The 56267-nt window shown below is 61.6% G+C and carries 51 protein-coding genes and 2 pseudogenes (1 of these 53 running past the window's edge); 23 read left to right on the top strand and 30 right to left on the bottom strand.

The window, feature by feature from the left end; all coding sequences use genetic code 11:
• The 3 genes from AB5Y98_RS17520 to fre form a co-directional block, all read left to right on the top strand.
• Positions 1 to 991, top strand: the 3' portion of a protein-coding gene (locus tag AB5Y98_RS17520; protein ID WP_368232358.1) for a hypothetical protein. Its footprint begins 29 nt before the window's first position; 991 of the gene's 1020 nt are visible here — the last part of the coding sequence; the start codon falls outside the window, past its left edge; it ends in the stop codon at positions 989 to 991.
• A 30-nt stretch (positions 992 to 1021) separates the two neighbouring features.
• Positions 1022 to 2491, top strand: a complete 1470-nt coding sequence (ubiD, locus tag AB5Y98_RS17515; protein WP_368232357.1) for a 4-hydroxy-3-polyprenylbenzoate decarboxylase — start codon at positions 1022 to 1024, stop codon at positions 2489 to 2491.
• A 168-nt stretch (positions 2492 to 2659) separates the two neighbouring features.
• On the top strand, positions 2660 to 3358 hold the full coding sequence (fre, locus tag AB5Y98_RS17510; protein WP_005307313.1) for an NAD(P)H-flavin reductase: 699 nt from the start codon (positions 2660 to 2662) through the stop codon (positions 3356 to 3358).
• A gap of 124 nt (positions 3359 to 3482) precedes the next feature.
• Here the strand turns inward: fre and AB5Y98_RS17505 are convergent, their stop codons facing one another.
• Complete coding sequence (locus tag AB5Y98_RS17505; RefSeq protein WP_005307315.1) at positions 3483 to 3740, bottom strand: accessory factor UbiK family protein; 258 nt, start codon at positions 3738 to 3740, stop codon at positions 3483 to 3485.
• Between the two features lie 301 nt (positions 3741 to 4041).
• Here AB5Y98_RS17505 and AB5Y98_RS17500 point away from each other — a divergent pair, with 301 nt between their 5' ends.
• Positions 4042 to 6468 (top strand): VolA/Pla-1 family phospholipase, encoded by a 2427-nt coding sequence (locus tag AB5Y98_RS17500; protein ID WP_368232355.1) that lies wholly within the window; start codon positions 4042 to 4044, stop codon positions 6466 to 6468.
• A 118-nt stretch (positions 6469 to 6586) separates the two neighbouring features.
• Here AB5Y98_RS17500 and glpG read toward each other — a convergent pair whose 3' ends face one another.
• Together glpG and glpE are read right to left on the bottom strand one after the other, a co-directional pair.
• A complete protein-coding gene (glpG, locus tag AB5Y98_RS17495) occupies positions 6587 to 7420 on the bottom strand; it encodes a rhomboid family intramembrane serine protease GlpG (protein WP_368232353.1) in 834 nt (277 codons plus the stop codon).
• Positions 7417 to 7740 carry a thiosulfate sulfurtransferase GlpE gene (glpE, locus tag AB5Y98_RS17490; protein ID WP_005307320.1) on the bottom strand — a complete coding sequence of 108 codons (324 nt, stop codon included), beginning with the start codon at positions 7738 to 7740 and terminating at the stop codon, positions 7417 to 7419. The genes glpG and glpE overlap by 4 nt, the downstream gene beginning before the upstream one ends.
• Positions 7741 to 7909: 169 nt before the next feature.
• Here glpE and AB5Y98_RS17485 point away from each other — a divergent pair, with 169 nt between their 5' ends.
• On the top strand, positions 7910 to 8188 hold the full coding sequence (locus AB5Y98_RS17485; protein WP_368232370.1) for a LysE family transporter: 279 nt from the start codon (positions 7910 to 7912) through the stop codon (positions 8186 to 8188).
• Here AB5Y98_RS17485 and AB5Y98_RS17480 read toward each other — a convergent pair.
• The 6 genes and pseudogenes from AB5Y98_RS17480 to AB5Y98_RS17455 form a co-directional block, all read right to left on the bottom strand.
• Positions 8140 to 8652 (bottom strand): annotated as a pseudogene (locus AB5Y98_RS17480) (AraC family ligand binding domain-containing protein); the annotation flags it as partial. The gene AB5Y98_RS17485 and the pseudogene AB5Y98_RS17480 overlap by 49 nt on opposite strands.
• Positions 8653 to 8655: 3 nt before the next feature.
• Positions 8656 to 9357, bottom strand: coding sequence for an ABC transporter ATP-binding protein (locus AB5Y98_RS17475; protein ID WP_005307325.1), 702 nt, complete (start codon positions 9355 to 9357; stop codon positions 8656 to 8658).
• Between the two features lie 10 nt (positions 9358 to 9367).
• Entirely contained in the window at positions 9368 to 10141 is a 774-nt protein-coding gene (gene livG / locus AB5Y98_RS17470; RefSeq protein ID WP_005307326.1) for a high-affinity branched-chain amino acid ABC transporter ATP-binding protein LivG, read from the bottom strand.
• 100 nt (positions 10142 to 10241) lie between these two features.
• Complete coding sequence (locus AB5Y98_RS17465; RefSeq protein WP_019841062.1) at positions 10242 to 11510, bottom strand: high-affinity branched-chain amino acid ABC transporter permease LivM; 1269 nt, start codon at positions 11508 to 11510, stop codon at positions 10242 to 10244.
• Positions 11510 to 12436, bottom strand: coding sequence for a high-affinity branched-chain amino acid ABC transporter permease LivH (gene livH / locus AB5Y98_RS17460; RefSeq protein ID WP_005307331.1), 927 nt, complete (start codon positions 12434 to 12436; stop codon positions 11510 to 11512). Before livH ends, AB5Y98_RS17465 begins: the two co-directional genes overlap by 1 nt.
• A gap of 64 nt (positions 12437 to 12500) precedes the next feature.
• Positions 12501 to 13622 carry a branched-chain amino acid ABC transporter substrate-binding protein gene (locus AB5Y98_RS17455; protein WP_005307334.1) on the bottom strand — a complete coding sequence of 374 codons (1122 nt, stop codon included), beginning with the start codon at positions 13620 to 13622 and terminating at the stop codon, positions 12501 to 12503.
• A gap of 435 nt (positions 13623 to 14057) precedes the next feature.
• Between AB5Y98_RS17455 and AB5Y98_RS17450 the strand changes: the two genes are divergently transcribed.
• Entirely contained in the window at positions 14058 to 15062 is a 1005-nt protein-coding gene (locus tag AB5Y98_RS17450) for a substrate-binding domain-containing protein (protein ID WP_017780582.1), read from the top strand.
• Positions 15063 to 15131: 69 nt separating this feature from the next.
• Here the strand turns inward: AB5Y98_RS17450 and AB5Y98_RS17445 are convergent, their stop codons facing one another.
• Together AB5Y98_RS17445 and AB5Y98_RS17440 are read right to left on the bottom strand one after the other, a co-directional pair.
• Positions 15132 to 16451, bottom strand: coding sequence for a 6-phospho-alpha-glucosidase (locus tag AB5Y98_RS17445; RefSeq protein ID WP_368232350.1), 1320 nt, complete (start codon positions 16449 to 16451; stop codon positions 15132 to 15134).
• Positions 16452 to 16453: 2 nt separating this feature from the next.
• Positions 16454 to 18040 (bottom strand): alpha-glucoside-specific PTS transporter subunit IIBC, encoded by a 1587-nt coding sequence (locus AB5Y98_RS17440; RefSeq protein ID WP_368232348.1) that lies wholly within the window; start codon positions 18038 to 18040, stop codon positions 16454 to 16456.
• Between the two features lie 284 nt (positions 18041 to 18324).
• On the opposite strand from AB5Y98_RS17440, the gene AB5Y98_RS17435 reads away from it, so the two are divergent.
• Entirely contained in the window at positions 18325 to 19032 is a 708-nt protein-coding gene (locus AB5Y98_RS17435) for a GntR family transcriptional regulator (RefSeq protein ID WP_368232346.1), read from the top strand.
• A gap of 78 nt (positions 19033 to 19110) precedes the next feature.
• Here the strand turns inward: AB5Y98_RS17435 and norR are convergent, their stop codons facing one another.
• Positions 19111 to 20637, bottom strand: a complete 1527-nt coding sequence (gene norR, locus AB5Y98_RS17430; RefSeq protein WP_368232345.1) for a nitric oxide reductase transcriptional regulator NorR — start codon at positions 20635 to 20637, stop codon at positions 19111 to 19113.
• Between the two features lie 170 nt (positions 20638 to 20807).
• Here norR and norV point away from each other — a divergent pair, with 170 nt between their 5' ends.
• The 6 genes from norV to AB5Y98_RS17400 all read left to right on the top strand — a co-directional run bounded on the left by norV (position 20808) and on the right by AB5Y98_RS17400 (position 27171).
• Positions 20808 to 22292 carry an anaerobic nitric oxide reductase flavorubredoxin gene (norV, locus tag AB5Y98_RS17425; RefSeq protein WP_010635554.1) on the top strand — a complete coding sequence of 495 codons (1485 nt, stop codon included), beginning with the start codon at positions 20808 to 20810 and terminating at the stop codon, positions 22290 to 22292.
• On the top strand, positions 22289 to 23455 hold the full coding sequence (norW, locus tag AB5Y98_RS17420) for an NADH:flavorubredoxin reductase NorW (protein WP_368232343.1): 1167 nt from the start codon (positions 22289 to 22291) through the stop codon (positions 23453 to 23455). The genes norV and norW overlap by 4 nt, the downstream gene beginning before the upstream one ends.
• 51 nt (positions 23456 to 23506) lie before the next feature.
• Positions 23507 to 23848 (top strand): DUF1971 domain-containing protein, encoded by a 342-nt coding sequence (locus AB5Y98_RS17415; protein WP_019840749.1) that lies wholly within the window; start codon positions 23507 to 23509, stop codon positions 23846 to 23848.
• Positions 23849 to 23969: 121 nt separating this feature from the next.
• Positions 23970 to 25187, top strand: coding sequence for a 4Fe-4S binding protein (locus AB5Y98_RS17410; RefSeq protein WP_368232341.1), 1218 nt, complete (start codon positions 23970 to 23972; stop codon positions 25185 to 25187).
• 287 nt (positions 25188 to 25474) lie between these two features.
• A complete protein-coding gene (locus tag AB5Y98_RS17405) occupies positions 25475 to 26695 on the top strand; it encodes an aromatic amino acid transporter (protein WP_005307366.1) in 1221 nt (406 codons plus the stop codon).
• A 176-nt stretch (positions 26696 to 26871) separates the two neighbouring features.
• On the top strand, positions 26872 to 27171 hold the full coding sequence (locus AB5Y98_RS17400) for a hypothetical protein (protein WP_005307369.1): 300 nt from the start codon (positions 26872 to 26874) through the stop codon (positions 27169 to 27171).
• Between the two features lie 121 nt (positions 27172 to 27292).
• Here the strand turns inward: AB5Y98_RS17400 and AB5Y98_RS17395 are convergent, their stop codons facing one another.
• Complete coding sequence (locus tag AB5Y98_RS17395) at positions 27293 to 27649, bottom strand: CesT family type III secretion system chaperone (protein ID WP_005307376.1); 357 nt, start codon at positions 27647 to 27649, stop codon at positions 27293 to 27295.
• 198 nt (positions 27650 to 27847) lie between these two features.
• On the opposite strand from AB5Y98_RS17395, the gene AB5Y98_RS17390 reads away from it, so the two are divergent.
• Positions 27848 to 29386, top strand: coding sequence for an AexT-like T3SS ADP-ribosyltransferase toxin (locus AB5Y98_RS17390; protein WP_099359074.1), 1539 nt, complete (start codon positions 27848 to 27850; stop codon positions 29384 to 29386).
• Positions 29387 to 29481: 95 nt separating this feature from the next.
• Here AB5Y98_RS17390 and AB5Y98_RS17385 read toward each other — a convergent pair whose 3' ends face one another.
• From AB5Y98_RS17385 to AB5Y98_RS17375, 3 genes are all read right to left on the bottom strand, one after another.
• Complete coding sequence (locus AB5Y98_RS17385; RefSeq protein ID WP_042051275.1) at positions 29482 to 29961, bottom strand: DM13 domain-containing protein; 480 nt, start codon at positions 29959 to 29961, stop codon at positions 29482 to 29484.
• Positions 29962 to 30071: 110 nt separating this feature from the next.
• Positions 30072 to 30479: a hypothetical protein gene (locus tag AB5Y98_RS17380; RefSeq protein ID WP_005307387.1), complete on the bottom strand. Its 408-nt coding sequence runs from the start codon at positions 30477 to 30479 to the stop codon at positions 30072 to 30074.
• Positions 30480 to 30751: 272 nt separating this feature from the next.
• Complete coding sequence (locus AB5Y98_RS17375) at positions 30752 to 31132, bottom strand: hypothetical protein (RefSeq protein ID WP_017784672.1); 381 nt, start codon at positions 31130 to 31132, stop codon at positions 30752 to 30754.
• A gap of 566 nt (positions 31133 to 31698) precedes the next feature.
• On the opposite strand from AB5Y98_RS17375, the gene AB5Y98_RS17370 reads away from it, so the two are divergent.
• Positions 31699 to 32205 carry an AAA family ATPase gene (locus AB5Y98_RS17370; protein WP_368232338.1) on the top strand — a complete coding sequence of 169 codons (507 nt, stop codon included), beginning with the start codon at positions 31699 to 31701 and terminating at the stop codon, positions 32203 to 32205.
• 239 nt (positions 32206 to 32444) lie between these two features.
• Positions 32445 to 32864, top strand: coding sequence for a DUF5991 domain-containing protein (locus AB5Y98_RS17365; protein WP_206221186.1), 420 nt, complete (start codon positions 32445 to 32447; stop codon positions 32862 to 32864).
• A 437-nt stretch (positions 32865 to 33301) separates the two neighbouring features.
• On the opposite strand, the gene AB5Y98_RS17360 is transcribed toward AB5Y98_RS17365, so the two are convergent.
• The 3 genes from AB5Y98_RS17360 to glyQ all read right to left on the bottom strand — a co-directional run bounded on the left by AB5Y98_RS17360 (position 33302) and on the right by glyQ (position 37352).
• The gene (locus tag AB5Y98_RS17360) at positions 33302 to 34105 is read right to left on the bottom strand and encodes a hypothetical protein (protein WP_368232337.1); all 804 of its coding nucleotides are present in this window, start codon (positions 34103 to 34105) and stop codon (positions 33302 to 33304) included.
• A 226-nt stretch (positions 34106 to 34331) separates the two neighbouring features.
• Positions 34332 to 36413, bottom strand: coding sequence for a glycine--tRNA ligase subunit beta (gene glyS / locus AB5Y98_RS17355; RefSeq protein WP_368232336.1), 2082 nt, complete (start codon positions 36411 to 36413; stop codon positions 34332 to 34334).
• A 9-nt stretch (positions 36414 to 36422) separates the two neighbouring features.
• A complete protein-coding gene (gene glyQ / locus AB5Y98_RS17350; protein WP_010672400.1) occupies positions 36423 to 37352 on the bottom strand; it encodes a glycine--tRNA ligase subunit alpha in 930 nt (309 codons plus the stop codon).
• Positions 37353 to 37561: 209 nt separating this feature from the next.
• Between glyQ and AB5Y98_RS17345 the strand changes: the two genes are divergently transcribed.
• On the top strand, positions 37562 to 38143 hold the full coding sequence (locus tag AB5Y98_RS17345; protein ID WP_017780597.1) for a DNA-3-methyladenine glycosylase I: 582 nt from the start codon (positions 37562 to 37564) through the stop codon (positions 38141 to 38143).
• Positions 38144 to 38218: 75 nt separating this feature from the next.
• Here the strand turns inward: AB5Y98_RS17345 and AB5Y98_RS17340 are convergent, their stop codons facing one another.
• Entirely contained in the window at positions 38219 to 40255 is a 2037-nt protein-coding gene (locus tag AB5Y98_RS17340) for a bacteriohemerythrin (RefSeq protein WP_368232335.1), read from the bottom strand.
• A gap of 251 nt (positions 40256 to 40506) precedes the next feature.
• Between AB5Y98_RS17340 and AB5Y98_RS17335 the strand changes: the two genes are divergently transcribed.
• Positions 40507 to 41163 carry an OmpA family lipoprotein gene (locus AB5Y98_RS17335; protein ID WP_005307410.1) on the top strand — a complete coding sequence of 219 codons (657 nt, stop codon included), beginning with the start codon at positions 40507 to 40509 and terminating at the stop codon, positions 41161 to 41163.
• A gap of 147 nt (positions 41164 to 41310) precedes the next feature.
• Here AB5Y98_RS17335 and AB5Y98_RS17330 read toward each other — a convergent pair.
• The 3 genes and pseudogenes from AB5Y98_RS17330 to tusA form a co-directional block, all read right to left on the bottom strand.
• A pseudogene (locus AB5Y98_RS17330) lies at positions 41311 to 41400 on the bottom strand (endoribonuclease L-PSP); the annotation flags it as partial.
• Positions 41401 to 41428: 28 nt separating this feature from the next.
• Positions 41429 to 41776: a RidA family protein gene (locus tag AB5Y98_RS17325; RefSeq protein ID WP_213344528.1), complete on the bottom strand. Its 348-nt coding sequence runs from the start codon at positions 41774 to 41776 to the stop codon at positions 41429 to 41431.
• A 21-nt stretch (positions 41777 to 41797) separates the two neighbouring features.
• Positions 41798 to 42043, bottom strand: coding sequence for a sulfurtransferase TusA (tusA, locus tag AB5Y98_RS17320; protein ID WP_005307416.1), 246 nt, complete (start codon positions 42041 to 42043; stop codon positions 41798 to 41800).
• 171 nt (positions 42044 to 42214) lie between these two features.
• Here tusA and AB5Y98_RS17315 point away from each other — a divergent pair, with 171 nt between their 5' ends.
• Positions 42215 to 42406: a hypothetical protein gene (locus AB5Y98_RS17315; protein WP_005307420.1), complete on the top strand. Its 192-nt coding sequence runs from the start codon at positions 42215 to 42217 to the stop codon at positions 42404 to 42406.
• 72 nt (positions 42407 to 42478) lie between these two features.
• On the opposite strand, the gene AB5Y98_RS17310 is transcribed toward AB5Y98_RS17315, so the two are convergent.
• The 6 genes from AB5Y98_RS17310 to AB5Y98_RS17285 all read right to left on the bottom strand — a co-directional run bounded on the left by AB5Y98_RS17310 (position 42479) and on the right by AB5Y98_RS17285 (position 51756).
• On the bottom strand, positions 42479 to 43717 hold the full coding sequence (locus AB5Y98_RS17310) for an ABC transporter substrate-binding protein (protein ID WP_042051280.1): 1239 nt from the start codon (positions 43715 to 43717) through the stop codon (positions 42479 to 42481).
• Between the two features lie 4 nt (positions 43718 to 43721).
• Positions 43722 to 45167 carry an ATP-binding protein gene (locus AB5Y98_RS17305; protein WP_005307426.1) on the bottom strand — a complete coding sequence of 482 codons (1446 nt, stop codon included), beginning with the start codon at positions 45165 to 45167 and terminating at the stop codon, positions 43722 to 43724.
• Positions 45168 to 45218: 51 nt separating this feature from the next.
• The gene (locus AB5Y98_RS17300; RefSeq protein WP_010635539.1) at positions 45219 to 45941 is read right to left on the bottom strand and encodes a response regulator; all 723 of its coding nucleotides are present in this window, start codon (positions 45939 to 45941) and stop codon (positions 45219 to 45221) included.
• 342 nt (positions 45942 to 46283) lie between these two features.
• Positions 46284 to 47468, bottom strand: coding sequence for an acetyl-CoA C-acyltransferase FadA (gene fadA / locus AB5Y98_RS17295; protein ID WP_198525994.1), 1185 nt, complete (start codon positions 47466 to 47468; stop codon positions 46284 to 46286).
• Positions 47469 to 49616 carry a fatty acid oxidation complex subunit alpha FadB gene (gene fadB / locus AB5Y98_RS17290; protein WP_368232334.1) on the bottom strand — a complete coding sequence of 716 codons (2148 nt, stop codon included), beginning with the start codon at positions 49614 to 49616 and terminating at the stop codon, positions 47469 to 47471. It abuts the gene before it with no gap.
• A 202-nt stretch (positions 49617 to 49818) separates the two neighbouring features.
• Positions 49819 to 51756, bottom strand: a complete 1938-nt coding sequence (locus AB5Y98_RS17285) for an acetoacetate--CoA ligase (protein WP_368232333.1) — start codon at positions 51754 to 51756, stop codon at positions 49819 to 49821.
• A 190-nt stretch (positions 51757 to 51946) separates the two neighbouring features.
• Between AB5Y98_RS17285 and pepQ the strand changes: the two genes are divergently transcribed.
• Genes pepQ through hemG form a run of 4 tightly spaced genes read left to right on the top strand, consistent with a single transcriptional unit; the run spans position 51947 to position 55912 of the window.
• The gene (gene pepQ, locus AB5Y98_RS17280) at positions 51947 to 53269 is read left to right on the top strand and encodes a Xaa-Pro dipeptidase (RefSeq protein WP_019840760.1); all 1323 of its coding nucleotides are present in this window, start codon (positions 51947 to 51949) and stop codon (positions 53267 to 53269) included.
• Positions 53269 to 53886: a YigZ family protein gene (locus AB5Y98_RS17275; protein WP_368232332.1), complete on the top strand. Its 618-nt coding sequence runs from the start codon at positions 53269 to 53271 to the stop codon at positions 53884 to 53886. The genes pepQ and AB5Y98_RS17275 overlap by 1 nt, the downstream gene beginning before the upstream one ends.
• Positions 53887 to 53922: 36 nt before the next feature.
• Positions 53923 to 55380 carry a TrkH family potassium uptake protein gene (locus AB5Y98_RS17270; RefSeq protein WP_368232331.1) on the top strand — a complete coding sequence of 486 codons (1458 nt, stop codon included), beginning with the start codon at positions 53923 to 53925 and terminating at the stop codon, positions 55378 to 55380.
• A 7-nt stretch (positions 55381 to 55387) separates the two neighbouring features.
• Positions 55388 to 55912, top strand: a complete 525-nt coding sequence (gene hemG, locus AB5Y98_RS17265) for a menaquinone-dependent protoporphyrinogen IX dehydrogenase (RefSeq protein ID WP_005307448.1) — start codon at positions 55388 to 55390, stop codon at positions 55910 to 55912.
• 133 nt (positions 55913 to 56045) lie between these two features.
• On the opposite strand, the gene AB5Y98_RS17260 is transcribed toward hemG, so the two are convergent.
• On the bottom strand, positions 56046 to 56267 hold a 222-nt coding region (locus AB5Y98_RS17260), incomplete at its 5' end, for a hypothetical protein (protein WP_368232330.1).

The following is a 56267-nucleotide window of genomic DNA, read 5'->3' as shown; positions in this document are numbered from 1 at the left end:
CTGGCTGCTGGTGCCGCCAGCTTTGGCGGGCCAGACCCCGCCCGGCGGGATGGCTCCCCGCGTCGCGCTGGTGGCCGACGAGGGGCTGCAGGGTCACCTCGACTACCTGACCGGTCGCTTGCAGCAGGGACAGTTTGCCGCCATCGATTCCCTGCTGGACTCCCTGGCCGTGGGGCAGCGGGAGTATCTGCTGTGCCAGCTGCTCGCCACCCTCGATGGCCAGCCCAAGGCTGACAGCCCGCAACTGCTGGCCTGGGTGCGCGCCCAGTCGTTCAAGGCCCCCAGCTGGCTGGTGGAAAAAGAGGTGGACGGCTTTCTGGTGCAGCAACCCGCCTACGACTTTGCCGCCGCGGCGCGGCAGGTGCTGAGCCGCTGGCAACTGCAGGCCTGGCAGGACAACTACCGCCAGCTGCTGGAGGCGAACCGCTTCGAGTTCAAGCAGATTTACAACAGCCGCAACCCGGATCTGGCCCAGCAACAGCAGGCGCTGCTGAACGTACTCGCCGGGCAGCCTGTCACTGTGCTGCAGCGCGAGGCACACAAGCTGGCCGGCCTGAACATCTTCCTGCCCGACAACCGCTTGCTGCGGCTGCTGGCCGAGCGTACCGGCGACAGCGCCCTCTATCAGAAGCTGTGGCGTCAACCGGCGGATCACGACAGCGTGGCGGCCCTGGCCAGCGTGGGGCGCTTTCATCAGGGTCAGACGGCGAGCGATCTGCTGATCGCCGCCAGCCGCAACGCCTCCCTCAAACAGACCGCCCTGCACCAGCTCAGTCAGCTTTCGCCGCTGCCCGACACGGCACAGCAGTTCCTGTTGGCTGAGCTGGGCAACCGCCAGTACAGCGGTCAGGTGGCCAGCCTGCTGTTGCAGGTGGACGAGCCGAGGCTGCTGGCCCAGCTTGCCGATCGGCTGACCCGGCAGGAAAAGCGCCATGCAAGTCCGATGGTGCAACCCGAACCGGGTACACCCGCCGGCTCCCCGGAGTTATAATGCGGCATCGCCTGCACACAGGGTACCTGCATGAAATACAAGGATTTGCGTGATTTCATCGCGCAGCTGGAACAAAGCGGACAGCTCAAGCGCATCACGCGCGAGATAGACCCCTATCTGGAGATGACCGAGATCAGCGACCGCACCCTGCGTGCGGGTGGGCCGGCCCTGCTGTTCGAAAATCCCAAGGGTTACACCATGCCGGTGCTGACCAACCTGTTCGGCACCCCGGACCGGGTCGCCATGGGCATGGGCCAGCCCAACGTGGCCGCCTTGCGCCAGGTGGGGACCTGGCTCTCCTACCTGAAGGAGCCTGAGCCACCCCGTGGCTTCAAGGAGCTGATGGAGAAGCTGCCGATCTTCAAGCAGGTGCTCAACATGCCGACCAAGCGCCTCTCGTCCGCCCCCTGTCAGCAGCGGGTGCTGGAGGGAGAGGCGGTCGATCTGGACCAGATCCCCATTCAGCACTGCTGGCCGGGCGACGTGGCACCGCTGGTCACCTGGGGGCTCACCATCACCCGCGGCCCCTACAAGAAACGGCAGAACCTCGGCATCTATCGTCAGCAGAAGATCGGCAAGAACAAGCTGATCATGCGCTGGCTGGATCACCGCGGCGGCGCCATCGATTTTCGCGAGTGGCAGGAGGCCCATCCGGGTGAGCGCTTCCCGGTGGCGGTGGCGCTGGGCGCCGATCCGGCGACCATCCTCGGCGCGGTGACGCCGGTGCCGGATACCCTCTCCGAGTACGCTTTCGCCGGTCTGCTGCGCGGCAGCCGCACCGAGGTGGTGAAGGCCATCAGCTGCGATCTGGAGGTGCCCGCCAGCGCCGAGATCGTGCTGGAAGGCTATCTGGAGCCGGGCGAGCTGGCCCCCGAGGGGCCCTATGGCGATCACACCGGCTACTACAACGAGGTGGACGAGTTCCCGGTCTTCACCATCACCCACATGACGATGCGCAAGGATGCCATCTACCACAGCACCTACACCGGCCGTCCGCCCGATGAGCCGGCGGTGCTGGGGGTGGCGCTCAACGAGGTGTTCGTGCCGCTGTTGCAGAAGCAGTTCCCCGAGATCGTGGACTTCTACCTGCCGCCGGAGGGGTGCTCCTACCGGATGGCGGTGGTGACCATCAAGAAGCGCTATCCGGGCCATGCCAAGCGGGTGATGCTGGGGGTCTGGTCCTTCCTGCGCCAGTTCATGTACACCAAGTTCGTGATCGTCTGCGACGACGACATCAACGCCCGCGACTGGAAGGACGTGATCTGGGCCATCACTACCCGGATGGATCCGGCCCGCGATACCACCCTGATCGAGCACACCCCGATCGACTACCTGGACTTCGCCTCGCCGGTCTCCGGCCTCGGCTCCAAGATGGGGCTGGACGCCACCAACAAGTGGCCGGGAGAGACCAACCGCGAGTGGGGCCAGTCCATCGTCCAGGACGAGGCGGTGAAGCAGAAGATCGATGCCCTCTGGGACGAGCTGAACATTCTCGGTTGATGAGCGGCGGCCGGCCCGGCGGGCCGTGCCGCCTGGCCGGGATGCAAAAGATTGATGCCATTTGAGCTGAATTGGGTATGCTCGACTGACCTGACCACTCTGCTGGTCGCCAGTCCACAGTGAATCAAGAGCGAAAGCGGGCCGAACGAGCCCGTCACAAGGATAAGAATGCAACGTATCAAGTGCCGCGTAGAGGAACTGCGCGAATATGTCGACACCATCTGGCACGTGGCCCTGACGCCGCTGCAAGAGGTCAGCTTCAAGCCGGGCCAGTATCTGCTGGTGGTGATGAGTGATTCGGACAAGCGTCCCTTCTCCATCGCCAACTCGCCGACCCGCCCTGGCGTGCTGGAGCTGCAGATCGGCGCCACCCCGGAGAACGCCTATGCCGGCCAGGTGCTGGCCCGCATGCGCGAGCAGGGGGAGATCGAGATTGAGCTAGCGGCGGGCAAGGCCTTCCTGCGGGAAGAGTCACCCCGGCCGCTGATCCTGATGGCAGGCGGCACCGGTTTCTCCTACGCCCGCGCCATTCTGGAATACCTGATCGACAGCGGCAGCAAGCGCCCGGTGTTCTTCTACTGGGGCGTGCGCCAGGCGCACTGGCTCTACGAGCAGGAGCAGATGCAGCAGTGGGAGCGCGACTACGCCCCGCTTACCTACATCCCTGTGGTGCAGGAGCCGGAGAGCGACTGGGCCGGCAAGACCGGGCTGGTGCACAAGGCCATCATGGATGACTTCGTCAGCCTGCACGACTACGACATCTATGTGGCTGGCCGCTTCGAGATGGCGGGTGCGGCGCGGGAAGAGTTCAAGATCCTGGGAGCCGAGCCGGAGCGCATCTTCGGCGACGCCTACGAGTTTATCTGAGTTCGGCATGAGGCCGGTCACGTAACCGGAAATGCCTCGCTGCATTTGCCGCCGCAACTTGCTTTGCGGCAGGCCAGAAACAACAAACCCCAGCCTGGCTGGGGTTTGCTTTATGGGGGCGGTGTTATTCGCCCTTGGCGCCGAGCTGCTGCTCGAGCTGGGCCAGCTTGGCCTCGAGGGCGGTCAGCTTCTCGCGGGTGCGCAGCAGCACCTTGGTCTGCACGTCAAACTCTTCGCGACTGACCAGATCCAGCTTGCCGAGCTGGGACTGCAGCACCTGACGGATCTTCTTCTCCACCTCTTCGCCCATGCTGCGAATGCCGGGCGGCAGGGAGTTGTGCACCTGTTTGGCGATCTCTTCCAGTTTCTTCGGGTCGATCATGTGGTTCTCCTTAAGCAATGCGCCATTCTACCGGCAATTGATCCGCTTTGCCGAGATCGGGGGTCGCTTTTTGCCATCTGGCGTACAAGTGACCGCTGGTCGGGTCTGGTATCCGGGATGAAGCTGTTAACCTATCGAGTCCCGTTTCTATTCCAATTCCTTGATGCTGTACACAAAAAAAGCAGATCAGATGACCGACCAGCTACTTAATAATTGTTGCGTTGCTGTTAAGATGTACCGGTCGGGTTTTTACCCAACGCCGTCAGCATTTCATGGATAACAACTAAAAAGAGATAAGGATATGAAAAAGAAGCTAATTTATGCCGCAGTCGTCAGTGCTATGCTGGCCGGCTGTGGTGGCAGTGACGATAACAAAGGCGACACCTCCAGCTATCTCGACTATCTGTTGACCGGTTCCAACGCAGTGCGCCCCAGTGCCCTGGCGGCCCGGGCCAGCGATGGCACCCTGAAATTCTCCACCGAAACGGCGGATCTCTCCAACCCGGTGTCGGCCATGTCGACCCTGGATGGCTGGTCCACGACCCAGGCCATCCAGATCGTGCCCGTCACCTCGTCCGGCATCACTGTCCAGGCACCGGCTGCCGCCGAGTTTGCCGCCTCGGTGGCCCCGCTCTACCTGCTGGAGCTGAGCTTTGACAGCACAGCCCTGCGCCCGAGCGGCGTAAAGAAGGTGCTGACCTACGGGGTGGACTTCGTGGTGGCCGCCTCGGCCGGCAAGCTGAACCTGGTACCGCTCAAGCCGCTGAACCCCTCCTCCTACTACATGATCGTGGCCACTGACTCCCTCAAGGACAGCAACGGCAACGCGGTTAAGGCCGGCAGCGACTACGGCAACTACAAGAACAACGTCGGCAGCAATGCCCAGGAGCAGACCATCAACGGTCTGATCGCCCTGCAGGAGGGCCTGTTCAAGGCCGCCACCGGCGTCTCCACCGATCACGTCATCTTCTCCGACTGGTTCGGTACCCAGTCCGGTGCCGATGTGCTGGTGGCGGTGAAAGGGGCGGCGGCATCCGTGCTGAAGAGCCCGACCCTGGATGCTGCCGCCCTGTGGAAGCAGGATGCCAAGGGCAACACCAGCCTGCCGGGTACCTACACCCTGGCCGTGACCGGCAGCAACCCCTTCCTGACCCAGCTGGACGCCGAGGCGTTCCTGCCACAGGAGCAGAAAGATGCGCTGGCCACCGCCTTCGGCCCTGGCGCCCCGCTCAACGGGCTGGCCCAGCTGACCACTGTCTATACCGGTACCGTCAAGCTGCCCTACTTCCTCTCTTCGCCAGCCACCGCTGGCTCTTGGGACAAGGCCAAGACCCAGTCCTGGCACGGCGCCATCCCCAGCCTGTACGCCATCGCCAATGCCCTGAAAGCCTCTGACAGCGAAGTGATCGCCGGGCTGGTGGGCGCGGGCGTGGACCCGGCCCTGCTGGCGACGCTGATTGCCGATCCGACCCGTCAGAGCGAACTGCTGGCCGAGGCGAGCAAGCTGATCGGGGTGACCCTCACCTCCGGCGGCAAGCCGCTGGATGCCGAGCAGAACATCGGCCGCTTCAACCCGCTGCCCAAGCTGGAAGAGGTGCAGTCGGTGCCGATGCGGATCTTCGCTGCGACAGCAGACTTGAAGACCATCACGGATGTCATCATCTATCAACACGGCGTCACCTCGGTGAAAGAGAACGCCTATGCGCTGGCGCTGGGTCAGATTGGTGCAGGGTTGCAGGCCCCAACACCTAAGAACGTTGCCGTTGTGGTGATCGATCACCCGCTGCACGGCGAGCGCGGCTTTGCCCTGAGCGGCAGCATGGACACAGTCACCACCTCCGACAACCCGACCCCGTATCTGAACCTGAGCTACCTGACCGTGGCCCGCGACAACCTGAAACAGAGCGTGGCGGATCTGCTGGGCCTGCGTCTGGCGGTCGGTCTGGCCAATGGCAAGGGCGTCATCGGCAGCGCCGGCAGCCTCAAGGTGCACTTCCTGGGCCACTCGCTGGGCGCCATCTCCGGCACCAACCTGCTGGCGGTCGCCAACCAGTCCATCGGCAATGCCCAGGCGGATGCCCTGTTCAAGTTCGATACCGGTGGCCTGGCCATGCCGGGTGGCGGCATAGCGCCGCTGTTGCTGAACTCGCCGACCTTCGGTCCGACCATCAAGATGGGCGTGCTGACCAGCGGCAGTGCCGAGCTGAAAGCGGGCTTTACCGCCTACGCCCCCAGCTGCAAGACCGAGGTGCCGACCTGCTTCGTCAACGAGTTCCTGCCGAGCCTGAGCGCCACCCAGCAGGCCGCTGCGGCCAGCACGCTGCAGAGCTACAGCTTCGCGGCCCAGTCGGTACTGGATTCGGCTGACCCGATCAACCTCGGCAGCGGCATCAAGAGCGACTTCCCGCTGTTCGCCACCGAGATCGTTGGCGATGGCGCGCTGAGCCTGTCGGATCAGGTGATCCCGAACAGCATCGCCTCCGCCCCGCTGGGCGGCACCGAGCCGCTGTTCAAGGTGCTGGCGCTGCAACCGCTGACTGCCACCGGTGCGGCCAGCCACAACGCAGCCCGCTTCGTGGCTGGTGGCCACAGCTCGCTGCTGGCACCGGACGAGAACTTCGATCCGAGCGGCGACGTGACCACCGAAATGCAGTCCGAGTTCGCCAGCTTCTTCATGAGCGGCGGCACTGCGGTCAAGGTGACCGATCCCACCCTGCTCAAGCAGTAAGCCAGTCGGCCAATAAAAACGCCGCCCCTCGGGGCGGCGTTTTTTTTTCGTGTATAGCACTCGTCGCCGGGTGGGCCAGATCAGCAGACGTGTTGGCTGCCGAGCCGATCGCAGCAACTCAGGCTGGCTGGTGGTGTCTGTCCAGCCAGCCCTGCAGCAGGCCGACCAGCAGGCCCGCCAGGTGGGCCATGTTGGCGGTACGGGTGCCGAGCAGCTCGAAGAAACCGAGTGCCAGCCAGAACAGCATGAAGCCCATCAGCGCCGGTGGCAGGGTGAGGCCGCAGGCCGGCTGCAATTTGCTGCGCAGCCAGCAGTAGCCGAGCAGGGCATAGACCACCCCGGAGAGGCCGCCAAACAGCGGGCCGCTGGCGAAAAACTCGGCCAGGTTGGGCAGGGCGGCGCCTACCAGCAGCAGGATCAGCAGCTTGCCGCTGCCGAGTCGCTGTTCGATCTGGCCCCCCAGATACCACCACCACAGCAGATTGAACACCAGGTGCAACACCGAAAAGTGAATGAAGGCAGGGGTGAAGTAGCGCCACGCCTGCCAATCGGTGAACTGGGCCAGGGTCGGGTGAAAGGCCAGCTCGTCGAAGATCGGTAGGCCGATGGCGTCGAGCCCGTAGATGGCCAGACAGGCGATGATCACCACCAGGGTCAGCGGCCCCGCCTGGTGGAGGAAGTCGGTGACCGGGTCGCTCATCCCCTTGCTGTAGTCGATGCGGGCATCGGCCCGGCCGGACTGCCAGGAGGCCTCCATGTAGCGGGGGTGGCTCGGCTCGGCCAGGAAGCGCTTCACCTCCTGCTGGGCCTGGGCGAGGCGCTGCTCGTCCGCCAGCCAGATGGTGACCCCCAACTCCGACTGGGTCAGCTCGCACGAGATGCCGAGGGTGGAGAGGTAGTCCACCAGCGCCTGGGCCATGCGGGCGTTGTCGAGCACCAGCAGCTGGATCATGCGTCGCCCGCCTGGATCGGGAACTCCCTGCGCCACGCCTCGAAGCCGCCGTCCAGGCTGTAGACCTCATCGTACCCCTGTTGCAGCAGGTACTGGGCTGCGCCCTGGCTGCTGTTGCCGTGGTAGCACATCACGATCACCGGGGTGTCGAAGTCCACCTCGTTCATGAAACGCACCAGGGTGCCGTTGGTGAGGTGGAAGGCGCCGACCGCGTGGGCTGTCTCGAACGACTGGGGGTCGCGAATATCCACCAGGCGGGCTTCACCGGCGCTGAGCTTCTGGTGGGCATCATGGGCACTGATATGGGCAAACTGGTCCATTAACATGTCCTGCGAATAGGTGATTGAGGGCCAGTTTACCGCAAGCGGGGGCCGGCGCTAAGCCCGCAATGTGTCCGGTTATTGCCGGGGCCGATCGCAATTTCCTTCAATACCCGGGGCGGGGTGCCGGCTAGGCTGGGGGCTCCTTTTACCGATACGAGCGTTATTCATGGAGACGAGTCTGCTGTTATCCATGGCCGGGTTTGCCCTGGCCATGTCCATCACCCCGGGACCGGTCAACCTGGTCGCCCTCGGCAGCGGCGCTAGGCACGGCTTTGCGGCCAGCCTGCGCCACGTGGTCGGGGCCACCTTGGGGTTTATCCTGCTGTTGTTGCTGATGGGATTGGGGCTGGGCGCCACCCTGCTGCAATGGCCGGCGGCGGCCGAGCTGCTGCGCTGCGGCGGCCGATCGTCCCAGCTGGCCGGAGTGAGTCTGGCCAGCAGCTGACGGCTGAACTGGTGGCAGGCCACCTCGCGCGCCAGCGGCTCCGGCTCCTGCCACAGCTGCCGATGGAGCCGGCACAGCCCCTGATAGAGCAGGGGATCCCGGCTGGCGGTCATGTCGAAGGGGCGAAATTCGTGGCCCAGCCCTGCCTCCTCCTGCTGGCGCTGCAGCCAGCCGGTGTCGAAGTAGAACATCAGATAGGACCAGGGTTCATCGGCTACCGGGTTGCAGGCGTGCACCTCTTCCGGGTTCATCAGCACCAGGTGGCCGCGGCCGACCTCCTGCCGGCTGCGCTGGTTGAGGTAGTGGCTGTGGCCGCCGGTGATGGCGCCGATGGAGAAGTGGGGGTGGCTGTGCTTGTCGTAGCAGACGCGGCGGCCATCCTGCACCGCCCGCGCCTCGATGAAAGGCAGGGCCGCATCGTGCCAGAAACTGTGGTGATCCGGCGCCGTGTCGGCCCTGCTCATGGGTCAGCCGCCGAGATAGGCCTGGCGGACGGCCGGGTTGGCCAAGAGGGCCGCCCCCGTGTCCTGCAGCACCACGTGGCCGTTCTCCAGCACATAGCCGCGATCGGCCAGCTTGAGCGCCTGGTTGGCGTTCTGCTCCACCAGGAAGATGGTCATGCCGTCGCGGCGCAGCTGCTCTATGGTGTCGAAGATCTGCTGGATGACGATGGGGGCCAGCCCCAGCGAGGGTTCATCCAGCAGCAGCAGGCGCGGCTTGCTCATCAGGGCCCGGCCGATGGCCAGCATCTGCTGCTCACCGCCGGACATGGTGCCGGCCCGCTGCTCCAGTCGCTCATGCAGGCGCGGGAACAGGGTGAAAATCTGATCCAGCAGGCCGCGCTGCTCAGCCTTGTCGACGAAGAAGGCCCCCATCAGCAGGTTCTCCTCCACCGTCAGGCGAGCGAAGATGCGGCGCCCTTCCGGCACCACGGCGATGTCCTTGCGCATGATGCGGGCGGTGGAGAGAGAGTCTATCTGCTCCCCCTCGAACCAGATGGAGCCGCTGCTGGGCTTGGGCTCGCCGCACAGGGTCATCAGCAGGGTGGTCTTGCCGGCGCCGTTGGCGCCGATCAGGGTGACGATTTCCCCCTCTTTTACCTCGACGCTGACGTCGTGCAGCGCCTGAATCTTGCCGTAGTGGGTCGATACGTTGCGAAGTTCTAACATCTTGTTTTCCTTACGACTCGCCCAGATAGGCCTTGATCACTGCCGGATTGCTGCGGATTTCATCCGGCTTGCCGTGGGCCAGCGGGGTACCCTGGTTGACCACGAAGATGCGGTTGGAGATCTCCATCACCAGCTTCATGTCGTGCTCGATCAGCAGCACCGAGACCCCGAACTCGTCCCGCAGGTTGGAGATAAGCTCGTTCAGCTCGTCGGTCTCGTGGGGGTTGAGGCCGGCGGCCGGCTCGTCCAGCATCAGCAGCTCGGGCCGGGTCGCCATGCAGCGGGCTATCTCGAGCCGGCGTTGCTGACCATAGGCCAGGTTGCCGGCGGCGCGGTTGGCGAGATCCTTGAGCCCCACCTTCTCCAGCCAGAAGGCGGACTGCTCCAGCCCCTCCCGCTCGGCGCGGCGAAAGGCCGGGGTCTTGAACAGCCCGGCCAGAAAACCTGTGTTGAGGTGTCTGTGCTGGGCCACCAGCAGGTTTTCCACCGCCGTCATGTCCTTGAACAGCCGCACGTGCTGAAAGGTGCGCACGATTCCCTTGCGGGCGATGAGGTGGCCGGGCAGCCCCTGGATCTCCTCGCCCTTGTAGCGAATGATGCCGCCGCTCGGGCGGTAGAAGCCGGTCAGGCAGTTGAAGATGGTGGTCTTGCCGGCCCCGTTGGGACCTATGATGGAGATCACCTCCCCCTTTTCCACGTCCAGCTTGACCCCGTTGACGGCGAGCAGGCCGCCGAAACGCATCGACAGATCAGAGACTTCCATTAACTTCTGATGAGTACTCATTTTTTCAGCTCCCAGTCCAGGGTGGAGCAAGTCACCGCCAGCAATCCGGCCAGATAGCGCATCGACAGCTCAGAGACGTCCAACAACTTCTGATGCGAACTCATTTCTTCAACTCCAGATGCGGGCGGGTCATCGGCAGCAATCCTTGTGGCCGCCAGATCATCATGAACACCATCAAGAGGCCGAACATCAGCATGCGGTACTCGTTGAACTCACGCGCCAGCTCCGGCAGCACCGTCATCACGATGGCGGCCAGCACCACCCCGATCTGGGAGCCCATGCCGCCCAGCACCACGATGGCCAGCACGATGGCCGACTCGATGAAGACGAAGGACTCCGGGCTGATGAAGCCCTGGCGCGAGGCGAAAAAGCTGCCGGCAAAGCCCGCGAAGCAGGCGCCTATGGTGAAAGCGGTCAGCTTGATGATGGTGGGGTTGAGCCCCAGCGACTTGCAGGCGATCTCGTCTTCCCGCAGCGCCTCCCAGGCGCGGCCGAGCGGCATGCGCAACAGGCGGTTGATGACGAACAGGGTTGCCACCACCAGCACCAGCGCCATCAGGTAGAGGAAGATCACCTTGTGGTTGGCGTTGTAGGCGATGCCGAAGAATTCGTGGAAGGTCTCGAAGCCGCCGTCCTTGACGGTGCGGTTGAACTCCAGCCCCCCCAGGGTCGGTTTGGGAATGCCGGAGATGCCGTTCGGGCCGCCGGTCAGGCTGGTCATGTTGTTGAGCAGGATGCGGATGATCTCGCCAAAGCCCAGGGTGACGATGGCCAGGTAATCCCCCCGCAGCCGCAGTACCGGGAAGCCGAGCAGGAAGCCGAAGGTGGCCGCCATCAGGCCGGCGATGGGCAGGCACTCCCAGAAGCTGAGGCCGAAGTAGCTGTTGAGCAGGGCATAGCTGTAGGCGCCGACCGCGTAGAAGCCGACATAGCCGAGATCGAGCAGGCCAGCGAGGCCCACCACCACGTTCAGACCCAGCCCCAGCATGATGTAGATCAGGGTGAGGGTGGCGAGATCGATGGCGCCGCGGGAGGCCATGAAGGGCCAGCTCACCGCAAACAGCAGCACCAGCACGGCGGTCAGGTTATAGAGCTTGGGCGCCTCTTCCGGGCTTGGCAGCACCAGCTTGGTGAAGCCGACCGAGAAGCCGCTGATGGAGGCCTGGAACAGCCGGCTTATCTGGCCGCGCAGCATCTGGAACCAGAACACCAGGGTGGCGCCGCCCAACAGCCAGGCCAGCGACACGTCGAGCCGGCTCACCACCAGCAGGCGGGTGCCGTCGGTCTCCAGCTTGAAGCCGAGCAGCCAGAAGGAGAGCACCAGCAGTACCAGGCTGGCGATGCAGGCATGAATGAATTGGCGTTTCATCATACTTTCTCCACTTCCGGGCGGCCCAGGATGCCGGTCGGCATAAAGAGCAGTACGAAGATGAGCAGGGCGAACGCCATCACATCCTTGTACTCGGTGCTGAGGTAGCCGGCGGTCAGCGCCTCCACCACACCGAGCAGCAGGCCGCCCAGCACGGCGCCGGGAATGCTGCCGATGCCGCCCAAGACCGCTGCCGTAAAGGCCTTCAAGCCGGCCATAAAGCCGAGATAGGGGTTGATGACACCGTAATACATGCCGAGCAGCACGCCGGCGACGGCGGCCAGGGTGGCCCCCAGCACGAAGGTGATGGAGATGACCACGTGGGTGTCTATCCCCAACAGGTTGGCCATCTTGATGTCTTCCGAACAGGCGCGACAGGCGCGGCCCATGCGGGAGCGGCCGATGAACTGGGTCAGCGCCAGCATGGTGATGAAGGTCACCACGAAGATGATGAGCTGCATCCAGGAGAGGCTGGCCTGGAAGCCGTCGGCCTCACCCAGGGTCCAGCCGCCGGAGATCAGGGTGGGCATGGCGATGTCGCGCGAGCCCTGGGCCATCCGCATCATGTTCTGCAGGAAGATCGACATGCCGATGGCGGAGATGAGGGGGATCAGCCGGTTGCCGCCCCGCAGCGGGCGATAGGCGACCCGCTCTATGGTCCAGCCATAGCTGCCGGTGATGATGATGCTGACCAGGAAGGCGCCCCCCAGCAGCAGAAAGGTGCTGTCGATGCCCATCATCATGAGCCCCGCCATCACCATGAAAGCGACATAGGAGCCGATCATGTAGACCTCGCCGTGGGCGAAGTTGATCATGCCGATGATGCCATAGACCATGGTGTAGCCGATGGCGATCAACGCATAGGTGCTGCCTATGGTTAACCCGTTCAGCAACTGCTGAACTAGGTAAAGGAAGTGTTCGGACATACTGCGTTCCCTGTACTTGCCCGCAAAGAAAGGAGGGGTGACTCACGTCACCCCGACCGGCAGATTACTTGAGTTGGGTAGAGGTACCGTCGGCGTGCCACTGGAACACACCGAATTCAAACCCTTTCAGGTCGCCGTTGGGAGCCCAGCTGAGGGGGCCCATCACGGTATCGACCGGCGCGGCCTTGATGGCGGCGGCAACGGCAGCCGGGTCATCCTCACCCGCCTTGGCGATACCGGCAGCCAAGGTTTGCACCGCGGCATAGGTGGTCCACACGAACGGACCGGAGGAGTCCTGACCCTTGGCCTTGAACGCGGCAACCAGCGGGGCGTTGGCCGGCACCAGGTCGTACTTGTTCGGCAGGGTGACCAGCAGGCCTTCGGAAGCCGGGCCACCGATGGCGGAGATGTCCTTGTTACCCACCCCTTCCGGACCCATGAACTTGGCCTTGAGGCCCTTCTCGCCGGCCTGACGCAGGATCAGACCCAGCTCCGGGTGGTAGCCGCCGTAGTAGACGAAATCGACGTTCTCTTTCTGCAGCTTGGCGATCAGGGCGGAGAAGTCCTTGTCGCCGGCGGTGATGCCTTCAAACGCCACCACCTTGACGCCGGCCTTGTCCAGCGCCGCTTTCACGCTGGAGGCGATGCCTTCACCGTACTGTTTCTTGTCGTGGATGACGGCCACGCGCTGGGGCTTGACCTGCTCGATGATGTATTTGGCGGCAGTCGGACCCTGGTCGCTGTCCAGGCCGATGGTACGCAGCACCAGCTGATAGCCGCGCTCGGTGATCTTGGGGTTGGTGGAGGCGGGGGTGACCATCAGCACGCCTTCATCTTCATAGATGTCGGAAGCGGGCAGGGTGTTGTCGGAGCAGAGATGGCCGACCACGAACTTGACGCCGTCGTTGATCACCTTGTTGGCGACCGCCACGGCCTGTTTCGGATCGCAGGCATCGTCATAGATGACGGCTTCGATCTGCTTGCCCTTGATGCCGCCGGCCTTGTTGATCTGCTCGACCGCCATCTTGCCGCCGGTGAACTGCATGTCGCCGTACTGGGCGACCGGGCCAGTGACCGGACCGGCGATGCCGATCTTGATGGTATCCGCCGCGTGGACCAGTGAGACCGATCCGAACAGGGCCATAGAAACCGCTGCCCTGACTGCCATTTTGCTCAACTTATTCATCGATTCGTCCCTTAATCAGTGGATTGTTTCATTTTCCGTGTGCCATTCCGAACCGTGATCCCGCCAGTCCGGCAATAGGTATGGTTCTATCATTCCTCGCTGGGCAATAACAAGCTGTTAAAGATACTAACCAGAGAGGGGGTAATAGTGCTTTTTTGAAACAAATATCTAATTACAGTTATCTATTTAGAAGTTGATGCTAATGATGGCAATTAACATCTTCTCAACAAGGCGCACTTTTGATAAATGATAGATGAAAAAACTGACGATATTTTACTCTGACGCTGCTCCCATTTTGACCAAAATCCGTTTGCGCAAATAGAAATGACCGCCTAGATTAGCCAGCATTGACAATTCATTGGCAGCACTCGTTAAAACCAAGCCTTTATTCGGGAAATCTGCTAATGTTCCGCCTTTGATCTTCAGGAGACAGAGATGGCCACTATCAAGGATGTCGCCTCCCGCGCAGGCGTATCCATCTCCACCGTCTCACATGTACTCAATCACACCCGTCGGGTCAGCGAAGACGCAACCCAAAAAGTGCTTGAGGCGGTGGCAGAACTCAACTACGCGCCCAACTCGGTAGCGCGCAGCCTCAAGATAAACTCGACCAAGACCATCGGCATGCTGGTGACCACCAGTGCCAACCCCTTCTTTGCGGAAGTGGTGCAAGGGGTGGAGGCGTACTGCTTCGAGCAGGGCTACAGCCTGATCCTCTGCAATACCGAGAACCAGCCGCCCCGTCAGCAGCACTACCTGCGCATGCTGATGGAGAAGCGGGTCGACGGTCTGCTGGTGCTGGGAACCGACATCGATACCCCGCTGCGCGACATGCTGCGCATCCACAAGAACGTGCCGCAAGTGGTGCTGGACTGGGGTACCGAGTGCGATTTTGCCAACGTCATCAATGACAACGCCCGCATCGGGGCACGCCTGGCCGTGCGTCATTTGCTGGAGCAGGGTCACCGCGACATCGTCTGCATCACGGGTCAGCTGGCCAAGCCGACCACCCAGCAGCGGCTGGACGGGGTGCGCGATGCCTTGGCCGAACAGGGGCTGACCCTGAAAGACGAGCAGATCTTCGAAGGGGATTACGAGAGCCAGAGCGGTTTCGATGCCATGCAGCGGATCCTGGCCCTCACCCCGCGGCCGACCGCGGTGTTTGCCTTCGACGATCCCATGGCGATCGGCGCCATCTGCGCCGCCTGGGAAGCCGGAGTCAAGGTGCCGGACGATATCTCCATGATCGGTTATGACGACGTGGAGATGGCGCGCTTCTCCAGCCCGCCGCTCACCACCATCCGCCACCCCAAGGCCGAGCTCGGCCTGCTGGCGGTGCAGCAGCTGGTGAGCCGGATCCGCAACAAGGAGCTGGAGGTCGAGTCGATGACGGTGCAGCCGGAGCTGATCGTCCGCCGCTCGGTCAAGTCCCTGCGCTGATCGCGCCACGGCAGAGCCAGCAACAAGAAAACCCCCTCGCCAGCGAGGGGGTTTTTGTTTGGCCCGCGTTTATTGCAAGGGCGGCCAGTACTCTTTGTTGGCGGCGAGCAGGTCGTCCAGGATGGCTTTGGCCACCGAGGCGCTCGGCACCGTCTTGGAGAGGGTGATCGCCTGCCACAGCTTCTGATAGGAGCGCTCGATCCACGCCTCCACCACCAGCTTCTCGACGGCCACCTGCTGGCCCATCATGCCCTGCTGGAACAGCGGAATGTCGCCCACCTGCAGCGGCTCGGGGCCGCTGCTGCCCACCAGGCAGGGGATCTCGACCATGGCCTCTGGGTCGAAGTTGGGGATGGCGCCCCGGTTCGGCACGATCAGCAGCATCCGCTCCTGGGTGTTGAAGGCGATGGCGGTGGCCAGATCCACTATGTAGGAGGCGTGCTCGTCGATCTCCAGCTCGCCGGCGTCGGCGTTGCCGGCCGCCACGATGGCGCGGCAGGCACTGAACACCTGCTTCTCGCGGTGCTCCATCACCTCGTTGGCGCGGGTGTGCTCCGGATTGGAGTGGGCCACCACATAGTCCGGGTAGAGGTAGTACTTCAGATAGGTGTTGGGCAGGGTGTCCGGATCAAGGGCCCAGACGTCCCTGGCCTTGGCGAAGGTGTCGTTCCAGCTGGCCTCGGCGTGGCTGGCCTGCTTGGGCACATAGCCGTGTTTGGCCACGTGGGCCTTGATGGCCGGCATCAGGTCGTTGCCCGCCAGATCCTCGATGCGGGTCCACCAGCCGAAGTGGTTGAGGCCGTAGTAGCGCACCCGCATCTCCTTGCGTGACGGCAGGCCGGCGATCTGGGCCATCCGTCCCTCGATGCCGATGGGCATGTCGCAGATGTTGAGGATCCTGGCGTGGGGACGCAGGCGACGGGTCGCCTCGGCCACGATGGCGGCCGGGTTGGAGTAGTTCAGCATCCAGGCATCCGGCGAGTACTGCTCCATGTAGTCGACCAGCTCCAGCACACCGCCGATGGAGCGCATGCCGTAGGCGATGCCGCCCGGGCCGCAGGTCTCCTGGCCGACCACGCCATGGCGCAGGGGGATCTTCTCGTCCAGCTCGCGCATGGGGTACTTGCCGACCCGAATGTGGGCCATGACGAAGTCCACCCCGCTGAAGGCCGCCTTGGGGTCGGTGCCGTAGCTGAAGGCAATGTCCGGGGCTCTCTCTTTGAGCAGGACGCGGCAGGCTCCGGCGATCACCTCCTGGCGGGCCCCATCGTTGTCGTAGAACTTGATCTCGTGCAGCGGGAAGCGGTGCTGGTTCTCCAGCAGCATGAGAACGATGCCCGGGGTAAAGGTGCTGCCACCGCCGGCAATGACGACAGAGAATTTTTTCATGATCATGACTCCGTTACGAAAGAAGAGGAGGAGGGGTTGTTCATCAGGCTCTCCATGTTTTCCCTCAGCTGGGGCACATGCAGACCGACAATGATCTGGATGCTGTCACCGTGGCGGACCACGCCGTGGGCACCCAATTGTTTGAAAGCATCATCCGCTGCCGCCAGCCCCGCATCGCGTAGCGATATGCGCAGTCGGGTGGCGCAGTTGTTCAGGCTGTTGATATTTTCCGCGCCACCGAGTGCCGCCAGAATATGGCCGGCAATATCATGGCCACGCTGTTTTTTGGCGGCCTGATAATCGGCCTTGGAATACAGTTTTATTTCGCTCTCATCCCGCCCAGGGGTTTTCAAATTGAATTTCAGAATGAGCGTGCGGAATATCAGGAACCAGATCCCGGTAAAGGTCAGCCCGATGGCAATCTGGGTAAACATCATGCCGGCGTGATTGTGGAACATGGGGATCCAGTTCTGCGGCAGGAACTGGTCGAGCAGACCGCCACCCATGTTGCCGACGACCCCGAACAGGTACATCACGGTCGCCATGGTGGCCGCCAGCAGGGCATGGATGGCGAACAGCAGGGGCGAGATGAAAAGGAAGGTGAACTCGAGCGGCTCGGTGATCCCCACCAGCATGGCGGTCAGGGTCGCCGGGATCAGCAAGCCGGCTACCTTGGTCTTGTTCTCCCTGGCGGCGGTGGCGTAGATGGCGAGTGCAATCCCCATGGCCCCGAAGATCTTGGCGTTGCCGTGCAGGGCGAAGCCGCCCTGGGGGAACAGCTCGATCAGCGGCCGGGTGCTCTGGCTGAACTCCAGCATGTGCTGGGCCCAGTAGAGCTGGATGCCGCCTTCCACCGCGGCCGGGCCGAAGATGAAGGGGCCGTAGATGAAGTGGTGCAGGCCGGTCGGGATCAGGATCCGCTCAAGGAAGGTGTAAACCCAGACGCCGAGCGGGCCGGAGACCAGCATGAACTCCTGCAGGGAGGCGATGCCCATCTGCACCTTGGGCCAGCCCAGCAGGGTCAGCCAGGCGCAGGGGATCATCACGAAGAAGGTGACTATGGTGACGAACGAGCTGCCCTGGAAGATGCCGAGAAAGACCGGCAGTTGCCGGTCGAACAGCCGGTTGTGCAGGGCGGTGACGAGGCCGGAGATGGCGATGGCACCTATGATGCTGGTGTCCAGGGTCTTGATGCCGGCCACCATGGCCAGCCCGCTCTCGCCACCCACCGCCTGGTTGAAGTTGACCCCGAAATAGTCGCCCCAGGTCATCCCCATGGCATTGATGAAGTAGTTCCAGGTCATGAAGCTGACCAGCACGGAGAGGCAGGCACGGGCCTGAGCCTTGTTTGCCAGACCGATCGGCAGGCCGATGGCAAATATCAGCGGCATATTTCGAAATACTGTCCAGCCACCCTCTTCAATAATATGAACTATTTGAAAAAACAGTCCCTGAGGATTGGCCAGTGTCTCTCCCACGAACATGGGATTTTTCAGCATGATTGCAATGCCTACCACCATACCTGCGAATGGAAACAGTAATACAGGCGTAAACATTGCCCCGCCAAAACGTTGAATTTGACTGAGCATATAGCGTCCCTTTTTATTAGAGAATTGTCTGACTGCTGTTGTCGTATTGCTGAATTGAACCTAACAACAAGCGATAACCCCCTCATGAAATATGTGGTGGTTATGTGATCCGGCGCATGCACTTATTTAGACAAAGAGATCTAATTTTTGCGATATTGTTGTACGTCTTGTTTTTGTGATGTTTTTATCGGGTTGTTTGAATTTAAAGTTGTTTATTTTCAGCTGGTTGAAATAAAGGCGAGCGAATGGGTTGCCACCCCGGCTGGGTAAAGAGAGGTCTAGCAGTGATCTACAAATCGGTGGCGGATCGGTTGCGTATCCGGGTCAACGGGGCGGATTGCCGGGTGGGGGATGTCCTGCCGAGCGAGAAAACCCTGGCGAGTCAGTTCGGGGTATCGCGGATGACGGTGCGCAAGGCGGTGGACATGCTGATCGAGTGGGGGCTGGTGGAGCGACGCCACGGCAGCGGCACCTACGTGACCAAGAAGGACGTACAGCACGAGACCAAGGGGCTGAGCGGTTTCACCGAGCTGATGCGTGAACAGGGCCGCAGCCTGACCAGCGAGGTGCTGGAGTTTCGCACCATGCCGGCCTCGCCCGCCATCGCCAGCCAGCTCAGGATCAAGGTGAACGAGCCGGTCTACTTCTCCAACCGGGTGCGCTCGGTGGACGGCCGGGCCCTGCTGGTGGAGGAGAGCTACATGCCGGTGCGGCTGTTTCGCACCCTCTCGGTGGCCCATCTGGAGGGATCCAAGTTCGCCTACATCGAGAACGAGTGCCAGCTCCCCATCGCGGGCAACTACGAGAGCTTCAGCGCCGTGCTGGCCGACCGGCGCATGGCGGAGCTGCTGCACATCGAGCAGGGGGCGCCCATCCTGCGGCTCACCTCGCTCTCATACGGTGAGAACGGCGAGTTTCTCAACTACTCCATCATGTTCCGCAATGCCAACGACTATCACGTCGACTACCACCTGCGCCGCGCCCGCGGTTAGCCTGACCCGCATCTTGCTGCGTATGCAAACCCCCTCGCCAGCGAGGGGGTTTTTGTTTGATGGCCCTGAATGGGCGCCTCAGGCCTTGAGGCCGAGCCGCTTGGCGAGCCGGTGCAGGTTGCCGCTGTCGAGCTCCAGCGTGCGGGCGGTGGCGGCCCAGTTGCCGTCATGGGCGGCCAGGGTCTGCTCGATCAGCGCAAGCTGGAAGGCGTCGGTGGCGGCGCGCAGGCCAAGGCCGCCGGGTAAGGGGGTCATTGGCGCCGTGGCGGGGCTGGTGGAGGGGGGCAGGGTGCCGGCCGTCAGGTTGAAGTGATGGCTGGCGAGGGTCGGGGCCTGGTTGCCCTGTTCGGCCCGCGCCAGCACGGCGGCGCGGTGGATGGCGTGCTCGAGTTCCCGCACGTTGCCGGGCCAGTCGTGGCGCTCAAGCAGCTGCAGCGCCTGTGGCTGAATGCGCAGCCGCTCCAGCCCCAGGCTGAGCCGGCAGCGCTCACAAAAGTAACCGACCAGCAGGGGAATGTCGCCGGGGCGCTCGCGCAGTGCCGGGGCGTGGATCGGAAACACGCTCAGCCGGTGGTAGAGGTCGGCCCGGAACTGCCCCTCGACCACCGCCTGCTTCAGATCCCGGTTGGTGGCCGCCAAGATGCGCACGTTCACCTTGAGCGGGGTATCGTCGCCGATCCGCTGCAGATCGCCGTATTGCAGCACCCGCAGCAGCTTGGCCTGCAGTGGCAGGGAGAGCTCGCCGATCTCGTCGAGGAACAGGGTGCCCTGATCCGCCAGCTCGAACTTGCCCGCCCGGTTGTGGATGGCGCCGGTAAAGGCCCCCTTCACGTGGCCGAACAGCTCGCTTTCGGCCACGGATTCGGGCAGGGCGGCGCAGTTGAGGTAGACCAGCGGGGCCTTGGCGCGCTGGGAACCGCGATGCACCGCCTTGGCGATCAGCTCCTTGCCGACCCCGGTCTCCCCCAGGATCAGCACGTTCAGCTCCGAGCTGGCCACCACCTCGATCTCGTGGCGCAGCCGGGCCATGGCGGGGGACTGGCCGATCATCTCCGGTTGCTCAGGGCCGGGTCGAGTGCCGGGGACGAGGGGCTCGCTACTCTGGCGGGCAAGCCGCTCCAGCAGCAGCGCGTTGTTGAGGGCGGCGGCGGCCAGGGCGCCCACCAGCCGCAGCTCCTCGTCGCTGATGCCGTCGAATTGGGTCGGGTTCATGCCGTCTATGGTCAGCGCGCCGATCAGCGCCTGATCCGAGAACAGCGGCAGGCCGACACAGGCGTGCACCTTGAAGTCGTCGTGATCCGGCAGCAGGCCGTCATAGGGGTCGGGCAGGCTGCTGTCGGCGGGGAAGCGCACCACGTCGCCGGCGCGGGCGATGGCCTCCATGCGCGGGTGATCCTTGAGGGCGAAGCGGCGCCCCAGCACGTCCTGCATCAGGCCGTCGATAGCCAGCGGGATGAACTGGCCCCCCTCGTAGCGCAGCAGGGCCGAGGCATCCGAGTTCAGCAGGCTGCGCACGCTCTGGATCAGGCGGTGGAAGCGGTCCTGATGGGAGATGCCGAGTTGCAGGTCGAGGGCGATGCGCGCCAGGCTGTCGGTCGAGATCACGATGATTGTCCAAATGACAGTGTGTTTGTGATTTTGACTATAAAGAGAGGCTGTCTAAATGACAATGATAGATGTGTGTATCTATTAAAAACAACAAGTTACATATTGGCACGTCCGCTGCAATAGCTGGTTCAGTCGAACATACACTATTGCATTCGAGGAACTGCCTGATGAGCATTCACGTCAAGAACAACATCCACTGGGTCGGCCAACGGGACTGGGAGGTACGCGACTTCCACGGTACCGAGTACAAGACCCACAAGGGCACCAGCTACAACAGCTATCTCATCCGCGAAGGGAAGAACGTGCTGATCGATACCGTCGATCACAAGTTCAGCCGCGAGTTCGTGCAGAACCTGGCGGCGGAGATCGATCTCGCCGCCATCGACTATGTGGTGATCAACCACGCCGAGGAGGATCACGCCGGCGCCCTGACCGAGCTGATGGCCCGCATCCCCGGCACCCCCATCTACTGTACCCACAACGCCATCGACTCCATCACTGGCCATCATCACCACCCGGAGTGGAACTTCCACCCGGTCAAGACAGGGGACAGCCTGGACATCGGCAACGGCAAGCAGCTGGTATTTATCGAGACCCCCATGCTGCACTGGCCCGACAGCATGATGACCTACATGACAGAGGATGCGGTGCTGTTCTCCAACGACGCCTTCGGCCAGCACTACTGCGACGAGCACCTGTTCAACGACGAAGTGGATCAGACCGAGCTGATGGAGCAGTGCCAGCGCTATTACGCCAACATCCTCACCCCCTTCAGCCCGCTGGTGACCGCCAAGATCAAGGAAGTGCTGGGCTTCAACCTGCCGGTGAGCATGGTGGCCACCTCCCACGGCATCGTCTGGCGCGAGGACCCCACCCAGATCATCCTGAAATACCTGGAGTGGGCCGACCACTATCAGGAAGATCGTATCACCCTCTTCTACGACTCCATGTCCAACAACACCCGCATGATGGCCGACGCCATCGCCCAGGGCATCCACGAGGTGGATCCGGGCGTGGCGGTGAAGATCTACAACGTGGCGCGCCACGACAAGAACGAGATCCTGACCCAGGTGTTCCGCTCCAAAGGGATACTGGTGGGCTCCTCCACCATGAACAACGTCATGATGCCCAAGGTGGCGGGCATGCTCGAAGAGATCACCGGCCTGCGTTTTCGCAACAAGCGTGCCTCGGCCTTCGGCAGCTACGGCTGGACAGGTGGTGCGGTGGATCGGATCCAGACCCGGCTGATGGATGCGGGCTTTGACATCAGCATCTCCCTCAAGGCCAAGTGGCGCCCGGATGGTTCCGCCTTGGCGGAATGCCGCGAGCACGGCCGCCAGCTCGCCCGTCAGTGGGCGCTGCATCCGCTGGACGCGCCCCGCCCGATCACCCCCACTCAGGCGGCGGTGACACCTGCCCCCCTGATGCCCGCTGCTGAGCCGAAAGCCGCAGCGGCTGTCGCCGAGTGGGATGACGACCAGGCCATGCTCTGCACCGTCTGCCAGTGGGTCTACGACCCGGCCCAGGGCGAGCCGGATCAGCTGGTTGCGCCGGGCACCCCCTGGGCCCAGGTGCCGGACAGCTTCCTCTGCCCGGGTTGCGGCATCGGCAAGGAGGTATTTGAACCCTGTGCCGTGGAGGCCTGTGTATGAACGCAGCAACGCAGAGTGACGTCGGCATCAGCCGGGAAATAGTGGTGATCGGCAGCGGTTTCGCCGCCCAGCAGCTGGTCAAGAGCCTGCGCAAGCTGGACACCGAGCAGCCCATCCGCCTCATCACCGCCGACAGCGGCGACGAGTACAACAAGCCGGACTTGAGCCACGTGGTGAGCCGGGGCTGCGCCGCCGCAGCCATGACCCGCCAGAGCGGCCGCGACTTTGCCGAGCAGCAGCGCATCGCGCTGCTACCCCACTGCCCGGTGCTCGGCATCGACCCAGCCCGGCGGTTGGTGCTGACCGAGCAGGGGGAATTCCCCTATGGCCGGCTGGTGCTGGCCACCGGCGCCAGTGCGGTACGCCCCGAGCTGCCGGGCAGCGAACATCTGGTCACCCTCAACAGCCAGCAGGAGTATGCCGCCGCCGAGGGGGCAATCCAGCAGGCCCGCCGCATCCTGGTGCTGGGGGCCGGCCTCATCGGCTGCGAGCTGGCGATGGACATGGCGAGCGATGGCCGCGAGGTCACCCTGCTGGATCTGGCTGACAGCCCGCTCAGCGCCCTGCTGCCCGCCACCCTGACCCAGCCACTGCAACAGGCGCTGCGCAGCCAGGGGGTCAGCCTGCAGTTCGGGACAGGTCTCGCCAGGATAGATGCCCAGCCGGGCGATGGCTGGCGCGTCACCCTGAGTGACGGGCGCGTCAGCGAGCAGGATCTGGTGATCGCCGCGATCGGCCTGCGGCCGAATCTGGCCCTGGCCTGTGGGGCCGGGCTGGCAGTGGCGCGCGGCATCCTGGTCGACGATCGGCTGCAGACCAGCGACCCCCATATCTTCGCGCTGGGGGACTGCGTGCAGTGGCAAGGTCAGCTGCTCCCCTTCCTGCAACCCATAGTGCTGGGAGCCAATGCGCTGGCGCGCACCCTGCTCGGCACGCCGACCCCGCTGGCCCTGCCGCCCATGCTGGTGAAGGTGAAGACGCCGCGCTACCCCTTGCAGTTGGCCGGGCGCACCAAGGGCGAGGATCTCGCCTGGCAGTGCCGCTGGAACAGCCACGGCATGGTGGCCGAGGCGCGTGATGAAGCCGGCGAGCTGTACGGTTTCGTGGTGGGGGGCGACCAGATGAGTGCCGCCTTCCCGCTGCTGCGTCAGCTGCCCCGTTAACCCTTTTCATTGCACCGGCCGGGTCGACCCGGCCACTCGAGGAGAACCGATATGGCCATGCAACTGATACCGTCTCACTGGGTGGTGCGTCGCTCTACCCCCTTCTTCACCCGCCAGAATGTGCCCCAGGCCCTGCTCACCCACCACAACACCGCGGCCGGGGTGTTCGGCCAGCTCTGCGTGATGGAGGGCACCGTCACCTATCACGGTTTTGCGGACGAACAGGCCGAGGAGCCCGAGGTGAGCCTGGTGATCCGGGCCGGGGAGTTTGCTACCAGCCCGCCCCAGTATTGGCACAGGGTCGAGCTGTCGGAGGATGCCCGTTTCAACATCCACTTCTGGGCCGAGCAGGCCGAATCCGACCAGCCGCTGTTCAACAGCCGCAAGGCATAAGGTTCAACCATGGGGAGGGGCATTGGGCGCAAATGTCCCTCTCTGCCCATGCAGATCAAAATAATCAATTCAGATGTCCGTTATCCTTGCCGCCAGTTGTAGATGAGGCAGTGAGGGAAACATGAGCGTGATCGAAGCCGTGACCATGGTCGCCGGCTTGGCCTATCTGGTGCTGCTGGCGTGGCAGGCGCGATCGGGCTGGCAGTGGCGTCTTGCCCTCTGCCTGCTGCTCATGCTCTGGTTGCTGGCGGCTGACAGCCTGCTCTGGCTCGGCGTCGGGTTGGTGGCCGGTGCGCTTGCCCTCTGGCACCAGTGGCGGCCGCTGCCCTCCCTCGAGGCGCTCGACAGCCAGTGGCTGCGGGTGCGCACACGCCAGCTGCTGTTGCTCTGCTGGGGGCTGGTGACGCTGCAGTACGGCCTGCATGTCTGGCAGCTGGGGCAGGGGATGAGCCCCTGGCTGGTGCGCCCTGACGTGGTGGACGGTTTCCTGCCCATCGCCGGCGGGCTCGGGCTGCGGGCCTGGCTCGGGCAGGGGCTGGTGGATCCGCACCATCCGGCGGCCACCGTCACCGTGCTGGTGCTCTCGCTGTCGGCTCTGCTGCTGGGGCGGGCGTTCTGTGCCTGGTTCTGCCCGCTCGGGCTGGTGGGGGAGTGGCTGCACGGCCTGCGCAGTCGCCTGTTGCCGGGGGAGTGGACGCCGCCGCGCTGGCTCGATGTCGTATTGCGCGGCCAGAAGTTTCTGGTGCTCGCATTCCTGCTGTTTATCGTGCTGATCGCGGTGCCAGGCGCCGCCCTGCCCGGCTACTTCACCAGCCCCTACCATCAGGCGGCGGACATGAAGATGGGGGCCTTCTTCTTCAACCTGACCCTGATCTCGGGCCTCTGCCTTGGCTGGGTGCTGCTGCTCACCGCCGCCTTCCGGCAGGGGTTTTGCCGCTACCTCTGCCCCTATGGCGCCTGGCTCGCCCTGCTCGGCCTGCTGACCCCACTGCGCATCCGCCGCGACCCGGCTCGCTGCCTGCGCAGTGCGGGCCACGATTGCGACAAGTGCAGCCGGGCCTGTCCGTCGCGCATCCAGGTGCACCAGCTCATCGCGGTGCGCAGCCTCGAGTGCACCAGCTGCCTGAGCTGCGTGGCCGCCTGCCCCAAGCGGGCCGATGCGCTGCACTTGGGCACGCGGGGGCGCAGGCTCAGCCCTCCACGCTTGCTGGGGCTGCTCTGTCTGTTGCTGCTGGTGTTGCCACTGCTTTGTTATGGCCTGCTGGGGATCTGGGTCAGCCAGACACCGCTCGAGGTGCGGGCCCAGCTGCTGCAACTGCTGCCGCAGCTGACCCATTGAATACCGACACGCCGGTCAAAGGCGGTCTGCCCAAAGGGGCCGGGCTGCCTGAAAATGCACCCAAATTTGATACCTGAGGGGGAGCAGGGTAAAGTCCCTTCCCCGACATGGCGGCTCTGCAGCCGTGCCGGACCGGCAGTCAGCCCTGAGCGCACCTCGCTTCCCCTTCGAAGCAGCCAGCGCCGGGCGCCGGCACCTAGATGAGCGCGATCTACCATGACAACCGGCGTAGCAAATGCAACGGTCCGCGGTCGCGATCAGATCCACAATCGTCTTTGGAGAAGTAAATGGGACAGAAACCATCGTTGGTGGGCGGGGCATGCATCATTGCCGGCGTCTGTGTCGGGGCTGGCATGCTGGGTTTGCCGAGTGCGGGGGCAGGTGCCTGGACCCTCTGGTCGGTACTGGCCATCACCCTGACCATGATAGTGATGACAGTCTCCGGCTGGATGCTGCTGGAGTCCTATCAGGGTTATCCGCTGCGCGTGTCGTTCGATACCGTCACCCGTGAGCTGCTGGGGGAGAAGGTCAACGCCTTCAACAACCTCACCGTCTATTTCGTCGGCGGCATCCTGCTCTACGCCTACATCACCTCGGCCGGCCTCATCATAGACGGCATGACCGGCATCGGCAGCCAGTGGGCTTCCATCCTGTTTACCCTGGGCTTCTCCGGCCTGGTGTGGCACTCCACCCGGGCGGTGGATCGCATCTCAGTAGTGCTGGTCATCGCCATGGGGTTGAGCTTCGTGTTTGGCATCTCGGGGCTCTCCATCAACATCAAGCCGACCCTGCTGTTCGACACTCTGAGCCAGCATGCCAGCTATGCCCCCTATGCGCTGGCCATGCTGCCGGTGGCGCTCACCTCGTTCGGCTATCACCACTCTGTCTCTTCCATGCGCGCCTACTACGGTGAAGAGCGCCGTGCCCGCTACGCCATCCTCGGTGGCACCGCCATCGCGCTGCTGTTCTACCTCATCTGGCTGGTGAGCGTGTTCGGCAACCTGCCGCGCAGCGAGTTCGGGCCCGTGGTGGCGCAGGGCGGCAACGTCGACGTGCTGCTCAAGGCGCTGGCCTCGGTGATTGAATCCGAGGCGGTCGCCAGCGCCCTCAACGCCTTCTCCATGGCGGCCATCCTCTCCTCCTTCATCGGGGTGGGGCTGGGGGTGTTCGACTATCTGGCGGATCTGTTCAAGTTCGACAACAGCCGCCAGGGCCGCGCCAAGTCGTGGGCCGCCACCTTCCTGCCGCCGCTGCTGCTCTCCCTGCTGTTCCCGTTCGGCTTCCTGATGGCCATCGGCTACGCGGGTGCCGTGGCCACCCTGTGGACCTGTATCATCCCGGCGCTGCTGGCCTGGAAGGTGCGCGCCGGCAAGCAGGAGGGCAAGGACGAGGGTTTCCGCGCACCGGGTGGCATGCCGATGATCGTCGGCGTCTTCCTGTTCGGGGTGCTGACCGCCGCCTTCCACCTGCTCAACATGGCGGGCCTGCTGCCGGTCTATACCGGCTGAAGGGGCTGAATTCCCCCGGTCTGCCGCGGCAGGCTGCGACAAAAAACGGCGCCTGATGGCGCCGTTTTGCATGCCAGATTGTGACTCAGACAGACAGGTTGGGGTTGGGCGGGCTGGCCGGCTGGCGGGTGTGCACTATAGTTTGGTTCTTTTTGGAGCCAAAACAGGAGCTGGCTATGGCATGGACTATCGATGATTCCCAACCCCGCATCCTCTACAACAAGGACAAGCACGTAGCCGTGACGGCGTCGGCCATGAGCAAGTACCACGAGTGGCGACGGGAGATAGTGCGAGGCACGGACCCTAAGAATGCCGCCGACAAGGTGGGCGACATGCACTACGAACAGCTGGGCGGCAAGCACAAGGGGATCTACACGATCCGCCTCAGTCAGGAGCACAGGGTCGCCTTTACCATCAACAGCACCCTGCAGCAGGTCAGCGTAATCAGCATTGGTGGCCATTTTCCGCCGGGCTGATGCAGCAGACAGAGACGAAATGGCGCCTTGCGGCGCCGTTTTTATTGGCTTTCAGCCGCCGCACAGCCGGGCTGTGGGTGGCGTGGTCAGCAGTGGGTCATGCGGCATTGCTATGGGCGAGTCAGATCTGGCCAATCTCGCGGGCGGCATGTACCAACTGCTCCAGCTGATGATGGATCTGGCCGCGATCGAGTTGTTGTAGTGGCTGACGACTCCAGAGTACCGGGGTCAGGCTATCCGGATCGAATGCCAGAACCGGTTTGCAGGGGTCCTGGCTAAACAGGTTCTGGGCTGCGGCTTGTGCGCTGGTGGCGGCTTCCAGGCGGGTAAACATCAGCAGGTAGTTGGCCGGGTGTTCGGTCAGGTGGTAGGTATGCTCGCCGATCTGCAGGCTGGTGACGCTCTCTTCCTGTGCTGGCATGGGGAGAGAGAGGGAAAGAAACAGCTGATGGAGGGCTGCGTGATAAAGAGGGTTCATCGAGGGCTCCAAGTTGGTGATGGGGCAATTAGAGCAGCTCACCGGTGACGACACTGTTAATGGTGGCTCTGTTTTTTTAGCTTTCCGGCTGGCGGGGCGGTGTGCCGCGTTCAGTGCAAAAATCCCGACCACTCGCGATAGTCCGCACCCACTGCCTCTCCTAGACTGGCCACGACACATCACGAGAAGATAAACGCCATGCAGATTCAAACACATACCAGCGGCTTGCAGGCCGTCGCCCAGCACAATGACGCTACAGCGGAGGTTGGCCGACTGGGCCAGCTGGAGGCTCGTCAGGTTGCAACCAGCCAGGATGCCCTTCAGCTGGGCAACCGCAGTGAACCGCAAAAAGGACAGGGGCTGCTGTCTCGTTTGGGGGCTCAGTTGGCCCGTCCGTTTGTGGCGCTGAAAGAGTGGATCGGCAATCTGCTGGGGGCCCGTACCGAGGCACCCGCCCACTCAGCCCCACCTGCAGACAGCCTCTCCCTGGCCGATCAAAAGCGTCTGCTGCTGCAAAAGGCATTGCCCTTTACCCTGGGCGGCCTCGATAAGGCGAACGAGCTCAATAACATAGATGCACAGCAGTTGGGGCAGGAACATGCCCGGCTGGCGACCGGCAATGGCGCTCTGCGCTCGCTGGCAACCTCACTGAACGGGATCAAGGATGGCTCCATGCGGCAGGAGAGCCAAACCTTGGCGGCCGGGTTGCTTGAACGTCCCATCGCCGGCATCCCGCTCCAGCAATGGGGGACGGTGGGTGGCAAGGTGACGGAGTTGATCGCCAACGCGACTCCGGAGCAGTTACAAGAGGCAATGAGCCAGCTGCGCGCCGTGATGGTGGAAGTGGCCGACCTGCAACGCGCGGTCAAGGCCGAAGTTGCCGGTGAACCATTGCCAGCTGCCACCAGTGCCGAGGTCGTGGCGGTCCCACATGGTGAGGCCAAGCCTGCCACCCGTGAAACTGTCGCCATGGCGCGTCAGACCGAGGTCACCGGTTACAAGCAGGCGCTGGAGCTCATCAGCTACCAGGCCAGCTATCTGCTGCGGGATCAGGCTTCGACCGAGGTTACCCTGAGCAGTGATGATCTCAATGCCTTGCACCAGCACATTGCCGATGGCTCCATCAATGGCTCCCATATGGCCAAGCTGCAAACCCGAGGTGATCTGCAGATCCTGCGTACATTGGCGCTCTCTCTTGCGAGCGGCAGCGATGCCAATGGCGCTTCTCTGGGCAATGCACTCGACAGTTTTGCCTCGGCGCGTCCCAACCAGCGGTTGGTGCTGGGCGGTCTGATGCAGTTTGCAGGTCAGACCGACCAGGCATGGGCAGATCAGACCGCCGGCAAGCCGGAAGATCGACTCGATGCAGGGGCGCGACTGCGCTTTGACACCGGCCACATGAAGGCAGAACTGGCTCGTCTTGATGACAGTGCGGCGCGACAGGTGCTGCAACAGCTGGAGGGGGATTTTGGTGACCGAACCAAGGCCGTCTGCGACTTCGCGGTGGCGCAGGTCTCGACCTTTGCCGATAGCGAGAGCAGCCCGGAAGCCGTGTTGGTCTCCCGCTTGACCCGTATGGGCAATCTGGTGGGCAGCTTGACCGACGAACTCAAGGCACGCCTTCAGCTGCCCGAGTCAGCACGCGGTGAGCCGACCATGATCGACTCCGTCAGCCAGCTGACTCCGCTGGAGCTGGCGGCTCTGGCCCATATCGGTGTCGGGGCCGACTATCTGTAACAAGCTTGCTCGTTACCCGTAAGGCAAAATTCATGGCGTTAAAACGGACACCTTCTGGTGTCCGTTTTTTTATGGAGAATGAGCCGGTTGTAAAGTTACTGCCGGTAGCGGGCGGCGGTGATGAACTGGCCGAAGGTCTCGCACCAGATGATCACGCTGTCGTAGTCGGCCGGGTTTACATCGGCAGGCAGGGGGACGATAAAGTTGTCGAAAGTCTTCACCGGCCCGATCTTCACCATCTTCTCCTTCAGGCGGGCAAAGTCGGCCTCGGTCTCGACGAAGGTGGGCGACAGGTAGAGCTGGTAGTCGGGGCCCGGCGCCAGCCTGCCCATCAGGCTGATGGCATCGGGCCCTATGCTGACCTGCCCCTCACCCCAGTGCAGCCGGTCGCTGTCTTGCAGATCCCGGCGAAAGGTGCCGTGAAAGCTGGCCTGAGCCTGCCGGGCGGCAACCTGCTCGTTGGCGGGGGCGGGCGGGGCGATCAGGATCGGCAGGGCATAGATGCCGGCCGCAAAGCCGGCGGCGCCCACCAGCAGATGGCTGGCCAGCAGCAGGGTCAGGGTCTTGCGTTGCATAGTGTCTCGGTCGTTGATTAATTGATGGCTCCACCCTACCAGCAGGCCGCCGTCATGCCCAGCCCAGGAGGGGCATGACGGTGGTTGCTCGGGCATCGCGTTGGTGGGGCTTACTGGATGCTGACCGACAGGGTGTGGGGGACCTGCTCGCCACGGCGGGCGGAGGCGCGCATCTGATAGACCTGGATCAGGTACTTGCCGGAGGCGGGCAGGGCGCCTTGCCACTGGCCATCGCCATCATTGCGGCCCAGAGCCTCGGCCTGACCGGGTTGGGCACCGGGGGCGAAGACGTTGAAGTTGGCGTTGCTGCTGCCGCCGATCTTGACCGTCATGGTCTGGCCCGCCTTGGCCACCAGGGTGTAGTGGATGGTGTCGTAGCCCGCGAAGCTGCCCTTGAGCTGGGCGCTGTGGGCCCCCTTGGCAAACTGCACCGGGACCGTGGTGATCTTGTCGGCGGCCTGCGCACCGGCGGCGGCCATGGTGACGGCCAGCAGGGCAGCCTGGATTGCTCGTTTCATCGTTGCACCTCGTGAAGGGGCCCTGTCACCCTGGCAGAGCCGCCCTGACAAGATATGACTAAATCGGCGGACTGGCTATCCGGGTGGTGGTCGGGTCAGATGTGCCGATGGGGTAGATGTGGCGCGAACGGGTGAGATACCTGGCGATCCTATCCTCGCATGTTACAGCGCAAGGCAAGCGACGGTCGCGCGGGTTGTTAAAGCCGGGCGCTGCTGACTGGCCCGGCTTGGTGTTCACTCCCTTTATCGCACGAATCAGTGCGCGGACAGGATTAGGGGTTGAAGCTGCGGGTGATCTTCAGCTGATGAATCCCGCCGGAGCACTGGGCATCATTGCCCCAGGCGCTGACCGGCAGGCCGCGTTCCAGCGCCAGCAAGGCCATCTCGAACATGCCCCTGCCGGGGTAATCATTCAGGTTCTTGAAGACATGGAAGCTCGTGCTGCCCTGCTCATAATTCTTTTCCCATGAAATGACCACCGCATTGCCTGCGTCGGGGCCGCCACTGGCCGACTTGATATAACCGGCATGAACATCGGTCAACATGACCTGGTCAAGACACTGCACGTCGACCCGGTAAGTGGCCAAAGCACTGGTAGAGCACATCAGGGCGGACAAGGCGGCCAACATAACGAACTTCTTTTTTATGATCATTCTACACATCTCCATCTGTGTGTTTCAGGTGAATGGCGGAAATTAAAATGGAGAGGTTGAAAAGGCCATGGCTATTTCATTCAGATAAGTCTGATATTGATTTTATATATTGCTTTGCAAGTGCATTGTTTGGGTTTTTAATTTTAGCTGGGTGATAATGTGTTGATTTTAAACGGTTTGTTTTTGAATGTGAATGTCACCATTTTTCATCATAACTGTGATATGAAAGATAGTTGGATATATAAAACAAAGCTCTTTTAATGCTACATTGTTTATTTCTAGGTATGTCTTGGCATAAATAACAGCTTCATTGATGAGGTACAACAAGAAGAAATGGGGGGTACAAAATATCTTTTGTGGTTATTGCTATCCATCAGCCAGCCTGCATATGCATTTTGATGATCGGTAGAGAGGCAGGCTTATATGCGCGCGTATTCGATAACGGCTATCGCTCAAGGGAGTCCGCTGACGGGCATATCCCGTGCAGCCTTGAACAAGACGCTGTAGGCGCGATGGCAATCCGATACCATATGGCTCTGATTCTTCTTTTATCACGGGAATGGGACATGCTGATCATCTTCAGTGGTTTGCCGGGCAGCGGAAAAAGCACCATAGCGCGGGCCTTGGCCCGGCGGCTGGGCGCCGTCTACCTGCGGATCGATACCATAGAGCAGGCCATTCGTGCCGCCGAGCAGGGGGATAACGAGATGGGGCCGGCCGGCTATTTCGTTGCCTATGGGCTGGCTCGAGAGAACCTGGCACTTGGCTCGATCGTCATCACGGATTCCGTTAACCCCATCCAGCTCACCCGGGATGCTTACCACGACATCGCCCGCTCGGTCGGGGTGCCCTGTCTCGATGTCGAGGTGGTCTGCTCCAATCCTAAGTTGCACCGCGAGCGGGTCGAGAACCGGACGGTGGATATCGAGGGGTTGGCATTGCCGGATTGGCAGGCGGTGATCGATCGCGACTATCAACCCTGGGACAGTGAGCGCCTGGTACTGGATAGCGCCACCCTGTCGGTCACCCAGAGCGTGGAAAAGATTGTCGCCGCGTTGGCAAAGCCGTTGTAGGTTCGATTAGCGCAGCGTAATCGGACGAACGAGAGGCCTTGATTGCGGTTGTTGCCGTGAAGCGGGGGCGGCCAGTCGGAGGGGGAAATTCGGCTGGCGGTTATGGTGGGGGAATCGATTTACGCGAACGTCCGATGACTAGCTGATTGCTATTACAAGGCAAAAATAATTGTCATATGACTCTTGTTATAGGGGGGGGTAGATAGTAACTTGACCACTCTCTTTTTTGGGGGGGGAATATGAACGTATTCATATGGTTGTTAAGTTGTTTGAGTGTATTCTCAGTTCATGCTAATCAAGATTGGATAGGTCATTATTCATTTTATGAAAGTGCAGATCCAGAACATATACAGGCATGGGATTACAGCCTGACAGTAAATAAAGGTGGTGGTGATAACTTAATTTCCCATCTGGAGGTCAATGGTCATATGACGGCGATTTCATTGGATGGAAAGGTTACGACCGATGGGAATCAAGCCACTTTTACCTTTCTGAGATATACCGGTGCTAATTTATCCAGAGATCTCCATTCTGGTGATAAGTTATTTGTATTAGAGCGGAAAGGGAATGTTTTGCTTACTCATTGGAAAATGTTGCAGCCTGTTTTGCAAAGTAATGAAAACAGTGGCTTTTATTTCATAATAAAAGATGGAATGTAGGTTGCCTAATCTGCATGCTAATATGCATAGCTGCTGTTGTAATATAAAAGGTTGGCTTTGATGAACTTTTTGACTGCTGTTGGTGTGATATATTTATGGTTTACGTTTTGGGAGTATTACAATGGAGAAACCCAAGCAAGGCTTCTCTTTAGAATGCGAATTAATGTTTACAGGTATGCTGAACCTAAATTATTCTGGACGATTATTATCATACAGTCTGTTATTGGGTTTGCTTTAATTGTCTTTAGTATACTGTACGCTTGATTAAACACCCAGACTCTAAAAATAAAGAAACCTTGGTTAATAACGCTTTGATGTGGTGAGAATTAATTTACAGTGTTCCGTTGAGAAAACGTGCCAGCCGGAGGGGGGGAATTCGGCTGGCCGTGATAGCGGGAGAAACCATTTACGCGAATGTCCGATTACGCCTCTACAGGCTAACAGTGGCGATTCCGTACAATTCTTATGGCATCACCAGTAATTAAATTATCTGATGGTAAGTCAAGAACTACGTTGATAATGTCAGCCATGGCATTATTACTAAACCGAAAATTATTTGGTAGGTCATTGTCATCATCGAAAGCATTATCAAATGAAATAACAAAGTCTTTTATATCGGATGCTCTGCCATCTAATACTTTTTTAGGAAGTTCAATGTGTTCTGGGTCGTGTTGATTGGTTTCGAAAACACTGAGGCTTTCAATTAATTCAGCTCTTGATGGCCAGTATTTTAGATCATATCTAAAGCTAAGTAATTCTAACTGTTCAGCAATATGACTTGTAAATAAATAGTTGCTACTTCCCGCATCAACCATCATATCCAAGGCAGACTGATGTTGACCCCTTATAAATCCAGAGTGTTGATAAATGTCATCCTGCTCCCTGATTAAATTAGCAAGTAGTGAAGAATAATCAATGATTTTTTCTTGAATTGCTATTAGCTTTTTTCTGTAATCCCTAGCTTGAACTATTTCCTCTTTACAAAAATCACCACTCATCCAAATATGCTCTAGCGTTAGCCATAGATAAACCCCTTTTTTACTCTGATATTCATAAGTATCAGAGTATCCAAAAGCATCTACTAACTCTTGGAAAACGATGCTCATTTCTTCTGCCCTAGAAATAATCCTCTCCATCAATTCCCATCTAGTCATCCAGATTTTCTTTTCTTTGACGTCAGACAGCTCTCTTTCAATAAAGGATTTGCAAAAAAGAGTCGGATTTGTAGTGTTCAGGGCCATGGAACCTCACAGGTGTTATCTAATGACTTTCTATATAGTACTGAATCCAGATAGAAGTGCCGTATCTGAACTAAAGATTTTTTGTCGCTTCAGATCGTTGGACTGGAACAAAAAACTAGGTGTTGTATCGACATCTGACTAAAAAACATCCCGCGGTATGTATTAACTCGCAATAAAAAACGGCGCCTTAACGGCGCCGTTTTTTATATCACTTACCCAACCAGAATCACTGCAGCAGGGAGATATCCGCTACTTGCAGGAACAGGTTGCGCAGGTTGTTCAGCAGCGCCAGACGGTTGGCCTTGAGGGCTTCGTCGTCGGCCATCACCATCACCTCGTTGAAGAAGGTGTCGACCGGCTCGCGCAGGGCGGCCAGACGGGTGAGGGCAGCCTGATAGTCACCGGCAGCGAACAGCGGGGCCAGTTCGGCTTGCAGTTCGGCAACCTGGATGGCCAGCGCCTTCTCGGCGGCATCGACCAGCAGTTCCGGTTTGACGGCAGTCGGCAATTCGCCTTCGACCTTGGCCAGAATGTTGCTCACGCGCTTGTTGGCGGCAGCCAGTGCCAGGGCGGCATCCAGCGTGCGGAAGTGGCTGACGGCCTTGACGCGACGATCGAAGTCGAGCGGACGGGTCGGGCGGCGGGCCAGTACGGCCAGCACCACGTCGGCACCGATGCCTTCGTCCTGATAGGCGGCACGGAAGCGACCCAGCATAAAGTCGACCACGTCGGTGACGACGGTTTGGTTGGTCAGCTTGTCGCCGTAGACGCGTACCGCTTCTTCAACCAGTTCCACCAGATCCAGATCCAGTTGCTTCTCGGTCATGATGCGCAGGGCACCGATGGCGGCGCGACGCAGGGCAAACGGGTCCTTGTCACCTTTCGGCAGCATGCCAATGCCGAAGATACCGGCCAGGGTGTCGAACTTGTCGGCCAGCGCGACGGCGCAGGCAACCAGACCGGACGGCAGGGCATCGCCGGCAAAGCGCGGCATGTACTGCTCGTTGAGGGCCACGGCGACCGCTTCGTCTTCGCCATCGTGACGGGCGTAGTGCATCCCCATGACACCCTGGGTGTCGGTGAACTCGCCGACCATGTTGGTCATCAGGTCACACTTGGAGAGCAGGCCGGCACGGCGGGCCTGAGTCACGACGGCACTATCGCCACCACTTATGCGCTCGGCGATAAAGCCGGCGACGGTCTCGATGCGCTCGACCTTGGCCCGGACTGTGCCCAGCTGTTGCTGGAACAGCACGGTTTCAAGGCGCGGCAGGCGGGAGGCCAGAGTCTGCTTGAGGTCAGTCTTGAAGAAGAACTCGGCGTCTGAGAGACGGGGGCGAACCACCTTCTCGTTGCCGCTGATGATCTGGCTCGGGTCTTTGGACTCGATGTTGGTGACGAAGATGAACTTCGGCAGCAGCTTGCCGTTCTTGTCGTAGACCGGGAAGTACTTCTGGTCACCCTTCATGGTGTGCACCAGCGCTTCGGCCGGCACGGCCAGGAACTTCTCTTCGAAGTTGGCGGTCAGCACCACAGGCCACTCGACCAGTGCGGTGACTTCTTCCAGCAGGTCGTCGTCCAGATCGGCCACGCCACCGAAGGCGGCAGCGGCCGCTTCGGCGTCAGCCTTGATCTTGGCCTTGCGCGCCATGAAGTCGGCAATCACCATGCCGCGCTCCTGCAGGATCTGCGGGTACTGGCTGGCGTTGTCGATGGTGAATTCGCTCTCGCCCATGAAGCGGTGACCGCGGATGGTGCGGGCAGAGTCGATACCCAGAATGTGAGCGGGCACCAGATCCCCATCCAGCAGCAGGGTCACGGTGAAGACCGGACGCACGAACTGGATGGTTTTGTCGCCCCAGCGCATCATTTTCGGGATCGGCAGCTTGGCCAGAGCAGAGGCAACCAGTTCGCCCAACAACTCTTTGGCCGGACGGCCTTCGACCTTGGCGGTGTGAACCAGCCACTCGCCCTTGTCGGTGACCAGACGCTCGGCCTGCTCAACGGTGATGCCGTTGCCACGGGCCCAGCCTTCGGCGGCCTTGGTCGGCTTGCCTTCGGCATCGAACGCCTGCGCCACGGCCGGGCCGCGCTTCTCGACGCTCTTGCTCGGCTGCTCGCCGGCCAGCGCGTGTACCTTCAGCGCCAGACGGCGCGGGGAGGCAAACCACTCGACGTCGCCGAAGGCCAGATCGGCCTTGGTCAGCTCGGCTTTGAAGTTGTCGGCAAAGGCTTCGGCCAGGGAGCGCAGGGCTTTGGGCGGCAGCTCAGCAGTACCGATCTCTACCAGAAATGTATGTTGTGCCATGTCCGTTCCTTAACCTTGCTTGTTCTCGTTGCTGCCACGTTGGCACATCGGGAAGCCCAGCGCTTCGCGGGAGGCGTAGTATGCCTCTGCCACGGCCTTGGTCAGGGTGCGAATGCGCAGGATGTAGCGCTGACGCTCGGTGACCGAGATGGCCTTGCGGGCATCCAGCAGGTTGAAGGAGTGAGCGGCTTTGAGGATGCGCTCGTAGGCAGGCAGCGGCAGCGGTTTTTCCAGCGCCAGCAGATTCTGGGCTTCCTTCTCGTACTGCTCGAAGCAGTGGAACAGGAACTCCACATCGGCGTGTTCGAAGTTGTAGGTGGATTGCTCCACTTCGTTCTGGTGGAACACGTCGCCGTAGGTGGTCTTGCCCAGCGGGCCGTCAGACCAGACCAGATCGTAGACGCTGTCCACACCTTGGATGTACATGGCCAGACGCTCGAGACCGTAGGTGATCTCGCCGGTAACCGGCTTGCACTCGAGGCCGCCAACCTGCTGGAAGTAGGTGAACTGGGTCACTTCCATGCCGTTCAGCCACACTTCCCAACCCAGACCCCAGGCACCCAGAGTCGGGTTTTCCCAGTTGTCTTCCACGAAGCGGATGTCGTGGATCTCGGGATCCATGCCCAGCTCTTTCAGGGAGCCCAGATAGAGTTCCTGAATGTTGTCGGGGGAAGGCTTGATGATCACCTGGAACTGGTAATAGTGCTGCAGGCGGTTCGGGTTTTCACCGTAGCGGCCGTCAGTCGGACGGCGGGACGGTTGCACGTAGGCGCAGGCGATGGGCTCGGGGCCCAGGGCGCGCAGGCAGGTCATGGGGTGAGAAGTACCGGCACCCACTTCCATATCCAGCGGCTGAATGATGGTACAGCCCTGGCGGGACCAATAGTCCTGCAGCTGCAGGATCAGGCCCTGAAAGGTTTTGACATCGAATTTTTGCATAATTTTTTTCGCGCGAAATGAAATCAGAGCAAGATTTGCTGAATGTGAACCGAAGGAGTATACCGTCTGGCATGGTCGGATAATAGGCGAAATTACAGCGGATTAATGTGATGGCGCTGCGCCGGGCCTGGGCGGGAGGGGTTGTCGGCACTCCCACGCCCGGGTTGGCATCGACCCTGGGGATTGGATGAAATGACAGGAGAGAGGGAATGGAGTTGCGTTGCGCCTGGGTGACCAAAGACCCGGAATACATCGAATACCATGACAAACAGTGGGGGAGGCCGGTCCATGATTCGCGCGAGCTGTTTGCCAAGCTCTGCCTCGACGGTCAGCAGGCGGGGCTGTCTTGGATCACCATCCTGAAGCGTACCGAGAGCTACCATCGCGCCTATGCCGATTTTGATCCGCTGCGCATCGTACAGTTCGACGAGCAGGATGTGGAGCGGCTGATGCAGGATACCGGCATCATCCGCAACCGGCTCAAGGTGCAGTCGATCATCAAAAATGCCCGCGCCTATCTGGCGCTGGAGGCGGAAGGCATCGACTTTGTCGATTATCTGTGGGGCTTTGTCGGTGGCGCCCCCATCGTCAACCAGCGCCAGGGCAATGGCGACATTCCGGCGACCTCGCCCGAGTCGGATGCCATGTCCAAGGCGCTCAAGAAGCGCGGCTTCACCTTCGTCGGCAGCACCATCTGCTACGCCTTCATGCAGGCGGTGGGGATGGTGAACGATCATCTCGTCACCTGCCCCTGCCACGCCGAGTGCCAGCAGGGCCCTGCGCGCCAATAAACCGGGCGCAAGGTAAAAGAGAAGGGAGGCTGATGCCTCCCTTCTGCATACGGCATGGCGTTCGCCATGGGGCCATCAGGCGATCCCGGCCTGGCGCAGGGAGCCTGAGTACTGTTTGTCGACCTTGGAGATGTGGTTGAGCAGCCAGTTCTTGAGAAACACCAGCAGCTCCATGTTGAACTCCTCGTCGTCCGGGCCGTTGCGCTGCATCAGGGTGTCGAGCTCCGCCAGCAGCCGGGCGTGTTCCTGCTTGTGGCGGCGCAGCTCGGGGTAGCCCGCCTGCTCCATCACCTGCTCCTCGTCGGCGAAGTGCTGGATGGCGAGCTTGAGCAGCTCGTCGAGCCGCTGTTTGCGCAGCTGGGCCGGACTCTTGTCGATCACCGCCTGGTAGAGCCGGTTCATCGCCTCGAACAAGCCCAGATGCTGGTTGTCCATGCTGGGCACCTGCACCATGAAGGCCTCGTTCCAGTGCAGCAGCTCCTGATCCTGGCTGGCTGAGCCTGCCTTGCTGACGTCGAACTGATCGCTGATGAGGCCGATCTCCTCGTTGGCTTGGTTCATGTCCCGGGTGTGGCTGCGGCTCTGGCGCGCCAGCTCCAGGCATTCGCGGGCAATGCTGGCGACCTCCATCACATTGCGGTTGGTCTCTTCGGTGACCTGGGCCTGCTGGCCGGCGGCGGTGGCGATGTGGCCGTTCATGTCGTTGACCCGGGTGATGGCTTCGACGATGGCGGTCAGGGTCTCGCCGGTGCCCGCCGCCTGGCTGACCGCCTGTTCGCTCACGTTGCGGGTGGTGTGCATGGTGGTCACCGCGTGGCGGGTGTTGTGCTGCAGCGCCTCGATGCGCTGCTGGATGTCGACGGTGGCGGCCTGGGTGCGGGTCGCCAGCTGGCGCACCTCGTCGGCCACTACCGCGAAACCGCGGCCCTGCTCGCCGGCCCGGGCCGCCTCGATGGCAGCGTTGAGGGCCAGCAGATTGGTCTGTTCCGAGATGGTGCGGATCACCTGCAGTATGTTGCCGATCTGGGTGCTTTCCTGATCCAGCTGGGTGACTTCCCCGGCGGATTGCTCGATGTGGTCGGCCACCTGGCGGATCAGGGTAATGGTCTGGCTTACCTGGCGCTGGCCGTCGTGGGCCTGCTGCTGGGTCAGCAGGGTGTCCTGGCTGGCCTGCTCGGTGTTGTGCTCGATGTTGTGGACGGTGGCGGTCATCTCGTTGATGGCGGTCGCCAGCATGTCGGTATTCTGCTGGGCCTGCTGCATGCTGCTGAGGGTGCTGCCGGAGTGGGCCATCAGCAGCGCCATCTTGTCGTGGGTCTTGCGCGACACCAGTTGCACCGTGCCGATCAGGTTGTCGATATTGCCGAGGAAGCGGTTGAACACCTCCGCCAGATAGGCGAACTCGTCCTTGCCCTGGCTGTGCAGCCGGAAGGTAAGGTTGTGGCTGTGGTTGGCCAGTTCGACCAGCTGGCCCATCAGGTGCTGCAGCGGGCCGACGGTCTTGCGGTAGATGAGCAGCAACATCAGCAGGATGACAGTCAGGCTGACGGCCAGCTGCAGCAGGTCCTGACGCTGCAGGGTCTGGCTCTGGGCACGGATATCCTGTTCCCGCTGCTTGAACTCTTGCTGTTGCTGTTCCAGCACGGCCGCGACCTGGCTGGCGATGTTGTCGGTGAGGGCATCGAAGCCTTCGTTCGGCTGCTTCATCAGCTGGTTGCCGGCCTCGCGCCCCTCTTTCAGGTAGATGTCCACCATCCGCTTGCCGATCTCCAGCTGGCGGGTCAGCAGCGGGGTGAGCGGCGCCTGCAATTGTGGCAGCCGCTCCAGCAGCTGGCGAGCCGCCTGGGCGTGCTGCTCGGCCTCGCCGATGGAGTCCATCTCGCCGGAGACGGCGGCATCGGTCAGGAACTGCTGAACCTGGGTGGTGTGATACCGCAGCTCCTGCAGGGTGATCTGCTCGTTGGCGCTGAGGATGAGCTGGTTGGGCAGCTCACCGAGGCGGGCAGTCAGGCTGCTGCGCCAGAGCCCGCCCAGCGCCATGGTGAGCAGAATGATGAGGCTGGCACTCAACAGCAGGTGCCGGATCGAGACGTTGCGAAGCAGTGCGGACATGAGAGACCCCTGAGCACTATTGATGGTGCATTCAATAGTAGCCAATGGAGACGTATTTGGTCCGTTGAACAAGGGGATAGGTCAAGGTGGTGAGCTGGTTCCGGCTGCCGGTTCAGGCGGCATCCAGCCAGCCTGCGGATACTGGGACGTGGGCAGAGAGGGGCGTGACGCTGATAACGTCACACCTTGGCACACCTCTGGGGTAGAATGCGCCCTCTTTGGATTTGAGTCGGTTTTTTTAGAGGTTTTTCATGCATTTCAAGACAATCGTTCCCGCCGTTGCCCTGGCCGTCGCCCTGAGCGGCTGTACCACCAACCCCTATACCGGCGAGTCCCAAACCTCCAAGGGCGCCTGGGGCGCACTGGCGGGCGCCGCTGCGGGTGCCGCCGTGGGTGCGCTCTCCTCCAGCAAGGGTGACCGCAAGAAGGGGATCCTGACCGGTGTGGCCGCCGGCGCTGCGCTGGGTGGCGGTATCGGCTACTACATGGACGTGCAGGAAGCCAAGCTGCGCGAGAAGCTGCAAGGCACCGGCGTCAGCGTGACCCGCAACGGTGATCAGCTGATCCTCAACATGCCGAACAACGTCACCTTCGACAGCTCCAGCGCCCAGCTGAAGGCCGCCGGTGCCAACACCCTGTCCGGCGTGGCCATGGTGGTCGCCGAGTTCGACAAGACCCGCCTGAACGTGGTTGGTCACACCGACAGCACCGGCTCCCGCGAGCTGAACATGAAGCTCTCCGCCCAGCGCGCCGATGCCGTCGCCGCCCAGCTGATCGGCCAGGGTGTGACCGGCAGCCGCATCGCTACCAGCGGCGTGGGCCCGGATCAGCCGGTCGCCACCAACAGCACAGCCGAAGGCAAGGCCCAGAACCGTCGGGTGACCATCACCCTGACCCCGACCGCCTAAGCTGCCCGGTTCGCAGCCATGAAAAAGGCCCCGCCAGCGATGGCGGGGCCTTTTTATATTGGGGCCGTTGCGAGCAATGGCGCCTTGTTTTTTGCCCTCTTCTCCCCTTGCGGGAGAAGGGACGGGGATGAGGGGGATAACTGCCTCTTAGACTGCCGCAGTCAGCTGCACTTCTACCTTGTAGCCTTCGTGGGCGAGACGGGCCTGAACGCAGGCGCGCACGGGGGCTGTGTCGGCATCAGGGGAGCCAGGCATCCCGCCCGGCTTAGACGGCAGCAGTCAGCTGCACTTCCACCTTGTAGCCTTCGTGGGCGAGGCGGGCCTGCACGCAGGCTCTAACCGGCGCGGTGCCAGCCGGGATCCAGGCATCCCACAGCTCGTTGAAGGCCGCGATGTCTGCAATGTCCTTGAGATAGATGTTGGCCATCAGGATCTTGTCGACGCCGGAGCCGTTGGCTTCCAGCAGGCGCTGCAGGCTGGTCAGCACTTCACGGGTCTGCTGGTGAATATCGGCGGTGTCGGTGGCGGGCACTTCCACCACGTAGAGGGTGCCGTTGTGAATGACCACGTCAGACCAACGCTGGGTGGTGCCGATTCGGGTAATAGCTGGCATGGATTGCTCCGGTAGTGTGGCTTACTGACCCTTGCGGATCAGATAGCGGTAAGGGGCCTGCTCTGTCTCGCTGGCGACCAGGGTGTGATCCATGAAGCGGCAGAAACTGGGAATGTCGCGGGTGGTTGAGGGATCGTCGGCACTGACCAGCAGGGTCTCCCCGTCAGCCATCAGCCGCACTTTTTTACGCACCATCATGACAGGTTCGGGACAACGAAGCCCGATTGCGTCCAACTCGTGAGTTGCGTCGCAGAATAAAGCACTCATCAATAATCAACCTTCAACCAAATCAGCTGCCAATGATACTCACGGCGAAAAAATAATCAAACGACCTGGGCTGTCAACAGCATATGTAACCAAAGTGTTATCCGGCCCTACCCACACCCCGCCGTATGAGTAATATAAAAATTGAACCATATTCAACAAGGAGGTGTGAATATGCAGGTCTCCTACGGCAGATTACAAGCCTACGCAGGCATGGGGTTCTTGTCTTTCGCCATGATAGTGATGGGCAGCCCGATCGGTAATACCGGCACCTGGTTCGGTTCCATGGTGATGATCGGACTGGGGCTCTGGATCGAGCTCAGCGATTACTACGACGAGGATGAGGACGAAAACGATCAATCCTGACCCCAAGACTCTCACGATGACAAAGGCGGATATCTCATCCGCCTTTGTCGTTTCTGGCCGCAGGGAAAAGCGTCAGCGGGTCGAGCGCATGGCCCGCTCCAGATGCAGGGCGGTCAGCTGCGGGTTGGCTCTGGGGTCGTTGAAGAAGTTGCTCAGCACATCCATGATCGCCTGGCGCATGTTGGTCGGCGTCGCCATCCCCTCGGCCATGCTGGGCAGCAGGTTGCCCTCTCGCTCCGCCTGCAGGAAATCCTGGTAGGAGCGCACGGCGCAGCGGTCGAACTTGCTCATGTCCGGTTTGACCAGCGCCGGGATCGAACCCTTCACCCGGTTGAACTCCTGCTGGAAGCGCGGCGTCATCAGCAGCTGGGCCAGTTCGCCCTGGGCCTGCAGCTGGGCGGGATCCCGCTGCTTGAACATGGCGATGGAGTCGAGGTTGTAGCTGAACAGCCCCTGGCTGCCGGGGCTCGGCAGGCACTCGATATCCTCGCCGGGCCGATAGTTGCCGGCGCTCAGCTCGCCCTTTACCCAGTCCCCCATCACCTGCATGGCGGCGCCGCCGCTCTCCAGCAGGTTGGTGGCCTGGTGCCACTTCAGGCCGGCGTATTTCTCCGGCACATAGCCGCGCAGCTGCTGGAAGCGGGTCAGCACCCGCACCATGTCGGGACCGGTCAGGGTGGCGCTGTCCTGCTCCACGAACGCCTTGCGGTAGAACGCTTTGCCGCCCTCGCCGAGCGCCACCGTCTCGAACAGCACTGCCAGCTGCCAGGGCTCGTTGCCGATGGCGAGCGGGGTGATCCCTTTCTCCTTGAGCCGGTCGGCCACGGTCACGAACTGGGCCCAGCTGGTGGGTGGGGTCAGCTTGTTGCGCTCGAAGATCTTGCGGTTGAGCCACAGCCAGTTGACCCTGTGGATGCCGGTGGGTACCGCCATCAGGGCGCCGTTCTGGCTGAGAGTCTCCCGCACCATGGGCGGCAGCTGGGGGTACCAGCCGAGGTGCTCGGCCATGGGACTGAGATCGCGCAGGAAGCCGAGTCCGGCCCACTCCCGCAACTCGAACCCCTTGAGGTGAGCAGCCTCCGGCGGATTCGCCGCCAGCGCCCGGCTTTTCAGCACCGTCATGGCGCTCTTGCCGCCGCCCCCTTGCACCGCGAAGTCGTTCCACTGGTTGCCCTGCTCGGTCCATTCGGACTTGAGCACTTCCACCGCCTTGGCCTCGCCGCCAGACGTCCACCAGTGCAGCACCTCCACCTGGGAGGCCTCGATCGGCAGAGACAACAGGGCGATGACAGAAAAAGACAACCACTTCATAAGGTTACTGCCTTGGTAGGGAGAGGGTGGCCTGCAAGCCGCCCTGCGGACGATTTTCCAGCACCAGATCGCCGCCGTGGGCGTGGGCTATGTTGCGGGCAATGCCCAGACCCAGGCCGGTGCCGGCCAGATCCGTGCTGAGCCGGTAGTAGGGCTCGAAGATGCGTTCGAACTGATCTTCCGGCAGGCCGGGTCCCTCGTCCATTATGAACAGGATCAGCATCTCCTCGTCGTCCATGATGATGATGCGCACTTTCTGGCCGTACTTGATGCCGTTGTCCACCAGGTTGCCGATGCAGCGCTTGAGGGCCAGCGGCTTGCCACGGTAGGGCTGCTTGCAGTGGCCCTCGATGGTCAGCCGCTCGTCGTGCAGGTTCATGGCCTCCGCCATCTGTTCCAGCATGGCGTCGATGTCGAGCTGCTCGATGTTCTCGTGGATGTCGGTGTCCTTCACCGTCTGCAGCGCCCCCTTCACCATCAGTTCCAGCTCGTCCAGATCCTTGTTGAACTTGGCGATCTGCTGCTCGTCATCGAGCAGCTCGACCCGCAGTCGCAGCCGGGTGATGGGGGTCTTGAGGTCGTGGGAAATGGAGCTGAACAGCCGCTCTCTATCGTCGATATAGCGGCGGATGCGGTGCTGCATGATGTTGAAGGCGCGGGTGGCCGCCACGATTTCGGAGGCACCCTCTTCCTTGAGCGAGGGCTGGTCGATGTCCTTGCCGAGGTTGACAGCCGCCTTGGCCAGCCGACGCAGCGGCCGGGTCTGCCAGCGCACCAGCAGGAAGGTGAAGAAGCAGAGGAACACCGTCATCAGGGCGATGAAGCGCACCTGGTTGCTGGGCATGACGGTGTCATCCAGCGTCATGTAGGGGGCCGGGAGCAAGGCCGCCAGATAGAGCCACTCACCCGGCTCTATCTCGATCTGGGTCACCAGTACCGGCGGGTTGAGTGGCTCCAGCGACAGGGTATAGCGGGCCCAGGAGGAGGGCAGGTCTGCCAGCAGGGTGTCGTTGTTGAAGACATGCAGATCCTCTGGCCGCGAGAAGTCCACCTTGATCGCCATGGCGTCGGAGAGCTTGCGGGTCAGCACCCCCTGCACCTCCTTGAGCACCAGCGTCTTGCGCTCGCTGTCGGGGATGGCACTGATGTGGATCTCCTCTTCGTTCAGGGAGACGAAGAAGCGGCTGCCGCCCATGTTGCGCAGCTGGTCCAGCGCGATGTGGCGATACTGCAGCGGCAAGGACTTGAAGAAGTTGACGGTGGAGGCGGCCGACAGCGCCAGGTTGCGGGTGGTGCTGAGCATGCCCTCCAGCTCCCGCTTCTGGATCTGCTGCATCCAGATGCCGGTGAGGATGGTCTGGGAGAGCAGGATCGCCAGCAGCAACAGCAGCAGCATCCGCGACAGCAGGGAGCGGGGTACCAGGACCCGCCAGAACCACCTGCTATTCATGGGATCTCTCGCCTTGTGTCGATCAGCATGCCGTCGCTACCTTGCTGGCTCTCATGGGATCTCGTGCACCTCGGCGATCAGCATGTAGCCGCTGCCGCGAATGGTCTTGATGATGCGCGGGCTCTTGCCGTTGTCACCCAGCTTCTGGCGCAGTCGGCTGATCTGTACGTCGATACCGCGCTCCATCGGCAGGCTCTCGCGACCGCGAGTGGCGTCCGAGATGGTATCCCGGTCCAGCACCACGCCGGGCTGCTGCAGGAACATGCCGAGCAGCATGGCATCGCTGCCGGAGAGATCCAGCAGGCTGCCATCCTCGTGAGTCAGCTGGTGGCTCAGGGTATCCAGGGTCCACTCGGCGAAGCGCAGCCGACGGCTTGGCTCCTTCTCTTTCTCCGGCTGGCGGAATTCGGCGCGGCGCAGCAGCGCCTTGATGCGGGCCTGCAGCTCGCGCGGGCTGAACGGCTTGGCGATGTAGTCGTCGGCACCGAGTTCCAGCCCGATCACCCGATCCGCCTCGTCGGAGGCGGCGGTCAGCATGATGATGGGAACCTGAGAATCGCGACGGATCTGCTGGCAGAGGGTAAAACCGTCGTCGCCAGGCATCATGATATCGAGAATGATGAGGTCCGGGCTGTGCTGGGCGAGCTGCTGGCGCATCTCGTTGCCCTCCGCTGCGGTCAATACCTCGAAGCCAGCCCTGGTCAGGTATTCATTGAGCAGCTCGCGGATCTCTTGGTCGTCGTCGACGATCAGCAGTTGTTTGCTCGTTGACATATGTATGTGCATCCACCCATTTTTTTGTGCAGATTGAACCTGTCGGGGGAGCAAAAAGCAAGCAAGCCCCCCATCTAATGTGAGGTTATGGGCAATATCCTCCCATATCCTGCCGTGCAAATAAAAAAGGCCGACCCAAACGGGCCGGCCAAGACGCAGATGCTGACGACAGAAGTGCACCCCGTGTGGCGCACTCCACAGACTCGATGACGGGGCAGTCTGACCGGCCCCAAAACCTGCGATACAGGCCGCCTCGCCGGGAAGCAGAAGCGGGCCCATATTGTAAAATTCAGCCCCTGGCGGGGCACTTCCCGGACCGGCGCACCGGTCCGGGGGATACAGTTACACTCGCTCGAACACGGTGGCGATGCCCTGGCCCAGGCCGATGCACATGGTGGCCACGCCCAGGGTCGCGTCCTTCTCCTCCATCAGATTGATCAGGGTGGTGGAGATGCGGGCGCCGGAGCAGCCGAGCGGGTGACCCAGGGCGATGGCGCCGCCGTTCAGGTTCACCTTCTCGTCCACCAGGTCTTGCAGACCCAGATCCTTCACGCAGGGGAGGGACTGGGCGGCAAACGCCTCGTTCAGTTCGAACAGGTCGATGTCACCGACGGTCAGACCGGCCCGCTTGAGCGCCTTCTGGGTGGCCGGCACCGGGCCGTAACCCATGATGGCGGCATCGCAGCCGGCGATGGCCATGGCGCGTACCTTGGCGCGCGGGGTGAGGCCGAGCGCCTTGGCGCGATCCGCACTCATCACCAGCATGGCGGCGGCGCCATCGGACAGGGCCGAGGAGGTGCCGGCGGTGACGGTGCCGTTGACCGGGTCGAACACCGGGCGCAGCTGGCTCAGGGTGTCGACCGTGGTCTCGGGGCGGATCACCTCGTCATAGTCGTAGAAGAAGCGGGCGCCGCTGGCGTCGTGCCCTTCCAGCCCGACGATCTCCTTGGCGAAACGGCCTTCCACGGTGGCGGCGTGGGCACGGCGGTGGGAACGGGCGGCAAACTCGTCCTGCTGTTGACGGCTGATGCCGTGCAGCTTGCCGAGCATCTCGGCGGTCAGCCCCATCATGCCGGAGGCTTTCGCCACGGACTTGGCCATGCCGGGGTGGAAGTCCACCCCGTGGCTCATGGGCACGTGGCCCATGTGCTCGACGCCGCCGATGATGAAGATATCCCCATCACCCACCTGGATGGCGCGGGAGGCATCGTGCAGCGCCTGCATGGAGGATCCGCACAGGCGGTTGACGGTGACCGCCCCCACCTGTTTCGGGATGCCAGCCAGCAGGGCGGCGTTGCGGGCGATGTTGAAGCCCTGCTCCAGGGTCTGCTGCACGCAGCCCCAGTAGATATCCTCGATCTCGTTCGGGTCTAGGTTGGGGTTGCGCAGCAGGATGGATTTCATCAGGTGCGCGGACAAGTCTTCTGCACGCACGTTGCGGAAGGCGCCGCCCTTGGACCGGCCCATCGGGGTCCGGATACAGTCGACAATGACTACGTCTTTCATGAATGGATCTCCTTTCCGCAATCAGTAGAAGGTTTTGCCCTGGGCGGCCATCTCACGCAGCTTGTCGCTGACGCGGTAGAGCGGGCCAAGGTCGGCATACTGGTCGGCCATGGCGACATAGCGATCCAGACCGATAGTGTCCAGATAGCGGAACACGCCGCCGCGGAAGGGAGGGAAGCCCAGACCGTAAACCAGCGCGATGTCGGCTTCGGCTGGCGTGGCGATTATGCCCTCTTCTAGACAGAGCACCACCTCGTTGATCATCGGGATCATCATGCGGGCGATGATGGCGTCCTTGTCGAAATCCTGTTTCGGCTTGGCAATCGGGGCCAGCAGCTCGTAGCTGGCGACATCGGCCACCTTCTTCGGTTTACCCTTCTTGTCGGCCTCGTAGGCGTAGAAGCCCTTGCCATTCTTCTGACCGAAGCGGCTCGCCTCGTACATCACGTCGATGGCGGTGCGACCTTCCTTGCTCATGCGCGCCGGGAAGCCCTGTGCCATCACATCACCGGCATGGTGGCCAGTGTCGATGCCGACCACGTCCAGCAGGTAGGCGGGGCCCATGGGCCAGCCAAATTCCTTCTCCATCACCTTGTCGACGGCGGCGAAGTCGGCGCCATCGGCGACCAGCTTGTTGAAGCCGAAGAAGTAGGGGAACAGCACGCGGTTGACGAAGAAGCCAGGGCAGTCGTTGACCACCACCGGGGACTTGCCCATGGCGGCGGCGTAGGCCACCACGCGGTTGATGGTGTCGTCCGAGGTTTGCTCGCCGCGGATGATCTCCACCAGCGGCATGCGGTGCACCGGGTTGAAGAAGTGCATGCCGCAGAAATTCTCGGGGCGCTTCAGGCTCTTGGCCAGCAGGGAGATGGGGATGGTGGAGGTGTTGCTGGCGAGCACGGCGTCTTCGCCGATCACGCCTTCTACTTCACTCAGCACGGCCGCCTTCACTTTCGGGTTCTCGACTACGGCCTCGACCACCACGTCCACATGCTTGACGTTGTCATAGCTGAGGGTCGGGGTGATGGCGGAGAGCACCTGGCCCATCTTGATGCCATCGATGCGACCGCGCTCGAGCTGGCCGTTGAGCAGCTTGGTGGCTTCGCCCATGCCAAGTGCCAGCGCCTTCTCGTTGATGTCCTTCATCACCGCCGGGATGCCCTTGCTGGCGGACTGGTAGGCGATGCCGCCCCCCATGATGCCTGCACCCAGTACGGCGGCATGGCCGGTGGCCTTGTTTGCCTGCTTGGCGGCCTTCTTGGCCAGCGCCTTGATGTGCTGATCGTTGAGGAAGATGCCGACCAGCGCCTTGGCCACGTCGGTTTTCGCCAGCTTGATGAAGGTGGCGGCTTCGGCGGCCAGCGCTTCGTCCCGACCCATGCCGGCGGCGGCTTCCACCGTCTTCACGGCAGCCATGGGTGCCGGATAGTGTTTGCCCGCCACGGCGGCAACCATGCCGGCGGCGGTGGTGAAGCTCATCATGGCTTCCAGTTTGGAGAGACGCAGCGGGGCCTTCTTGGCGGCGCGGCGGCTCTGCCAGTCCAGCTTGCCCTTGATCGCGTCCTTGATCATCTGCACGGCGGCGCCCTGCAGCGCGTCCGGGGCGACCACGGCATCGATGGCACCCACTTTGAGAGCGTCATCGGCACGGTAATCCTTGCCGGTAGTGATCCACTCCAGCGCGTTGTCGGCGCCGATCACTCGCGGCAGACGGACGGTGCCGCCAAAGCCGGGCATGATGCCGAGTTTGGTTTCGGGCAGACCGATCTTGGCCGTGGTGTCGGCCAGCCGCAAGTCGGTGGAGAGAATGGTCTCGCAGCCGCCGCCCAGGGCGTGGCCCTTGATGGCGCTGAGGGTCGGCACCGGCAGATCTTCGATGGCGTTGAAGATGTCGTTGGCCTTTTTCAGCCAGCCAAGCAGATCTTCCTGCGGCAGATCGAACAGTTCCAGGAATTCGGTGATGTCGGCGCCGACGATAAAGGCGTCTTTGCCGGAGGTGAGGATCAGACCTTTTAGTTCACGTTCTTGTTGTAATGCGGCGATCGCTTCGCTCAGGGAGAGCAGGGTAGCGCGATCCAGCTTGTTGACTGAACCCGGAGCATCGAACCTCAGCTCGGCAATGCCGTCTTCGAGGTAGCTGACCGTCAGGGTTTCGCCTTGGTAGATCATGAGAGTGTCTCCTTGTTCCCACATGGTGGGGGGTGGTGCTCCTTTATCCCCAGCAGGGGGCGAGGCTCACTATTGATCCAAAAGAAGACAATTTCAACACCTATTTAAAACATTCGTTTAACAGAACTCGAGTAAAAGCTCGCCTCAGATTAACAACCAAAATAAAGGCGTCTGATGACGCCTTTATTAACCTTGTGTGGCCTCAGCTGGCCAGCTCGGGCCGGTCGCGATATTGGCTCAGCACCTCGGGGTCGGCGAGGGCGTGGGTGTTGTTGACGGGTCGGTTGTGCACCACTTCCCGCACCGCCAGCTCCACTATCTTGCCGGACTTGGTGCGCGGAATGGCGTCCACCTGCAGGATGCGGGAGGGCACGTGGCGGGCGGTGCAGTGCTGGCGCACCTGCTGGCGGATACGCTCGCGCAGTGCTTCGTCTAGCTTGAGACCTGGCTTGAGCTTGACGAACAGCACCACCCGCTCGTCTTGCTGCCACTGCTGACCGATGACGATGCTCTCTTCTACTTCCTCCAGCTGTTCGACGTAGCGGTAAATCTCGCTGGTGCCGATGCGCACGCCCCCCGGGTTGAGGGTGGCGTCGGAGCGGCCATAGAACAGGATGCCGCCGGTCGGGGTCAGCTCGATCCAGTCGCCGTGGCACCAGATGTTGTCGAACCGCTCGAAATAGGCGGCGTGATACTTGTCGCCGCTCTCGTCTCCCCAGAAGCCGATGGGCTGGGCCGGGAACGGCTTGGTGCAGACCAGTTCGCCCTTTTCCCCTTGCACCGGCTGGCCCGCTTCGTTGAATACCTGCACCGCGAGACCGAGGCCGCGCCCCTGACTCTCGCCACGGTAGACGGGGCTGAGCGGATTACCGATGACGAAGCAGGAGCAGATGTCGGTGCCACCTGAGATGGAGCTGAGCTGCACATCCTGCTTGATCTGCTGATAGACGTAGTCGAACCCTTCGGGAGAGAGCACGGAGCCGGTACTGCAGATGAGCCGCAGGTGCGGCAGGCTGTGGGTCTTGATAGGGGCATAGCCCTGCTTGTGCAGCGCATCCAGGTATTTGGCCGAGGTGCCGAACAGGGCGACGCTCTCGTCACGGGTGAGATCCCACAGCACGTTGCCATCCGGGTAGAAGGGGGAGCCGTCGTAGAGCACCAGGGTGGCGCCGGAGGCGAGCGCGCTCACCAGCCAGTTCCACATCATCCAGCCGCAGGTGGTGAAGTAGAAGATACGCTCCCCGGGCTTGATGTCGCAGTGCAGCTGGTGCTCTTTCAGGTGTTGCAGCAGGGTGCCGCCAATCCCGTGCACGATACACTTGGGTTTGCCGGTGGTGCCGGACGAATAGAGGATGTAGAGCGGGTCGTTGAAGGCCATGGGTTCGAACTGCAGACCGGCATCCGGCTGGCCGGCCAGGATCTGACGCCAGTCGTGACCCAGCTGCAGGGAGTGGCCGAGCAGGGGGATCATGACCGTCTGCTCTATGCTGTCGATCTGGCCGACGACCCCCGCCACCTTGTCCTGAATGTCGATGGCCTTGCCGTTGTAGCGATAGCCATCCACCGCAAACAGCACCCGCGGCCGGGTCTGGCCGAAGCGCTCCACCACGCTGGCTTCGCCAAAATCCGGGCTGGTGGAGGTCCAGATCGCCCCCAGACTGGTGGTCGCCAGCATGGCCACCACGGTCTCCGGGATATTGGGCAGATAGGCCGCCACCACATCGCCCCGGCCGATGCCCTGGCTGCGCAACCACTGGGCCAGCCTTGCGACCTGATCCGCCAGTTCGCGCCAGCTCAGGGTCTGGCTGGGGTTCCCTTCAATGCGGGAGATGATGGCCGGCGTGTCATCCTGGCGGCGCAGCAGGTTTTCGGCGAAGTTGAGCCGGCTGTCGGGGAACCAGCGGGTGCGCTGCATCTCCTGGCGGTTCTCCGCCACTATGTTGCCGAGCTCGCCTTTGACGCCGCAGTGCTGCCACACCAGCGGCCAGAAACGGGTTGTCTTCTCCACCGACCACTGGTAGAGCTGGGCGTAGCTGTGCAGCTGCAGGCCGTGGAAGCGGTTGACCTCGGCCATGAAGTGCTGGAGGTTGGATTGCTGCATCCGCTCCTGATCCGGTTGCCACAGGCAAAGGTTGTGCATGAGTAGTCCCTGACTGCATGTATCTACCGGCAGTGTATTGAATTGTTTTTTATTTGTTAATGGTTGGTTTTTGTTTCATAACAAAAGCCTTGTAACGTATGCGTTACCTCACGAAGCGATAGCTTGACGGTTCGAGCCTTGATTCGCTTGATGTTATGCTGAAACCACATTTCTCCCGGAGCAGGACGCCATGAGCAGCTACAGCCAACTTTTTGCCCAGCACCTCGACACCTTGCAGCAGCGCACCCGCGACATACTGCAACAGCAGGGACTGGGCGGTCTGGCCATCCACTCCGGCCAGACCCACCGCATCTTCCTCGATGATCAGGATTACCCCTTCAAGGTGAACCCCCAGTTCAAGGCCTGGCTGCCGGTGCTGGACAATCCCCACTGCTGGTTGCTGGTGGACGGGGTGAACAAGCCGGTGCTGCTGTTCTACCGGCCGGTGGATTTCTGGCACAAGGTAGCGGACCTGCCCAACGCCTTCTGGGTCGACTTCTTCGATATCCGCTTCCTGACCCGCCCGGAACAGGTTGCCGATCATCTGCCGGCCAACAGGCAGGAGTGGGCCTATCTGGGTGGCCATCTGGAGGTGGCCGAGCTGCTGGGGCTGGGCCAGCCCAACCCGGAGGCGGTCCTCAACTATCTGCACTACCACCGTGCCTACAAGACCCCCTATGAGCTGGAGTGTCTGCGCGATGCCAACCGCATCGGGGTACGCGGCCACATTGCGGCCAAGGACTCCTTCATGGCGGGGGCGAGCGAGTTCGAGATCAACCTGGCCTACATGAAGGCGGTCGGGCAGGGGGCCAATGAGGCGCCCTACGGCAATATCGTCGCCATCAATCGCAATGCGGCCATCCTGCACTACACCCACCTCTCCACTCAGCGGGTACCCGATGCGGAGCGCTACTCCTTCCTCATCGACGCCGGCGTGGACGTGCACGGCTATGCCTCCGACATCACCCGGACCTGGGCCTGGCGGCGCGGCGAGTTTGCCGACCTGATCGCGGCGCTGGATGCCCAGCAGCAGGAGATCATCGAGGAAATCAAGCCGGGCCGCCGTTACAGCGAGCTGCATCTGCAGATGCACCACCGACTGGCGCGCCTGTTGCAAGCCACCGAGCTGGTGGACATGTCGGTGGACGAGATGATCCACACCGGGGTGACCAACGTCTTCTTCCCCCACGGCCTCGGCCACTTCCTCGGCCTGCAGGTGCACGATGCCGGCGGCTTCATGCAGGATGAGCGCGGCACCCACCTGTCGGCCCCCGAGCAGTTCCCCTATCTGCGTTGCACCCGGGTGATGGAGGTGGGCCAGGTGTTCACCATAGAGCCGGGCCTCTACTTCATCGACAGCCTGCTGGAGCCGCTGCGCCAGGGCGAGCAGGGCAAGCGTGTCAACTGGAACAAGGTCGAGGCGCTGCGCCCCTATGGCGGCATCCGCATCGAAGACAACGTGGTGCTGCATGCCAACGGGGTGGAGAACCTGACCAGACAAGCAGGGCTCTGATGGCGGCGGACTATTCCATACCGGCCGCATCGCTGGAGGTGAGTGAAGAGATCAAGAAGAGCCGTTTCATCACTTACCTTGCCCACACGCCGACCGTCGAGGCCGCCAAGGCCTGGATTGGCGAGATAAAGCAACAACATCCCGGGGCCCGGCATCACTGCTGGGCCTTCGTCGCAGGTTCCCCGCAGGACAGTCAGGTCTATGGCTTCAGCGATGATGGTGAGCCCTCTGGCACTGCCGGCAAGCCCATGCTGGCCCAGCTGATGGGGGCGGGTCTTGGTGAGATCGCCGCCGTGGTGGTGCGCTATTACGGTGGCGTGCTGCTGGGCACCGGCGGTCTGGTCAAGGCCTACGGCGGTGGCGTGGGGGCGGCACTCAAGCAGCTCGAGACCCACATCAAGCGCCAACAGACCACCTCTCTCATCCAGTGCGACTATGTCGACATGGGGGCCGTAGAGGCCCTGATCCAGGCTTATCAGGGCCAGTTGCTGACGGCCGACTATGGCGCCAGCGTCACCCTGCAGGTGGCGTGGGAGTCCGCGCTCTGGGCCCGAATCGCACAGGAATTGACCGACCGAACCCAGGGTCGGGTATCCCTTCGTCCCTTAGATGGCTAGAATCCATCGCTCTTTTGGTCTGAAGAGGGAGCCGGAATGCAGATTCTGAGCATCATTCGTATCGTTGGCCTGCTGGTCGCACTGTTCAGTTCGACCATGCTGCTGCCTGCGATGGTTGCATTTGGCTATCGTGATGGTGGTGGTGCCGAGTTCGTCAACTCCTTCTTCATCGCTCTGCTGCTCGGTGCCGCACTCTGGTTTCCCAACCGTCATCAGAAGAAGGACCTCAGGTCCAAGGAGGGCTTCCTCATCGTCGTGCTGTTCTGGGTGGTACTGGGCAGCGTCGGGGCCTTGCCGTTCCTGCTGGGAGAGGTGCCCGGCATGACGGTGTCCGAGGCCTTCTTCGAGTCGTTTTCCGGCCTGACCACCACGGGGGCGACCGTGCTTACCGGGCTGGACAACCTGCCCAAGGCGTTTCTGTTCTATCGTCAGCTGCTGCAGTGGTTGGGGGGCATGGGGATCATCGTGCTGGCGGTGGCCATACTGCCGCTGCTCGGCATCGGGGGCATGCAGCTCTATCGCGCCGAAATTCCGGGGCCGGTCAAGGACAACAAGGTCACCCCGCGTATCGCCGAGACGGCCAAGGCGCTCTGGTTCATCTATCTGCTGCTCACCTCCCTCTGCGCCCTGGCGTACTGGATGGCGGGCATGACCCTGTTCGATGCCATCTGTCACTCCTTCTCCACCATGTCAGTGGGGGGCTTCTCGACTCACGATGCCAGCATAGGTTTCTTCAACAGCCCGGCCATCAACCTGATCACAGTGCTATTTCTGCTGCTGGCTAGCGTCAACTTTGCCCTGCACTTCATGGTGTTCGCCCACAAGCCGGTGCGCCTGAGCAGTTATCTGCGGGACTCCGAGCTCAAGGTGTTCCTGAGCATCCAGTGTGTACTGGTACTGATCTGCTTCGTCTCCCTGTTGTTCCACGGTCATTACGACACCTGGCAGGATGCGCTCAACCACGGCTTGTTCCAGGCGGTGTCGCTGGGCACGACTACCGGTTACAGCACCACCAGTTATGCGGATTGGCCCTCTTTCCTGCCCATGCTGCTGATGCTCTCCGCTTTCATCGGCTGCTGCGCCGGCAGTACCGGTGGCGGCATCAAGGTGATGCGTTTCATGATCCTGTTCCTGCAGGGGATGCGCGAGCTGAAGCGACTGGTGCATCCACGCGCCATTTATACCCTCAAGCTGGGCCGTCGCGCCGTACCAGAGCGGATCGTGGAGGCGGTGTGGGGCTACTTTGCCACCTACATCATCCTATTCTTCATCTTTATGCTGTTGTTGCTGATGACCGGCTTGAATGAGGTGACCGCTTTCTCCGCCGTGGCGGCCGCGTTTACCAACGTGGGGCCGGGGCTGGGGGAGGTGTCGGCCAACTTCGGCAATATCTCGGCAACGGCCCAATGGATACTGGTGGTCGCCATGTTGTTTGGTCGATTGGAAATCTTTACGCTTCTGGTACTGTTTACCCCTGCATTCTGGCGTAGTTGAGGTTGGTATGGACAAGATTCTGGTGCTTTATTCTTCCCGTGACGGGCAAACGCGAAAAATCGTCGATGCCATGTTGGCTGAGATCGAGGGATGCGAGGTGGTGATGCAGGATTTGCACAGCCTGCCCATGTGCAACCTCAGCAAGTTCAAGAAGGTGCTTATCGGCGCTTCCATTCGCTATGGCAACTTCCACCCCAGCCTGTTCAGTTTCATCCATGCTCATCACGAACAGCTGGAAGTGGCCAACGCCGCCTTCTTCTGTGTCAACCTGACGGCCCGCAAGCCCGAGAAGCAGACTCCGCAGACCAATGCTTACATGAAGAAGTTTTTGCGTCTCTCCCCCTGGAAGCCAAAAACCCTGGGGGTGTTTGCCGGTGCGCTGCAGTACTCCCGCTATAACTGGTGGCAGACCCGCATCATTCAGCTGATCATGAAGATCACCGGCGGTAGCACGGACACCAGCAAGGATCTCGAGTTTACCGACTGGGACAAAGTGCGCAGTTTTGCCCGCGATTTCTGGTCAAAAAAATAGCCGTGGCAATGTAAAAGCGGCTTGAGCCCTGCGGATGCAGGGCTTTTTTGTTTGATAAATAGACGCTTGACCGGCCAAAACACGAAAAATGCCAATTTTTGCAAAATTCCCCTTGTCATCGCGGCGCGGCTCCCTATAATGCGCCTCCATCGACACGGCAAGCGGCAACGCAGAAAGCCAAGTCGGTAGCCTCGAAAAGCCTTTGAAAATAAGGCTTGACTCGAGAAGGCGGTTGAGTAGAATGCCACTCCCGCAGCAGCCAAAAGCTGCGTCGCTCTTTAACAATTTGAATCAAGCAATCTGTGTGGGCACTCACAGCATCGAGCATCAAAAACAATTTTTGATTTTCAATGTC

The sequence above is a fragment of the Aeromonas sp. s3 genome, assembly GCF_040907805.1.
GTDB classification, from domain to species: Bacteria; Pseudomonadota; Gammaproteobacteria; order Enterobacterales; family Aeromonadaceae; genus Aeromonas; species Aeromonas dhakensis.
Note: the sequence above shows the minus strand (reverse complement) of the source record. Positions and strands in the feature narration are given on the sequence as shown.

Bases quoted from the DNA above. Each gene is read 5' to 3' on its own strand.
- AB5Y98_RS17285 (WP_368232333.1), bottom strand. From the start codon at position 51,756: ATGCACAACCTTTGCCTGTGGCAACCGGATCAGGAGCGGATGCAGCAA.
- AB5Y98_RS17345 (WP_017780597.1), top strand. From the start codon at position 37,562: ATGGAGTTGCGTTGCGCCTGGGTGACCAAAGACCCGGAATACATCGAA.
- AB5Y98_RS17410 (WP_368232341.1), top strand. From the start codon at position 23,970: ATGAGCGTGATCGAAGCCGTGACCATGGTCGCCGGCTTGGCCTATCTG.
- AB5Y98_RS17485 (WP_368232370.1), top strand. From the start codon at position 7,910: ATGGAGACGAGTCTGCTGTTATCCATGGCCGGGTTTGCCCTGGCCATG.
- glyS (WP_368232336.1), bottom strand. From the start codon at position 36,413: ATGGCACAACATACATTTCTGGTAGAGATCGGTACTGCTGAGCTGCCG.
- AB5Y98_RS17370 (WP_368232338.1), top strand. From the start codon at position 31,699: ATGCTGATCATCTTCAGTGGTTTGCCGGGCAGCGGAAAAAGCACCATA.
- AB5Y98_RS17390 (WP_099359074.1), top strand. From the start codon at position 27,848: ATGCAGATTCAAACACATACCAGCGGCTTGCAGGCCGTCGCCCAGCAC.
- fre (WP_005307313.1), top strand. From the start codon at position 2,660: ATGCAACGTATCAAGTGCCGCGTAGAGGAACTGCGCGAATATGTCGAC.
- fadB (WP_368232334.1), bottom strand. From the start codon at position 49,616: ATGATCTACCAAGGCGAAACCCTGACGGTCAGCTACCTCGAAGACGGC.
- AB5Y98_RS17375 (WP_017784672.1), bottom strand. From the start codon at position 31,132: ATGATCATAAAAAAGAAGTTCGTTATGTTGGCCGCCTTGTCCGCCCTG.
- AB5Y98_RS17465 (WP_019841062.1), bottom strand. From the start codon at position 11,510: ATGAAACGCCAATTCATTCATGCCTGCATCGCCAGCCTGGTACTGCTG.
- AB5Y98_RS17450 (WP_017780582.1), top strand. From the start codon at position 14,058: ATGGCCACTATCAAGGATGTCGCCTCCCGCGCAGGCGTATCCATCTCC.
- AB5Y98_RS17385 (WP_042051275.1), bottom strand. From the start codon at position 29,961: ATGCAACGCAAGACCCTGACCCTGCTGCTGGCCAGCCATCTGCTGGTG.
- AB5Y98_RS17400 (WP_005307369.1), top strand. From the start codon at position 26,872: ATGGCATGGACTATCGATGATTCCCAACCCCGCATCCTCTACAACAAG.
- AB5Y98_RS17315 (WP_005307420.1), top strand. From the start codon at position 42,215: ATGCAGGTCTCCTACGGCAGATTACAAGCCTACGCAGGCATGGGGTTC.
- AB5Y98_RS17405 (WP_005307366.1), top strand. From the start codon at position 25,475: ATGGGACAGAAACCATCGTTGGTGGGCGGGGCATGCATCATTGCCGGC.
- norV (WP_010635554.1), top strand. From the start codon at position 20,808: ATGAGCATTCACGTCAAGAACAACATCCACTGGGTCGGCCAACGGGAC.
- AB5Y98_RS17380 (WP_005307387.1), bottom strand. From the start codon at position 30,479: ATGAAACGAGCAATCCAGGCTGCCCTGCTGGCCGTCACCATGGCCGCC.
- livH (WP_005307331.1), bottom strand. From the start codon at position 12,436: ATGTCCGAACACTTCCTTTACCTAGTTCAGCAGTTGCTGAACGGGTTA.
- AB5Y98_RS17365 (WP_206221186.1), top strand. From the start codon at position 32,445: ATGAACGTATTCATATGGTTGTTAAGTTGTTTGAGTGTATTCTCAGTT.
- AB5Y98_RS17440 (WP_368232348.1), bottom strand. From the start codon at position 18,040: ATGCTCAGTCAAATTCAACGTTTTGGCGGGGCAATGTTTACGCCTGTA.
- AB5Y98_RS17415 (WP_019840749.1), top strand. From the start codon at position 23,507: ATGGCCATGCAACTGATACCGTCTCACTGGGTGGTGCGTCGCTCTACC.
- AB5Y98_RS17325 (WP_213344528.1), bottom strand. From the start codon at position 41,776: ATGCCAGCTATTACCCGAATCGGCACCACCCAGCGTTGGTCTGACGTG.
- ubiD (WP_368232357.1), top strand. From the start codon at position 1,022: ATGAAATACAAGGATTTGCGTGATTTCATCGCGCAGCTGGAACAAAGC.
- AB5Y98_RS17305 (WP_005307426.1), bottom strand. From the start codon at position 45,167: ATGAATAGCAGGTGGTTCTGGCGGGTCCTGGTACCCCGCTCCCTGCTG.
- glyQ (WP_010672400.1), bottom strand. From the start codon at position 37,352: ATGCAAAAATTCGATGTCAAAACCTTTCAGGGCCTGATCCTGCAGCTG.
- AB5Y98_RS17300 (WP_010635539.1), bottom strand. From the start codon at position 45,941: ATGTCAACGAGCAAACAACTGCTGATCGTCGACGACGACCAAGAGATC.
- glpG (WP_368232353.1), bottom strand. From the start codon at position 7,420: ATGATCCAGCTGCTGGTGCTCGACAACGCCCGCATGGCCCAGGCGCTG.
- AB5Y98_RS17445 (WP_368232350.1), bottom strand. From the start codon at position 16,451: ATGAAAAAATTCTCTGTCGTCATTGCCGGCGGTGGCAGCACCTTTACC.
- hemG (WP_005307448.1), top strand. From the start codon at position 55,388: ATGGACAAGATTCTGGTGCTTTATTCTTCCCGTGACGGGCAAACGCGA.
- AB5Y98_RS17340 (WP_368232335.1), bottom strand. From the start codon at position 40,255: ATGTCCGCACTGCTTCGCAACGTCTCGATCCGGCACCTGCTGTTGAGT.
- glpE (WP_005307320.1), bottom strand. From the start codon at position 7,740: ATGGACCAGTTTGCCCATATCAGTGCCCATGATGCCCACCAGAAGCTC.
- AB5Y98_RS17500 (WP_368232355.1), top strand. From the start codon at position 4,042: ATGAAAAAGAAGCTAATTTATGCCGCAGTCGTCAGTGCTATGCTGGCC.
- AB5Y98_RS17475 (WP_005307325.1), bottom strand. From the start codon at position 9,357: ATGTTAGAACTTCGCAACGTATCGACCCACTACGGCAAGATTCAGGCG.
- livG (WP_005307326.1), bottom strand. From the start codon at position 10,141: ATGAGTACTCATCAGAAGTTAATGGAAGTCTCTGATCTGTCGATGCGT.
- AB5Y98_RS17455 (WP_005307334.1), bottom strand. From the start codon at position 13,622: ATGAATAAGTTGAGCAAAATGGCAGTCAGGGCAGCGGTTTCTATGGCC.
- AB5Y98_RS17270 (WP_368232331.1), top strand. From the start codon at position 53,923: ATGCAGATTCTGAGCATCATTCGTATCGTTGGCCTGCTGGTCGCACTG.
- norW (WP_368232343.1), top strand. From the start codon at position 22,289: ATGAACGCAGCAACGCAGAGTGACGTCGGCATCAGCCGGGAAATAGTG.
- AB5Y98_RS17505 (WP_005307315.1), bottom strand. From the start codon at position 3,740: ATGATCGACCCGAAGAAACTGGAAGAGATCGCCAAACAGGTGCACAAC.
- tusA (WP_005307416.1), bottom strand. From the start codon at position 42,043: ATGAGTGCTTTATTCTGCGACGCAACTCACGAGTTGGACGCAATCGGG.
- AB5Y98_RS17360 (WP_368232337.1), bottom strand. From the start codon at position 34,105: ATGGCCCTGAACACTACAAATCCGACTCTTTTTTGCAAATCCTTTATT.
- pepQ (WP_019840760.1), top strand. From the start codon at position 51,947: ATGAGCAGCTACAGCCAACTTTTTGCCCAGCACCTCGACACCTTGCAG.
- AB5Y98_RS17335 (WP_005307410.1), top strand. From the start codon at position 40,507: ATGCATTTCAAGACAATCGTTCCCGCCGTTGCCCTGGCCGTCGCCCTG.
- AB5Y98_RS17275 (WP_368232332.1), top strand. From the start codon at position 53,269: ATGGCGGCGGACTATTCCATACCGGCCGCATCGCTGGAGGTGAGTGAA.
- AB5Y98_RS17395 (WP_005307376.1), bottom strand. From the start codon at position 27,649: ATGAACCCTCTTTATCACGCAGCCCTCCATCAGCTGTTTCTTTCCCTC.
- AB5Y98_RS17310 (WP_042051280.1), bottom strand. From the start codon at position 43,717: ATGAAGTGGTTGTCTTTTTCTGTCATCGCCCTGTTGTCTCTGCCGATC.